We start from the raw sequence: 57,671 nt of genomic DNA, 5'->3' as shown, positions 1-57,671 counted from the left end.
CGCTGCGGTCTCGGATACGGTCGGCATCTCCGCCTCGGGGTCCAGCGGATCGCCATTTTCATCCAGCCCCAGACGCGCATTCTTGTGCCGCTCAATATCCTTGATCCGGTGACTGTGGAAATAGGAGGGCCATTTGCCCTGCCGTTCCAGCATACCTTCGATGATCTTGGCCATGACGGTCAGATTGCGCAGATGTTCGGGGCTGAAGAACTGACTCGGATCCAGCGAGGGCGCACGCGGGGCGGATTGTTTTTCCATGTCGCGCAGCGCATTCCGCAGGAGCGGCCGGCCGCCAAAGAATTCGCGATCCATGATCTCGGCATCGCTGCGGTAGGCGGCGGTGGCGGCCTCGGCCAGATCCCGCGCCATCACCAGTTTGCGCACCTTGGCCTCGCTCTCGCTGCGCGAACGGTCCAGCTGGCGCGACAATTCCCAGCCCAGCGTATGGCGCAGCCAGGGGTCCTGCTCCTGGAACTGGCCCTGCAGGAAATACATCAGCGCCAGCTCGCGCACGGTCATGGCCTGGTTTTCAGGCTCGAATTCCTCCACCGTGCAGGGCCGCCCGTCAAAGGCCACCTCGGCGAAATCATCCAGTACCGAACCGTTTTTCAGCTCCTTGCGGATCATCGGGCGCAGGGTGAACTCATCGCCGAACAGCGCCCGCCACTGGGCAAAGCGCGGCGCGTAATGGAACCGGCCATTTTGCAGATTGTGGTCAAAGAAGTCCTGCATGCTGTCGCGATACCAGCCGATCTTGATCTGCTCGGCATAGCTCGACAGGATCCGCTGCGCATGGGGGCGCACATAGGCCACGATATGGATACGATCGGCGCAGCCGCGAAAGAAGGTCTCGACCAGATCGTGGAATTCCGGTGCCGGGATGTTTTCAAAGGCCTCGGCGGACAGCACCGCATAATCCGCATCCGAGGCCGCAATCTGGGCCGCCACCTCTTCCAGACCATCGCGATCCTCAAGATGCTTGGGCAGGGGGGTGCCCTTGCGATAGCTGGTGATGAACCCGGTCAGGTAATTATGGTTGAGCTTGGCCGGGTACAGCAGCTTGGCGTCATGCAGCTGAATGCTGCCAACAGCCAGCGCGTTCTGAATGGTGGTGGTCCCGGTCTTGTGGTCGCCGATGTGAATCACAAGCGTCTTGGGTCTGGCTCCGGTCTTGTCGCTCATCGGCTCCATCTCGTTTCTGCATCAGCCTTGTTTTCCAGCGCCCAAGCCCTACTCTAACATCCGGCACGGGTCCAGACCAAGCCGCCGCCCCGGCAGCGGCCCGCCCTGTCCCATCCGCCTGTCACATCCGCTCCGATCCGCTCAGAGCGGCGCCACGAAGAACGCAGGCACCCGGGCGTTCTGCGCCTCAGCCGCCAGGAACCCGCGGGCGGTGTCCAGCGCCTCGCGGATGGTCACATCCATATCGAGATAGCGATAGGTGCCCAGACGGCCGACAAAGGTCACCCCTTGGGCCTGTTCCGCCAGCGCCACATAATCGCCCAGCAGCGCCTTCTCCTCGACCTGGCGGATCGGGTAATAGGGGATGTCCTCGGGCTCTGCGGCGCGGGAATATTCGCGGTAGCAGACCGAGCCGTCGTGGCTTTCCCAGGGGGCGAAATGCTTGTGCTCGGTGATGCGGGTATAGGGCACCTCTTCCTCGCCGTAGTTCATCACCGCGCAGCCCTGATAATCGCCCTGATGGGTGAAGCGTTCGAAATCCAGCGTCCGGTAGCCAAGCCGCCCCAGCTGGTAGTCGAAATACCCATCCAGCGGCCCGGAGTAGAACACATGGTCAAAATCTGCCGCCTGGGACTGATCAAAAACAGTCTCTAACTTGACCGTTATGCCCGGATGATCGAGGATTTTGGCGATCATCGCGGTATAGCCGTCCTCCGGCATGCCCTGATATCTGTGGAAGAAGTAATTGTCGTCGTAGTTGAACCGCACCGGCAGCCGCTTCAGGATCGAGGCCGGCAGCGCGCTTGGCGCCACGCCCCATTGCTTGATCGTATAGCCCTTGAAAAACGCCTCATAAAGATCGCGCCCGACAAAGCGCAGCGCCTGTTCCTCAAAGGTCTGCGGATCGATGATGGAGGTATCGGCCTGTTCTTCGGTGATGAAATCATGCGCCTCTTCGGGGCGCAGGGTCTTGCCGAAGAACTGGTTGATCGTATGCAGGTTCACCGGCAGCGAGAACACGCCGCGCCGCCCCTCGGGGTCCAGGCTGGTGGTCTTCACCCGGTTCTTATAGGGCAGGAAACGCGCGAAACGGTTCACATAGTCCCAGACCTCGCCGTCATCGGTGTGAAAGATATGCGGCCCGTAGACATGTACCATGACGCCGGTCTCGGCGTCGCGCTCGGTATGGCAATTGCCGCCGATATGGCTGCGGCTGTCCATGACCGTGATCCTGTGGCCTGCCTCGGCCAGATGCCGTCCGATCACAGCGCCCGAAAGCCCTGCGCCCACCATCAGTATATTCACCCCGGCACCCCGTCCTGTTTGCGTCCCCTGCCCTTTTTGTCAAACAATCCAGAGGCACACAAGGTTCGGTTTCCGCACAGGCGAAGAGCCGCATTTCCCTTTTGTTTCAGAATATTGCGACGACATAACCGCAGATCGGGCAGCGCCGCCAGACCGCCATCAGACCGCCATCAGGCGGTGATGCTCGGCAATGGCCTCATCCAGATCGCTGAAATAGCGCAGCCGGCCATTGTCCAGAACCAGCCCCGCATTGCAGAACTGGCGCAGCTGGCGCATCGAATGATTGACCAGAATGGCGCTGGAGTGGCGCATCCGGTCGGTAAAGATATCGCGGCTCTTGCGCTTGAAGGCGGCATCGCCCACCGCCGTCACCTCATCCACCAGATAGGTGTCGAATTTGATCCCCATAGACGCACCAAAGGTCAGCCGCGCCCGCATCCCCGAGGAATAGCTGCGCATCGGCATATGGTAGAATTTGCCCAATTCGGCAAAATCCTCGACAAATGCCACCAGATCATCGGTATCGACCCCATAGATCCGGGCGATGAAACGGACGTTCTCCGCCCCGCTCAGATCGCCATGAAACGACGCCGCCAGCCCCACCGGCCAGGAGATCGACCCATCGGAGATGATCTCGCCATGATCCGGGCGCATGGTGCCCGCCACCAGCTGCAGCAGGGTGGATTTGCCCGCCCCGTTGCGCCCCAGAAGCGCCAGCGACCGGCCCGTCGGCAGCGTCAGGTTCAGATTGTCGATGACAACCCGCCGCTCCCCCTTGAGCCAGAAGCTCTTGGTCAGATTTTCAAACCGGATCACTGCCCTGCCCTCTCGCCTCAGCTGCGGTCGCGGATCGAATAATAGATCAGCGCCAGAATCGACCAGGTCAGCAGCAGGAACAGCCCGGCCAGGGCCGCCAGCACGGCGCGGCGCGGGTATTCCGGCTCCGTGGCACGGGTGGGGTTGATATAGGTCGCCAGATAGCGGCTCTGGCGGGCGGCATCATCGCGCGCCACCTCCAGCGCCGTCAGCGCGGCACGGTAGCTTTCCTCGGCATATTCGCGATCCACCGTCAGCCGTTCGAATTCGGCAATCAGCGACGGGTAATCCTCACCGACACCACCGGTGTCGGTATTGTCAGAGGTAAAGGTCTGCCGTTCGATATTGATGCGGTCGCGAATGACGTCGATATGCTGCTGCGCCTTGGTCAGCCGCGGATCCGCCTCGCTGACCGTGCCCCGCAGAAGATCATATTGGATCAGCGCCTCGGCCAGCTGCTGCTGAAGGTTGTTCATCACCCCCATACGGCCCTGGATATCGGCCTCGGGATCGACGATCCGGGTGCGGGTGCGGAATTGGGTCAGCAACTGGCGCGCGGCCTTCAGCCGCTCCAGCGCCTCGTCCAGATCGGCGCGGGCATAGCGCATCGCATCGGCGCGCGCCTGTTCATTGAGCGCATTGATCCGGGTCTGGCTCTCGGCGACGATGGCTTTTGTGATCGCCTGCGCAATTTCTGCGTCAAAGGCCAGCGCCTGCACCTCAATGAGCCCCGAGCCGCTGTCAAAGGAGATCCCGACAATGCGCTGCCAGTACCAGGTCAGATCCTCGATCGTCGCCTCCGGCCAGAGCGCAAAGGCCCAGTCGCGCGGCCAGAGCGCACTGTAATGCCCCTGCAGGTCCACCGCCGCATCGACCGCGGCCACCATTTCCTGGCTCTGGATGAATTCATAGAGGATGTCGCTGTCCGAGGCGCTGCTGTTGCCGGTAAATTGCGCCAGCCCGCCCAGAAGATCATTGGCGCCGCTGCTTTCCTGGCTGCGCACGGTAAAGCCTGCGGTGGAGGCATATTGATCCTCGGCAAAGGTCCAGAGATAGATCATCACCGCCAGGAGCGGCGCCAGCACCAAGGCCACAAAGCTGATCACCAGCCCCCAGTGGCGTTTTTTCATGCTGGCAGGCCGTGCCAGCGGATAGGCCGGGCGCTGCTCGGCCTCGGCGATACGCGCCTCCAGCTCGGCCACGGCGGCCTCGGCCTTGCGCGCCTTGCGCCGTACCCGTTTCAGCTGTTTGACCGGATCCGGCACCCGCTGGACAGGGGCTGCGGCCTCTGCCGCATCCGGGGCCGATGCTGTGGCAGCAGGAGAGGCAGCGGGTGTACCGGTTGCTGTGCTTGCTGCGGTATCTGCCGCAGCCGCCTCCTCTGATGTCGCCTCTTCTGAGGCGGGGCGTCCGGCCAGGGCCGACGGGGGCGTCTGTGTCATGATCAACCTGTCCCGGCCCAAAAGCACCCTGCCCCAAGCCGTTTGTCATTGTCTTTTGTTTCTCTCATAATACCGTTCGCGATCCGCGTTTCACAATGGGTATTCATGGGGTGTTCATGGCCAGCCTGTCTTCTTCTGCGCCCCCGGCTCAGCCCCGTCCGTTAAGCCCGCCAAAGACACAGGTTACGGCACAGGCTCCCGCCCAGACGCCGGCCCAGATCCCCACCAGCCCCGCCGCCAATCCGCATCGCCGCCACCGCCGCAGCATGGCGACGCTGCGCACCGTGGCCGCGCTGGTGCTGCGCGAGATGTCGACCCGCTACGGGCGCACCCCCGGTGGCTATCTCTGGGGGATCCTGGAGCCCCTGGCCGCGATCCTGTTCCTGTCGCTGGGCTTCTCGCTGGTGATCCGCACGCCGTCGCTCGGCACCAGTTTCCTGCTGTTTTACGCAACCGGATTCCTGCCATTTAACCTGTATCAGACTCTCTCCGGCACCGTTGCGCGGGCGCTTGCCTATTCCCGCCCCCTGCTGCGATACCCCACTGTCACCTGGCTGGATGCGATCCTGGCACGGTTTGTGCTGAACAGCCTGACCAGTATTGTCATCACCACCCTGCTGATGACCGGTATCCTCGCGGTGATCGACAGCCGCACCGCCATCGACCTGCCCCCCCTGGTCGAAGCCATCGCCCTCGCCATGATCCTCGGGCTGGGGGTCGGCTGCATGAATGCGGTGCTGATGGGGCTGTTTCCCCTGTGGGATGTGGCCTGGTCGATCATCACCCGGCCGCTGTTCCTGGCCTCCGGCGTGATCTATATCTACGAGGACCTGCCGCCGGTGGCACAGGACATTCTGTGGTATAATCCGCTTCTGCATATCATCGGGCTGATGCGCACCGGATTTTATCCCACCTATAATGCCGATTACGTCAGCCATGCCTATGTGCTGCTGATCGGTATGACACTGACCGCCCTGGGCCTGATCCTGATGCGCCGCTATCACCGGGTGATCCTGAACCGCTGATCTGCGCCTTATTTATTCGCGAGCCTCTGCCAGCACCGCGGCATGGCGGCGCCCCAGGCGCCGCAGCAGCCCGTCGCGCACCGCCAGCCAGGTGAGCCGCAGATAGGCGCGGCGCACGCCGGGGTGATGACGCACTTTCAGGATCCATTTCGGCAGGATAAGCAGCAGCACCGGCCAGAACAGCCAGCCCGCCGCCTGCCGATAAAGCAGCAGCAGATTGCGGTGGTGGTAATAGACCTTCCACAGCGGGCGAAAGCGCTGGCCGCTGTCGCCATTGCTGAAGGTGGAGAAATCATGCTCGAACCGCACATCGGCGGCAAAGCAGATGCGCCCGCCCGCCGCACTGAGCCCCAGCGTATAAAGCGCATCATCACCATAGATGAACAGGTCCGGATCCGGGTAGCCCACCCGCCGCACCGCCGCCGCCGAGATGAAAAACCCCACAAAAGACGTCACATCAATCGCGCTCAGCCCGCCGTCATAGGCGCTGCGCGGAATATGGAACCCATCGCGCCCTTTGCGCGCGGTGGACAGGAAATGCCCCAGGCTCCAGAACGGATTGCGCGAGGGGCGGTTCATCTCGCAGATCTCGCCGCTTGGGAAATAGACCGCCGCCGCCACCGCGTCCCAATGGGCCAGCTCACCGCTCTGCCCCATGGCGTGAAACGCCGCCAGCCCGCCGGGTTCCGGGCGGCCGTCATCATCCATCACCACCAGCCAGTCGGGGGCATGCGCCTGCATCGCGCGCTGCATCCCCAGGGCAAAACCGCCGGCCCCGCCGCGGTTGATCTCGCTGCGCACCACATCGGCGCGGGGATGATCCGCGCCCCAGGTCGCCAGCCAGTCGCCGGTGCCATCATCAGAGGCATTGTCCACCACCACCAGAGCGGCCAGCTCCGCGCCCGGGCTGTCCAGCAGCCGCGCCAATGTCACCTTGAGTTTCGCAAGCCGATTATAGGTGACCACCACCGCCACCAGACGTCCGGCACCAGCGGTAGCACCAGCGGCGGCCGCAGCCTGATGCGCGGGCTCGGGGATCAGGGTTTCAGTCACGGTGGCAAAGGCTCCTGTGGGCGGCGGCGGATCTGGTTCAGAGCGCAAAGCTCATAAATAGACCGTGCTGTCAATTCACCTGCCGGTCACAGGTCGCTTTCCCGCGCCACAGGAAGCATTTGACACCCCGCGCCCAAGCCGCCACCTAAGGGGCATGAAAACCGCTCTTATCACCGGATCGGCCGGCTTTATCGGCTATCACCTTGCAGACCGGCTGCTCGCCGCAGGCTGGCATGTCATTGGGCTGGATTGCCTCTCGCCCTATTACGACGTCACCCTGAAGAAACGCCGCCATGCGCGGCTGGCGGACTACGCGGGCTTCACGCCAATCATTGGCAAGCTGGAAGATCCCGACCGCCTGATGGGGCTGTTTGCCACCCATAAACCGGATGTGGTGATCCATCTCGCCGCCCAGGCCGGGGTGCGCCATTCCATCGATGCGCCGCGCGATTATCTTGAGGCCAATCTGATCGGCACCTTTGAACTGCTGGAGGCCGCCCGCGCCCATCCGCCCGCCCATATGCTGATCGCCTCCACCTCCTCGGCTTATGGTGCCAACACGCAGATGCCCTTTGATGAGCGCCAGCAGGCGGATCACCAGATGTCCTTTTATGCCGCCACCAAGAAGGCAGGCGAGACAATGGCGCATTCCTATGCCCATCTCTACGGGCTGCCGACCACGATGTTCAGGTTTTTCACCGTCTATGGGCCCTGGGGCCGGCCCGATATGGCGCTGTTCAAATTCACCAGGGCGATAGAGGCCGGTGAGGCGATCGATGTCTATAACCACGGCAGGATGAGCCGGGATTTCACCTATATCGACGATCTGGTTGCGGGCATCGCCGGGCTGATCGACGCGGTGCCGGGGGATCAGCCGGTCTCGGAACAGGACAATCTCAGCCCTGTCGCCCCCTTCCGGGTGGTCAATATCGGCGCCTCCAGACCCACGCCGCTGATGGAGTATATCGCGGCTCTGGAAACCGCGCTGGGGATCACCGCCCGCAAAAACCTGATGGAGATGCAGCCCGGCGATGTGCCTGCCACCTGGGCCGATACCACATTGCTGAGCCAGCTCACCGGATATGAACCGCAGGTCAGCGTCGAAGAGGGCGTCGCGCGGTTTGTCGCCTGGTACCGGGAGTATTACAGCGGCACCCAAGGCTGATCCGGGCAGGGCTGATCTGGCGCGACATGCGCTTCTGACCTGTCACCTTTCCCCAAATACTCGCGCCGCAGGCCTCCCGATTTCTGTGAAATCGGGATCAGGACTTCTCCCTAAATTAGGTCAGTATGATTGACCAAATGTTTCGCGTGCGAAACATTTGGTCCGAACCGGACCTATTTCACTCCCCGCCCCATTGGGCCACTTCCGCACCCTGATCAGCCTGAGTCCTGACCAAAATTCCGGTTCCCGCTTCCCGCGCGCCCGTATATGTCTGATCCCCAACACTCCGCCCCTGCAAGCGGAGGATATGAGGCAACAGCAAAGGACCGCCCCCATGCGCATTGCAATGATTGGCACCGGATATGTCGGATTGGTCTCCGGCGTCTGTTTTTCCGACTTTGGCCATGATGTGATCTGTGTCGACAAGGATGCGGCCAAGATTGCGCGGCTGCAGGCCGGCGAGGTGCCGATCTACGAGCCGGGGCTGGAGGATCTGATGGCGCGCAATGTGGCTGCGGGCCGGCTGTCCTTTACCGATGATCTGGCCGCCGCCGTGGCCGAGGCCGAAGCGGTGTTCATCGCCGTCGGCACGCCCACGCGGCGCGGCGATGGCCATGCCGATCTCACCTATGTGATGGCCGCCAGCGAGGAGATCGCCGCCGCCCTTCAGGGCTATACCGTGGTGGTCACCAAATCGACCGTGCCCCTGGGCACCAACCGGCAGGTGAAACAGGTGATTGCCAAAGCCAATCCGGCGGCGGAATTTGACGTCGCCTCCAATCCGGAATTCCTGCGCGAAGGGGCGGCGATTGATGATTTCATGCGCCCCGACCGGGTGGTTGTCGGCGTGCAGAACGACCGCGCCGCCGAGGTCATGGCCGAGATCTACCGGCCATTATATTTGCGCGATTTCCCGATCCTCACCACCGATCTCGAAAGCGCCGAGATGATCAAATATGCCGCCAATGCGTTTCTGGCGACCAAGATCACCTTCATGAATGAAATCGCAGGCCTCTGTGAACGGGTGGGCGCCGATGTAAAGGAGGTCGCCCGTGGCATCGGGCTGGACGGGCGCATCGGCAATAAGTTTCTGCATGCCGGTCCCGGCTATGGCGGGTCGTGTTTCCCAAAGGACACCGCCGCGCTGGCGCGCATCGGGCAGGACCACGCCTATCCGATGCAGATCACCGAAACGGTGATGCGGGTCAATCAGGAGGTCAAGGCGCGGATGCTGGAGAAGCTGCGCGACGCCTGTGACGGCAGTTTCAACGGCAAGACCATCGCGGTGCTTGGCGTCACCTTCAAACCCAATACCGATGACATGCGCGAGGCCCCCAGCCTCACCATCGTGCCGGCCCTGATCGGCGGCGGCGCCAAGGTGCGGGTGGTGGACCCGCAGGGCGAGGCCGAAGGCCGCGATCTGCTGCCCGGTGTCAAATGGGAAGACGACCCCTATAAGGCCGTGCGCAATGCGGATCTGGTGGTGCTGCTGACGGAATGGAATGAATTCCGCGCCCTCGACCTGAAGGCGCTGGGGCGCAAGATGGCGCAGCCCCGGATGGTGGATCTGCGCAATATCTACACCGCCAAAGCCGCCAAACGCGCCGGATTCGAGACCTATATCGGGGTGGGCCGCTAAACCCACCCGGTCATCACCCCAAACACAAAAAGACCCTGATACAGCTGTATCAGGGTCTTTTCACATCATCCTCAGACTCTGTTCAGCGGTGGCGCAGCCAGGCCTTCAGATCCTCCATCAGGGTGCTGTCCACCGCTGTCCCGGTGAGTTCGATCCGCTGCTGGCCGGGGGTGAATCCCAGCCGCACGCCAGCGGCGGCCTGCACGCTCACCCGCTCATGTGCGCCGATGCTGTCCGCCGGATCCAGGCTGCGCACCCGTGGCACCGGAGAAGGACCCGGAGAAGGACCCGGAGAGGAACCCGGGGCAGAGGACGGAACCGGGGCAGGGGTCGCCTCCGGCGGATCTGCCGGCGCGATCTCACTCCCCTCATGGGCCTCAAGCAGCTGGCTCAGCAGCGCCTGTTCCGCCTCTGCCGTGGGGCGGGCGGTGGCGCGCAGGGCCGCGACCACCGCATCGGCAAAGCCCGGATCCTGCACAAAGGCCCGCGCCAGCCCCAATCCCAGTTTCTCGCGGATGGCGGTGGGAAACAGCAGCTCCTCATCCAGCGCCTCGACCAGGGTGACAAAGCTGCCGATCTTGGAGCGTTTGGCGCGGGTGGCATTGGCAAAGAGCGATTGCAGCGCGTATTTCTGGCTGCTGTAGACCCCTTCGCGCAGCGCCCGCACCGCAATGCGGGCGCGTTCGTAATGGGAGAGGTTCACCCGGATTTCGTTTTCCTCGACCATCGCCACATAGGCGCCCTCGGCCCCGTCGGGCTGGATCACCAGCGCCTTGATGGTGGCAAAGGCAGGATCATTGCTCTCGGCATATAGCCTGCGCATCGCGGTCAGACGGCGCCAGCCGGAGATCAGACCATGGGTCTTGCCCGCCGGGGCCTGCGCGCCCAGGGCGACCACCTCGATCGGGGTCTGCTGGCCACGGGCGCGCAGGGATCCGACCAGCGCCCCCATCTCTTCCTCGTCCTGCTCCAGCCGGTCGCGCACCAGATGGGTCTCGTCGATGGCGCCAAGCGCGATCTCCTCGATCATCAGCCCCTTGGCGCGGGCGGTCTCCAGCACCGCTGTCAGCTCCTGCAGCGCGCCCTCTGTGGCGGCTTCGGAGGCGACCTGCGCAATCGGCGGCGCTGACAGCGAACCGGGGCCGCCGAGGGCGGATTTGTTCTCAGGTGCCGTGCTGAGATAGGTCGGCTGTGCCGGTGAAAGCCGTTTGCGTTTTGCCATCTGCCTGTCCTCTTCCTGCGCCTGTTCTGATCCCTGCACGCCCTGTTTGCCCTTTGGGGGTGCAGGGTCGCAGTATGAGGCGCTTTGCGTTTTTAGCCCGTTACTGCGCCGCGCGCTGCATCTGCAACTCATCCCGGCGCCAGACCGCCAGCAGGAGCCGCTTGAAGGCCGCATAGGTGGCGTCAAAGGTCTCGCGCCCCCTTGCGTAGGTCTCGCGGTTGAAATCGCGGTAATCGGCCTCGTAGATGCCATTGACCTGCTCGCCGGCCTGACCGATCAGCGCGGTGTAATCCTGCCGGTGCGGCGACAGGGTGGGCCCCAGATAGGCCTGCATCAAGGCCGCCAGCTCGCCCTGCTGGGCGCCGTCATAGCGGGTGATCACCGTGCGCACCGCATCCCATTCAAAGGCGATCTCCGGCCGCCCCAGCGCGCGCGCCGCCAGATTCTCGCCCTCCTCGATGGAGGCGAAGGTGGAATGCAGCATATCGAAAAACCGCCCCGTACTGTCGAATTCCAGAAACGACGCGCCCATCGGCACCAGAAGGATATCCGCCGCCGACAGCCCGTTGATGGTGAGATAGCCAAGCGCCGGCGGCGTGTCGATGAAGATCACGTCGTATTGCTCCAGCACCCCGTCGGCCTCCAGCCGCTCGGTGAGCGCATCCCAGAGCTTCCAGCTGCGCGCGGCCATCCGCCAGACCGGGATCTGGAACTCCGCCCAGTAGAGGTTCAGCTGCGCGCCGATCAGATCGATATTGGGCCAATGGGTGGGCTGGATCACATCCGCTGCCGTCATGCCCATCGCCGCCGACAGGCTGTCGTCCAGCGGCTGGGGCGCATCGCCGCGATCCAGACGGCGCTGGTTTTCCAGGCGCAGGTGATCGCCGTAATGGCGCGCCAGGAGCGGAAAGGCGGTCTGCCATTCATCCTCCACGCGGCCACCAAAGATCGAGGTCATCGAACCCTGGCTATCAAGATCAATCACCAGCACCTTGTAGCCATCCAGCGCTGCTGACATCGCCAGATGGGCCGCTGTGGAGGTCTTGCCGACGCCGCCCTTGAAGTTGGCCACGGCGACCATTTTGGCGGGCAGCCCTTCGGGGCGGTAGGGCTGGTAATCCTTCGCCTTGGATCCCTGGGCGGCAAAATGCGCGCGCAGGCGCAGCACCTCGTCGAGGGTGAACCATTTGGCGCCACCTTCGGTCTCGGAGCGGCCCTGCGGCAGATCTGGGTTGGCCTTCAGCACCCGGCGGAAATGGGCCTGGGCGACCGGGATCAGATAGCGGGTGATCTCCCAGGTGGAGAACAGGCGCAGCTCCTTGCGGCCCTCTTCGTTCATGCCCCGGCTGGAGAGATCGGCCCGGCCGCGCGCGCAGGCCTCGGCGATATCGGCAAAGCCGCCGGTGCTGGTGGGGGCCTCCAGATCGCCCAGGGCGGCGTCGGGGTCGATGTTGAAATAGGGGGGCAGCCCGGCCGCATTGCGGCCTGGATCTTTCTTCTGGATGTCTCGTGCCATTGCTCTCACGCCTCTGCCTGGGTCCGCCGGTGCAGGGAACCTGTAGGGTTCCCTGTTTGATGTGCGGCCTTTTGGAGATGATAGCATAAAACAGCGCACATGAAAGATATATGCGCATCTGTTTTGAATTTTCTAAGCAAATCCGGGAGTTGCGGCAAAAGAAACCGGCGGGATCCGGGGCGGGACCGGGGCAATTTCTGCCCTGTCGATTTTTTCTACCTGTTATAATTGAGTTATATATAAGTTAAGGCGCAACACCAGTGGCGGCAAAGCCCTTTTTTTATTGGCGTTTGGAGCCGATTTTCGGGCTGCTGCGATTCCGAAACCCCGAAAGACTGACTCTGAACCCCCGAAGCAGTGACTCCGAACCCCCGTTGAGAAGTGGTGTGGATAACTTTAGGGTGGGCGTAATCAAAACCACGAAGACGCGAGTCACCCCGAAAGAGGCCATAAGGCCCGGATAAGCGGGGGGCGGGCAGAGCAGACGGGACAGCAATATGGCAGGCCAGATTTCGGGCCAGATGACCGCAGGGGGCAGCGCGGCGCAGGGGGGGGATTTCTTTCTCTGCGATATTTTCGATGCGATTCCGAAAAACGATCTCGCCTCGATGGAGCATCCGCTGTTCTCGCTCGGCACAAGACCGGACCGGCGCATCCTGAACTATGAACATAATGGTGCGGAGATCACCGTGGTGCCCTCGGTCAAAGGGCTGGCGACGATCCATGACAAGGACATCCTGATCTTCTGCATCAGCCAGCTGATGGCGGCGGTGAATGCCGGCCGGCAGGTCAGCCGCACGCTGCATCTCACCGCCCATGATCTGCTGGTGGCGACCAATCGCGAGACCTCGGGCGATGCCTACCGCCGCCTGCGCGAGGCGTTCGAGCGGCTGGCGGGCACCCGCATCACCACCAATATCGTCACCGGCGGTCAGGAGGTCACCAGCGGCTTTGGCCTGATCGAGAGCTGGGAGATCGTGCGCAAGGCGCGCGGCGGGCGGATGGTCAATGTGGTGGTGACGCTCAGCGAATGGATCTATCGCGCGGTGCTGTCGAAATCGGTGCTGACCCTCAGCCGCGATTACTTCCGTCTCCGCAAACCGCTGGAGCGGCGCATCTATGAGCTGGCGCGCAAACATTGCGGCCGTCAGGACAGCTGGCAGATCTCGGTGGAGACGCTCTTGAAGAAATCCGGCTCCGCCAGCCCGCGCCGGGTGTTCCGCAAGATGCTGCGCGACATGATCACCGCCCAGCCGCTGCCGGATTACGCGATGGAAGAGCTGCCGGGGGATCTGATCCGCTTTTCCCAGAAACATGCGGTGCTGGACAACAGCCAGCGCCCGCCGGTGCTGAGTGCGCGCGCGCTGGAACAGGCCCGCAGCCTGATCCCCGGCATTGACGTCTATGCGCTGGAGGCCGACTGGCGCGAAATGTGGGTGCGCTCCGGCGCGCCGCGGCTGCGCCGCCCCGATGCGGCCTTTCTGGGCTGGGTGAAGAAACGCGCCACGGAATAGGGCAGGGGAAAAGCCCCGTGTCAGAGACGGGTTTGCTTTTTAAAATAGGTCAGCATTATTGTCTAAATGTTTCGCACGCGAAACATTTGGGCCGAACCGGACCTAATTTGCACGGCGGTGCCTGCCGGCGGTCTGCCCAGATAAAGACCCGCCCGGCCAGAGGCCGGACGGGCGAAAGGAAGTCTGATCAGGTCCCCCCCAGGTATGAAACGCCAGACGTCTTACCGGCCGCGCATCCCTGATCAGCCATTCCCCTCTCTCAACGCGTTCGACATGCTGCGCAGCACCGGGCTGAGCAGGTAATCCGCCAAGGTCTGCCGCCCGGTTTCGATCATCGCCTGGGCCGGCATGCCGGGCAGGGTCTTGACGTTGGGCAGCGCCGCCAGCTCTTCGGGCGGAATGCGGATGTGAACGCGGTAATAGGGAATGCCGCTGTTGAGATCGGCAATGCTGTCGGCCGCCACCATCACCACCTCGCCCCGGACCGGCGGGGTGGAGCGGAAACTATAGGCGGTGAGCTGCACGCGGGCCCGGCCACCGGTCACCACCTCGTCGATATCGGTGGGCGAGACGCGGGTCACGACAATCAGATCGCTGCCCGAGGGCACCAGCTCCAGCACATTCTGGCCCGGGTTCAGCACCTGGCCCAGCGTATTGATGGAGAGCTCCACCACCCGGCCGGCCTGCGGCGCGCGGATGGTCTGGCGTTCGATCACATCCTCCGCCGCATCCAGCCGCTGGCGCAGGTCCAGAATACGCTCCTGCACCAGCTGGGTTTCGCTGGAGATCCGGTTCACCGTGTCGCGGTGCACCTGCAGAATGCGCTCCTCGGTTTCGGCGACACGCTCCTGAAGGTTTTCGCTGTCGCTTTCCAGCGCGCCAAACGTGCCCATCAGCCCGGTTTCCTGCAACAGCCGGTCGCTGAGCCGGGTCTTGGGAACCAGGCCTTTTTCATAGAGCTTGTGCAGATCGGCGACCTCGCCCCTGATCAGGGTCAGCTGATCCTCGACCGCGGTCAGCCGCGCCTGCCGCCCGATGAGCTGTTTGCCCAGCTGGGCAATCCGGTCGCGCAGGATCTGCACCTGACCTTCATACAAGGCGCGGTTGCTGGCGAAGACATCGCGCTGCACCTCAAACAGCGAGACCAGCTCTGGATCCTCGGCAATCAGCTGGTCCAGCTCGGCCGGGATCTCGATCTGATCAGCCTGGGCCAGCTCCGCCTGAAGCCGCGCCTGCTGGGCCAGAAGACTGGCCATCTGGCTGGTCAGGATGGCGCGGTTGGCGCGCATCCGGCGCCCGTCCAGCACCGCGATCACATCGCCCTCGGCAACCATATCGCCTTCGGCCACATTGATCTCGCGGACGATGCCGCCCTCCAGATGCTGCACGCTGAGCCGGTCGCCATCCACGGTGAATTCCCCGGGGGCGACCACGGCGCTGGTCAGCTCGGCCCTGGTCGCCCAGAACACCAAACCGCCAAACAGGCCAAAGCCGCAGACCAGCATCCACAGCACCAATTGGCGCACGCGGGTCGGCGGGGTGCGGGGCAGGGTGAAGCCATCGGGCATCAGGTCCTGAAAGCCCCGGTTTATTTCAATCTCGCTGGCGGCGCGCGGGGCCAGCTCCCGGCTGTTGCTGCGGCTCATGACTGGGCTCCTTCTGCGGTGCTGGCCTCTGCATCGGTGTCCGTCCGGGCCGCCGCCCGGCGCGGTGCGAGATTGGTCACCTTGGGATCGCTCTGGGCCCGGCTCATCGGCTGGGCGGCGGCTTCGATGATCTGACGGGCCTCGCCAAAGCGGGCAATCCGCCCTTCCTGTATCAGGGCGGCATGGCTGACCCGCCGCAACAGGTTGAGCCGATGCGTCACCACCACCACGATGGCACCACGGGTGCAGACCTCCTCGATGGCGGCGGCCAGGGCCTCTTCGCCTTCGGGGTCGAGATTGGCATTGGGCTCATCCAGCACGATCAGCTTGCGATCGCCAAAGAAGGCGCGGGCCAGGCCAATCCGCTGACGCTGCCCTGCGGAGAGGAACCCGCCGCGCGGGCCGACTTCGGCGTTATAGCCGCCGGGCAGGGCCAGGATCAGCTCATGCACGCGGGCCAGTTTGGCGGCGGCCACTACATCGGAGGGTTTCGATGTCGGATCCATCATGGCGATATTCTCGGCCACGGTGCCGCGGAACAGCTCCACCTGCTGCGGCAGAAAGCCGATATGGCGGCCGATCTGTTCGGGGTCCCAATCGGTGAGGGCGGCATCATCGATGCGCACATGGCCCCGCACCAGCGGTTGCAGCCCCACCAGCGCCCGCGCCAATGTGGTCTTGCCCGCGCCCGACGGGCCGATCAGCCCCAGCGCATGGCCCGGTTGCAGCGACAGGGTGATGTCGAGAAGCAGCGGATCCTGCCGCCCCGGCAGCACCACGGTGGCATTTTCCACCGACAGCCGCCCGGTGGGGTCGGGCAGTTCCATCCGGTCGCTGGTGTCTTCGGCATGGGCCAGCAGGAGGTTCAGCCGTTCCATGGCGCTGCGGGCCTTGAGCAGGGCACGCCAGCCGGCGATGGATTGCTCCACCGGGGCGGCGGCCCGGCCCAGCAGGATCGAGGAGGCAATCATCAGCCCCGGTGTCAGCTGGTTGTTGATCACCAGCACCACGCCCACGCCAAGCACGGCGATCTGCAGACCCATGCGGGTGGCCTTGGCCAGCGAGGTCATCAGCGCCACCCGGTCGGTGACCAATGTGCCAAAGAGAATGGCGGTAAAGGCGCGCCCCCGCCAGCGGCCGATCTGGGCAGAGGTCTTGCCCATGGCGTGGATGATCTCGGCATTGACCATCATCTCCTCAACCGCGGCATTGGTTTCGCGGGCGGCCTCCTCGGAGGTCTTGCCGGGCGCGCGGGCAAAGACCTCGCTCAGCACGCCAAGCCCCAGCAGGATCAGCAGACCCACCACCGAGACCAGCCCCAGGATCGGGCTGAACAGAAAGATCAGCCCGATGAACAGCAGCGACCAGGGCGCATCCAGGAGCGCAATGAACACCGGGCTGGTGACAAAGCCGCGCAGATCCTGAATGTCGCGGATCGGTTCCGCCGTGCGCAGAGGCGCGGGCAGGTTGCCGCTGATCATCCCTTGCAGGACAACCGGGCTCAGCCGGGCCTCCAGCCGCGAGCCGAGGCGGGCGACGAGGCGCTGGCGAATGACATCAAAGAGAAAGAAGAACACCAGCGCGATTGCCGCGCCGGTGGTCAAAGCAATCAAGGTTGGCATGCTGCCCGAAGCCATGACCCGGGCAAACAGTTGCAACATGTACAGCGGCGCTGTCAGGACAAGCAGGTTAACAAAGATACTCGCTACAAAAATTGAGGTGATAACACCCCGCTGTCCGTCAAAGACCCGTTTCGTCTTCATACCCGTGACCCCCCGGTTGCACGATGTGAAGTTTCTGAAGCTGGCAGATCAGCGCCCTGGTCCAAGGTGGCAATCCTTGGCCGGGGACCAAATCGCTGTCCTGAACCAGGGCTAGACCCCCCCGGGTGGCGGCCGCCACCCGGGAGGATCATTCCTTATGGCTCAGAGCGTATGACCCCAGATGTTGTCATAGCTGTCGTCAAAGCCGTCATCGCTGGCCACGACCCGGATCGGCTCGTAGCTGCCGGCGTCGCCGGTGCCGACCGCATTGATGCCAACACCGCCAGAGGGCAGGGCGTCCTGTCCCAGGGAGGTGTAGCCATTGGCATTGGTCAGACCCTTGATGACCACGGTGGCGCCACCAACAGAAATGGTGGTGTCGGTGCCATCATCCGAAACACTGGCCACGCCATTCAGGGCGCCAAAGGCCGCCTCTGACGAGGTGCCTGCACCAGCGTCGATATTGGTGACGCGGAAGGCCAGCACATCGTGGTCCTCATCAATGTCAAAGTCATTGATGCAGTCGATGCCATCGCCGGAGCTGAAGGAAGCCCCGTCCCAGGTCAGGTCGATGATGAAGACATCCTTGCCGTTGCCACCGGTCAGATCGTCATCTCCCGCGCCACCTTTCAGGTAGTCGTTGAAGTTGCCGTCGCCGCCGTAGAGGGTGTCATTGCCTTCACCGCCATCCAGGAAGTCATGGCCACGGCCACCGTCCAGATCGTCATTGCCAACTTCGCCATAGAGGCAGTCGTTGCCATTGTCGCCGTTCAGGTCATCGCCACCGTTGCCGCCCAGAAGGACGTCATCGCCGTCGCCGCCGTTCAGCTCATCCGCGCGATTGTCACCCATCAGCAGGTCGTCGCCATCATCGCCGTTGACGGTGTCTTCGCCGTCGCCGCCGCTCATGACGTCATTGCCAGTGCCACCATGCATCAGGTCATTGCCATGACCGCCATACATAGTGTCATTGCCGGCATCGCCATAGAGCGTATCGGCCTGGTTGTTGCCGTAGATCAGGTCATCGCCATCGCCGCCTTTGACGGTGTCGTTGCCGGAGTTGCCGAACAGCACGTCGTCGCCGACATTGCCGTGGACGCAGTCGTCGCCTTCGTTGCCATAGAGGGTGTCATTGCCCTGGTTGCCATAAAGACGATCCCGGCCGATACCCCCATATCCGAGGTCGAAACCACGGCCGCCGATGATGACGTCATTGCCCTCTTCGCCGAACATGGTGTCATGGCCGGAGCCACCGCGGATGCGGTCATTGCCGGCTTCGCCACCGTCCTGCGGTGTGTAGCAGTCCGGGCAGTCGACGGGACGCAGATCGGTTTCATCGCTGGTATGCGCTGAGGCCTCGACCGATGTTTTGGGGTCGTCGTCGCAGCAATCCCAATCGATGTCGCCATAGCCCTTGACCCGGGCATGGTCACCAAAGATCAAATCGCCCTGGGCACCACCTTCGAGCACGTCATTGTTGCTGCCGCCGCGGAGAGTGTCCTTGCCGGCATCGCCATTGACGTCGTCACGGCCTTCGCCACCATCCATCAGGTCACGGCCGCGGCCGCCCTGCATCAGATCGTCGCCGGTTTCGCCGAACATGGTGTCCATGCCACCCTGACCATCCATGGTGTCATGGCCATCGCCACCCAGCATGCAGTCATTGCCGTCTTCATTGGGGCCTTTGCCAACCGGACCGCTGTCAGAGCCAAAGTCGAGATCGTCGCCCTGGGACTGACGTTCGTCGCCGAACATCTCGTCATCGCCGGAGCCGCCGATCACCAGGTCGTCGCCCAGACCACCGGCCATACGGTCGTCGCCGCCCTGACCGTTCATCCGGTCATTGCCGCCGCGGCCATACATGGTGTCGTCGCCGTCATAGATGGATTCGCCAGCGCGGCCGCCGCGGTCACCCCACATGCAGTCGTCGCCGCCTTCGCCGTCCATGCAGTCGTCGCCCAGATCCCCATAGAGGTAATCGCCGGCGTCGCCGGAGCCATCGCCCTTGCCGCCTTCATCCCCAAAGATCTGGTCGTCGCCATTGCCGCCAAAGACCGTATCCTGATCCTTGCCGCCCAGCAGCGAGTCATTGCCGTTTTCGCCATCGATGTAATCGCAGCCATCGCCGCCATCGATCCAGTCGTTGCCGTCGCGGGTCGCGTTGGTGCCATTGCCCCCGTAAAGGGTATCATTGCCACCATCACCATTGATGGCGTCATTGCCGCCGCGGCCTTCGATATAGTCCTGGCCGGACTGACCATCGAGCCGGTTGTTGCGCTCGTTGCCATAGACCGCATCATTGCCGCCGCCAGCTGCGGCGTTGTCGCCGGCATCATGGTCGTTCAGATTGATGACATTGCCATCGCGACCGCCACGTTCCGTGGTGCCATCATTGTAATTGGGACTGAATTTATTGTCCTCGTCAAAGATGATCTCGCAGTCTGGATTACACTCTTCCCATGGTGAGCCTTCGTCTGGTCTACCCATCTTAAACATCCTCCTAATTAATATACCGGGAGTGTGATGCGCCCCCCGACGCGACCCCCTTTAGAAATCTGGCCAGGGGAAATTGGGTGTGGGACCTGACCAGTACCAAAAGACCGCTTGGGTCTCTGATGGTGATTGCATCGCAAATCGGGTGGGGTGGATGCCCCCAAATGGGGACAAATTTTCCTCAAATTGTCGATTTCCGGGGGTGCGGCATCAGATGCCCGGCGGGCTCTTCTGCGAGATATGTGGGACAGGCACCAAAGCCGTCCGACGCATCTTTTCCGGGCCGGGGATTTGGGACAGCAGTCCGGCCCGGAGGGATGTCGCACCCCCGAAAGAGAAAGACTCTTTATCCTTTGTTAGAGTCTATTATTTGCAGATATCGCCAGGCCGTCTCCCTGCTTATTGGCCCGGATCTTCTCTGGTTGTTTCAACAAAACGGACAAGGCTGGCCCAATGGATCTGCGCCTCGCTCCAGGCCGTGCCGGCAGCGGCGGAAATCCGGCTGTGATAGAGCGTGCCCGCCGCCAGCCCGAGCGCCAGGATCAGCGCAAGATATCCGCCCTGGCCAAGCCCGCGTGCCAGCCGCTGCCGCAGGCTGCGGCGGTGGGCGGAGCTGTCGGCCAGCACCCTGGCAAAACTGTTGCGCAGCACCGGCTCCAGCTCGATCCGCAGCGCCCCTTCCATCCGGTTCACCGCCTCCTCCAGCGTGTCGATGCGCGCGCTCAGCGCCTTGCGATCCGCCTCGGCCTTCCGGGTGTAGATCTCACCCAGCCCGTCGTTGAGGGTGGCGAACATCGCCGTGATCCGCTTGTGCAGCTCGATGAGATCGCCGCGCCCGGCCAGAGGCTGGGGGCCGCCGCGCAGATGGGCGGCCAGCTGGTCCAGATCCGCCGGGGCGAGCCTGTGGGCGGCGGCCTCCGATGTGGCTTCTGCATGGGCCGGCTCCCCGTCGGGGCGCGGCTTGTCGGTGTTCTGCGTGGTCTGATCCGTGGTGCTCTCCATCTCGATATCTGATGCCGGCTCGGCTGCGGTTTCTGATCCGGCTGCCGACTTGGCCTTGCCGGTGTTTCTGGTCGCATCCGTGGTCGATCCTGTGGTGGGGTCTGCCGCGCGGCGGTCCTGGGCGGCCAGGGCTGCGGCGCCGATCGAGGCCGCGGTTGGCGCGACCGGTGCGGGTGGCCCCTGGGTGAGGCTTTCATGGGTTACCTTGTTCATGACGCTCTCCCCAGAGAGGCCTGCCAGGTCAGCCGCTGCGCCATTTCCGTGCGCCCGGCCACCTCAAGCTTGGACATCACCCGCTTGGCATAGGTGTTGAAGGTCTGTTCCTTGATGCCCGCAATATGCGCAGCCTCGCGGTTGGACAGCCCCAGCTGGATCAGCGCCGCAACCCGGGCCTCGCAGGGCGACAACCCCATTTTCTGCGCCAGCATCTCGATCCGCTGCTGATCGGGCTGGCGCGGCAGGATCGCCACCACCAGCGCCCGCCGGGTGTCGGCACAGAGATAGCAGGTCAGCGAGACCGGCAGCCGCATTCCCGAGCTGGCATCCTGCAGAAACAGGATCAGCTCCTGGCTGGCCCCGCCGCCGGGCACATGGGATCCGGCGGCTGCTTGGGTCGGGGTGCGCGCGCATTCCTGCACGGCTGCGTAAAACGCCCGGGTTTCCCGGCTGTTGGCACAGCGCAGCACGCCGTCGCTGTTGCACAGCAGATTGCCTGCCGCCAGCATGTCGCAGCCGGCCCCATTGCAATCCAGCAGCCGGCCCGAGCTGTCCAGCACCAGAACCGCGCTGTCGCTTTTGGTGGAAATTGTCCAGAGCATCGCTTCGGAGGTCTCGGAGGCCTCCAGGGCCAGCTCCGGCGCCGGTGTGCCGGCGAGCATCTCGCGCAGCGCATCCTCGCGGGTGAGCGGCCAGATGGCAGGCAGGATATCGGCGCAATGGCTGTCATGCTGGCTGCCTTCCAGATGCAGCGCGACCCGGTCTTCGCTGCCATCGGCAAAACGGCAGGCAAACACCACCCAGCGGCCAGACCTGTGGCCAGAGCCATCCGCACGCAGGGCAGCGGGATCCAGCCAGTCGGGCCAGGCGTTGGGATGGCTCTGCGGATCATGCAGCTGGGTGCAATGGATCAGCGGCCCGCTGCGCAGCAGGGAGCGAAGATCCTCCCTGGGCGGTTTCGGCCGCGACCCGGCTGCGGATCGTGATGCGGATCCGGCACCGCTGACCCCGTCGCTGCTGGCCCCGTCGCCGCTGGTCACAAGACATGTGGTCACCAGCAGACGGGCAGGCCCGGTGCAGTCGATCTCGGCAATGGCGGTGGTGGTGATGGATGAAACTTGTCTTTGAAACGATCGCGCAAAAGCGATCTCGCCCGTGTGGATCACGGCGCCCCCGAACACATTCATATTGCCCCCCGGCATATCAAAACGAATATGTCCCAGCCTAGCATATCGCCGGTGCCGTCAAATTGTGCAGAGGGCGTACCCCTTCGGATGTGACGATTCGCTGTTGGTTTGGGCTGTCCTTGCGATCAACCAACGGGCGAACCCACAGAGGGTTGAGTTTTAATCAATATCTGGTGTGGTGACGCAGGGTAAGCCACAAGTCACCGCGAAGGGCCAATTCGGTATTTTCCATAATATTATTATTTTTCAAATGATTAGATATTGGCAAAGATCCGCCGCCTGAGTGAAGGGCTCAAGGAGAACTACCTCGGAGGGGGTAAGGATCCGGGCGGGGGCGCAACAAAGGAAGGGTGATTCCATCTCCTGCGGTAGGATTCGCGAAGATTGAACACCATTAGGTTGTGGAAACCGGCCCGGGGCGGGTCAGAATTAAGGAATTCGCACATCTTTGGATTTGCCCGCCCTGAGGATATTCTTGTTGATAAAACAAAAGCCTATATCGAAAACAATACTTTAGGCTTTGGTTCTGGTGGCGCCAACATTTCGCCAATGGGTAAGTTTTTTGACAAAAACGGATGGATTCGGGCTATTTTGGAGTGCCGCATAGCGGTGCAGCGCTGATACGGGCTGCAATTTGGAGGCAGGGGGGCGTGATATTTGGCCCCGGCATTTTAGGGGGCTGGCCTGGAGGAGGCCCGCCTGAACAGCAGGCCCTGTGAAACTTCCCCGTGATAGGGGGGGCTGCAGCGGGGAGCTGAGAGATGGCCTGCGGGCAGGCGGCTGAGGCGTTCCCTTGGTCGGCCGGGTCGCAATGCGGCGCTCATCTGATCGAAAGGACAAAAACACAAGACATAAGACAACACCGGGGTGCCATCTGTGACGGGGGTCGCAACAGCACCGCGAGGGCCAGGGCGGGGTGTTCCAAACCCGCAGAAAAGCCCGGTGACCTCCCTGTTCCGGAGATCATTCATTGAGACCATCTGATCGTGTGTGGATCAGTTTTTTTAAGAGTATGGGGGTATATCATGCCTGTTCATATTGTGGGCGAAAGTCGCTTGTTACGCGACATGTTCCTCGCCATTTGCCAGAGCAACGACTACCAGATCGGCACCTGCTGCGATGAGCTTTCGACGCTCTCCGGGCTGGGGGTGGATGATCTGGTTTTATATTACAGCCATGAAACCGGACCGGAGCTGGTGGAGGAATTGCGCCAGTTCAAAGAGGGCAATGACGCCTCTCTGCTGATCCTGATCATGGGGCGCGAATGTTCCACCAGCATGCAGAATGCGCTCAGCGCCTATGCCGAGGCGGTGATCCCGCAACGCAAATCGGCCGAGGCGCTGATTGCGGCGCTGCGGGTGGTGCAAAGCGGCTATCGGATTGTGCCATCGGATATTTCCGCGGCGCTGCGGGCGGCGGATGTGACCACATCCAGCGGCGACCAGGCGGCGGAAACCCTCGGCGCCTCTGCGGATTTTGCGGCGGTGACCCTGGACGGTCGGGTCAATGGGAGCCTGTCTGAGGCAGGCTCTAACAAGGGGAAACCCAACGGTGTTCCGGCCGATCCCCTGCCAGTGGACCTGCGCCGGATGCCGGCCTCGGCTGCGGCGCGCGGGCTGTCGGGACGCGAATGGCTGATCCTGACCAAGCTGATCGACGGCGCCACCAATAAATCCATCGCCAATGAGCTGGGCATCTGCGAGGCCACGGTGAAGGTGCATCTGCGCACCTGTTTTCGCAAGGTCGGTGCCAAGAACCGCACCCAGGCCGCGATCTGGGCGTCGGAGCAATTCCTGTCCTGATCCCACCATCTGGTGGGCCGGGCAGGTCGGGGCTGCGTCGGCCATGGATCCATGCTGGGGGGCTGGATCCCGGGTCGACGCAGATCATCCCCGGATACTCTGCTGCGGACCGAACTGTTACAGACCGAACTGTTACAGACTGGGCGGTTGCCGGCCCGGGTGTCAGATCTTCAGCTGTTTGCCCGCAGGCAGCAGCGCGTTGATCTGGCGGGCGTGCTCGGGCATGCAGCGGGTCAGGAAATCGTAGGTTTCCACCACATGGGCGCGGGCATTGGGGCCGAGATGGGCATAGGCGCCGGGATTGGCCAGCACATCCACCACCTGATCGGCCAGCGCGCCGGGATCAAAGAAATCCACCAGCATGCCGGTCTCATTATGGGTCACCGCCTCGCGCACCGGCTCCACATCGGCGGCGACGACAGTGGCCTGCATCGACATCGATTCCAGCAACGACCAGCTGAGCACAAAGGGCATGGTCAGATAGATGTGGCAGCGGCTGATGCGGATGATCTTGCACAGATCGCTGTAAGGCACCCGGCCGAGGAAATGCACCCGACTCCAGTCGACGCTGTCGCCCAGCTCATCCTCCATCTCGCCGCGCAGCCCTGCGGGATGGGTGCTTTCGCGCCCATAGGAGGTCTCATTGCCGCCGATCATCAGGATCCGGGCATTGGGGCGTTCCGACAGGATCTTGGGCAGGGCGCGCATCATCACGTGAAAACCACGGGCGCGTTCCATATTGCGGGCGATATAGGTGATCACCTCATCGTCGCGGCTGAGCGGCCGGGGCAGGCGGCCGAGGCCGATGCTGGCCTGTGGGTCCGGCTGCAGCCGGTCGGTGCGGATGCCGTCATGGCTGACGTAGATCTTGTCGTGAAAGCTCTTGGGGAAGCGGTTGCGCTGCCAGTAGGTCGGGCTGTGGCCCAGATCGACCACCTCGATATTGGCAAAGGGCACGGTGTTGCGGGCATGGGCAAAGAACCCTGCGTGTTCGCCGGGGGGATTTTCCGGGTCAAAGCCAACCAGCCCGCCAGTGGTGCGGTAGAAATATTCAAAGAAGCCAATAATTGGCACATCCGGCCAGACCTCTTTCATGAAGGTCAGCTCCCCCCAGCCGGTGTGGCCAATGATGATATCGGGCTTGAAGCCTTCCCTGGCCTCCAGCTGGCGCGCGGCGAGGGCGGCGCCAATGCCATTGCCGGCTGCCGCCTCCCAGTCCTTGGACAGCCCATAGGCATCGGCGGCAGGCTGGTGATGGCTGCTGTAGGTTGCGGTGGTGACCCCGGGCAGCTTCACATCATTCCGCTGGGTCAAAAACACGATCTCATGCTCGCCCTGATCGGCCAGCCACTGGATCATCTCCCGGTACTGGCCGGGCATGTTCTGGTGCACAAAGAGAAATTTCATCCCCTATCCATGCCGCGAGAGGGCGGCAGGCGCAACCCTTTCGGCGGGGCGCGGGCGGGGAGATCTGGCCGGGCGTCCAGTACGTCCAGGCGCGCGGGTGCGCGGGGCGCCCCCATGGGCAGGGTTTCACCACCAGGGGCCTCTGCCGGGTTTTCCGGGCTTGTCCCCAGAGGTCATGGCGCTAACATGCGCGCAACGCAGCAATCCCGGGGGCTGCGGCCGCCGGAGACGCCAAAGCGCGGTTGCCGATCCCCTATTTTCAATAGGCCATACCATCCGTTTGTGGAGGCTATGGCGAGTAACATCTGGTGATATATGAGAATCCTTTTCCACGCTCCCGTGCTTTCGGTCCACCGTCCGGATCCGGCACTCTCCAGTATCCTGGGGGTGCCGCCGACGGTGACGGACACATTGTTCGGTCTGAAACCGGCGCATCGGCTGACCGGAAATCGCGGCAATATCATCCATGCCGAAGCCCCGGCGCGCAGCCTGCGCAAGGACCCGGATGGGTCGGCGGTGGGCAATATCGCCAATCTGCAGAAAAACCTCGGTGAGGGCTATGCCGAGACCATCGCCGAGCATTTCGACATGATCGTGGTGTCACTGGCCAATTTCATCCGCCCCAATCACGATGGTATCCGGCTGTTTACCGCGCTGGAGGCGCTGGATGGGCGGGTGCCTTTTGTGGTGCTGGGGGCCGGGATGCAGGGCAGCCATGCGTTTGAGGACCTGCTGCCGGGCAACCGCGATCTTCTGGCGCTGCTCAATGAACGGGCCAATCTGTTTGGGGTGCGCGGCACCCAGACGGCAGAGTGGCTGGCCAACAACGGGCTGGAGAACACCACCGTGCTGGGCTGCCCCAGTCTCTATGTCTATCCGCAGTCGATCATGGCCATCGACGGGGCCGCGGCCCAGGCCAAGGGGCGTCAGGCCAATGTGATGACCGCAGGCCATTTCTCCATGCGCGACGGCGCCATCGTTGAACGCGGCACCGAACTGGCCAAGGCGTTCGACAAGATCGACGCCTCTTATGTGTTCCAGGATGAGATCTTTGCCTATGGTAAATTCATCACGGACCGGTTTGGCTATAATGAGGGCAATAATATTGCCCAGCCCGAGATGCTCAATCGCTGGCTGAGCCGCAAATGCGGCCATAAGGTCGATTTCAACCGCTATTATTACTTCTCCGAGGCTGGCGCCTGGCGGCAGGCGGCGATGCTGCATGATGTCTATATCGGCGACCGGTTCCACGGTGGCGTGGCGGCCCTGCAGGCGGGTCAGCCGGCGATTTTCCTCAAGCATGACAACCGGGTGGCCGAGCTGACCGAACATTTCGGCCTGCCGGCGCTGAACACGCAGAAATTCATGCGCAAGGGGCTGAAGGCGACGCTGGATGAATATCTGTCGCCCGATATGCTGGACACGATGAAGGCGACCTATCGCCAGCGGCATGCCGAATATGTGGCGGCGCTGGCCGAACACGGGCTGGAGGTTGACACCATCGTGCCCGACGAGCCGCAGCCGGTGCCTGCGGTGGACCGGCAAGGCCATCTGGGCGCCATCCGCAGCCAGAAGGCCCCCGAAGAAGCGCTGCCAGAGGGGCTGTGGCCCACCACCACGCTGACCCCGTCTTATGCCATGCGGCGGCTGCATCCGGAGGGCGCGCGGGAGCTGGTTGTCACCTTTGAAGGGGCAGGCCAGGCGCTGGACCGCAAGGATCCCTTGCGTCCGGGCTTTGGCGAGCGTTTCCTGATCAAATCCGGCTATGCGGTGCTGTCGGTCTTGCCGCATCAGCAGAACTGGTACCGTCCGCTGGATCTGGAACAGTATTTCCGGGCACCGGACACCCGCGCCTGGATGGCTGGGTTTGACAAGGTGCATGTGCTGGGCTCCGGTATGGGGGCCTTTGGCGCCATGGCCTTTGCCGACCTGATCGGCGCGGAAAACGTGGTGGCGCTGCAGCCGATCACCACCCTGGCCGAGGATCTGATCCCCGGAGAGACCCGTTTCCCGGCGGCGCGCAAGCTGGACTGGAGCAGTGGCTACCGCGATGGCTGCAGCGGCTGTGACCGGGCGGCCCGGATCTATGCCATCCACGGCGATCATCCGCTGGATCTGGCTCATGTGGAGCGGCTGCGCGCGGCGGCCGGATCGCGGCTGATCAACGCCGAGCTGTCCCATGACAGCAAGCGCCCGGTGACCCCTTTGCTGCGCGCCAAGCGCCGTCTGCCCCGGACCGTGCTGACCTGCCTGCGCGGCGGCGACGCGGCGGCGCTGGAGCAGGTGCTGGGGGAGCTGGTTGCCCAGAAAACCCCGGCGGAATGATCCGCTGCTGCTGGTGTCATGTCGAACCCAGATACAAAGGCCGCCTGACAGGCGGCCTTTGTCACATCTGCCCGCTGAATATATCGCCGCGACGCGGTGAATGTGCAATAATTTAACATAAGATTGATTAAGGAACTTTTTACACCCGGAGCACATTCCGAACCGGGGTGCGACAAATTCCCTATCTTGCCGGATCAGACGGAGATGTGATCGTGGCCGGGTGGTGTTTTATTGCTCGTCTGCCGTTTGATCTGATAGCCTTTGGCCCTGCGGTCGGCATCATCGGAGGCCGGGCCGGAAGGGCCGCAGACAGGTGGATGTTAAGAGTGACGTGATACCCAGACCACCTGGGCGCGGCACAGGATCGAAAGTATGGCGCGGGTTGGTCCAGGCCCGATGCCAGGTAGGGGGCATCATGACCGGTACTTCACAGGCAGCTAAGCCTGGCTCGACATCTGCGATGGGCGAGACGGATCTTCAGGCAGCGTCTGTGGTGGACGGGGCGCGGGATATCCCCCTGACGCCGATGCAGCAGGGGCTGCTTTATGAAAGCGCGGCTGCCGGCCGACCTTGGGTCAATCTGGAACAGATCGTGGTGCATCTGGACGCCGAGGCGCCCGCGCCCGAGGCGCTGCAGGCGGCCTGGCAGCAGGTCTGCGCCCGCCATCCGGTGCTGCGCAGCGCGGTGCTGTGGCAGGGCCGCCCGCAGCCGGTGCTGCAGGTGGCGCCGGTGGCCGTGGCCGCGGCGCAGGTCACGGTGGAGACCGAGGACTGGCAGGGGCTGGGGGCGGAGGATCAGACCGCCCGGCTGGAACGGTTCCTGGCCGAGGATCGCAACCGGGGCTGCGCGCTGGAGCAGGCGGTGTCCTGGCGGGTGCTGCTGGCGCGGCTGGGGCCGGAGCGGTCGGTGATGGTCTGGACCATCCACCACGTGCTGGTCGATGGCCGCAGCATGGCGGTGGTGCTGGAGGATGTCTTTGCGGCGCTGAGCGCGGGCGATCTGCCTGCCGAGACCGCGCCGGTGACCGGTTTTGACGCCTTCAGCCCGGCCGTGGCGGAGGTCTCGGGGCGGGCGGAAAGTCGGGCGTTTTTCCAGGATCACCTCAAGGGGTTCGAAACCCCCAATCAGATTGCCCGGCTGGCGGATCTGCCGGCCGACACACCGCAGGACAGCCCCGGGCGCAAGCGGATCCTGCAGCGACATCTGCCGGCCGAGCTGCGCCGCGCCCTCATGCAGCGCGCAGGCGCGGTCACGGCGACAGAGGGCGGCGGCGCGGCCACCCTGGCCAATATGGTCCATGCCGCCTGGGGGCTTCTGGTGGCGCGCTGGAGCGGGCGGGAAACGGCGCTCTTCGGGGTCACCCGATCGGGGCGCTATCTTCTGGAGGGCTGCGGGCGCACGGTGGGCTGCCTGATCAATACGGTGCCGCTGTATCTGCATCTGTCGGGGGGCGAGACGGTTGACGGGCTGCTGGCGCGCCTGCGCCGCGATGCGGTGGCGCTGCGCGATCATGAACATGCCGCGCTGGCGGATATGCGCGGCTGGTGCGGGCTGCCGGGCAGCGTGCCGCTGTTTGACAGCATGGTGATGTTCGAACGCGACAGTCTGAACGAGCGGATGCGCAGCCTCGGCGGCGCCGATCCGCAGACCCCCTGGCGGCACCGTCGGGTGGAACTGCGCGAAGAGGGCGCGATGCCGCTGACCCTGGCGGTCTATGGCGATGAACAGCCGCTGCTGATGCTGGAATATGATCCCGAGGTGCTGCCGGGCACACAGGTGGAGCGGATGCTGGATCACCTGTGCCAGCTGTTGCAGAGCCTCGCCACAGCGCCCGCGGGCATGGCCCTGCGCGATCTGGGGATGCTGCCGGAGGCGGAGGTCACGCAGCTGGTGCGACAGGGTCGCCCGGATCCGGCGCTGGCGCAGAGGCTGGCGCAGGATATGGCAGCGGCCCCGCCCTGTATGGCAACCCGGCTGGAGGCCACGGCGGCGCGGGCGCCTGAGGCCCCGGCCCTGCAGATGGCCCCGGACGGGGCGCTGCTGAGCCATGGAGATCTGCAGGCCCGCGCCGATCAGCTGGCGGGGGTTCTGCAGGCGCAGGGGGCGGAGGCCGGCGATATCATTGCCATCTGCCTGCCGCGCAGCCCGGAGTTCATCATTGCGATGCTGGCGGTGCTGAAGGTTGGCGCCGCCTTCCTGCCGGTGGACCCCACCTACCCGGCGGCGGTGATGGCCCATATGCTGGAGGACAGCGGCACCCGGCTGGGCATCGGCGGGCCGGATCATGGCACCGTTTCAGGCTCTGACATGGGTGAATCCGCCGATCAGGCTCCTCAACATGAGACGGCGCTGACCTCAAACGGGCTGGTCTGGATCCCGCCCGGGGCCGGGCAGGCGCAGCCCCGATCCGCAGCGCCGATCCGCCCCGCGCCGGATCCGGCGCGGCTGGCCTATGTGATCTATACCTCCGGGTCCACCGGCAAACCCAAGGGGGTGCGGGTGCCGATGCGGGCGCTTCTGGCCCATGCCAGCGCCATCACCGCCGCCTTTGACCTCCAGGCCAGCGACCGGATGCTGCAATTTGCCAGCCTGTCCTTTGATGTCGCCATCGAGGAGGTGCTGCCCAGCCTCCTGGCCGGCGCCTGCGTGGTGCTGCGCGCGCCCGATATGATCGGCGCGCCGGGGCTGTTTCTGGACCGGGTGGCGGCGCTGGAGCTGACGGTGCTGAACCTGCCGACCGCCTTCTGGCATGTGCTGTGCGATGTGATGGCCGACAGTGGCCGCAGCCTGCCGCCCTCGGTGCGGCTGGTGATCGTCGGCGGGGAGCAGGTCAGCCCGCAGGCGCTGGCGCGCTGGCAGCAGCTGGCGCCGGGGGTGCGCTGGCTCAATGGCTACGGGCCGACGGAAACCACCATCACCTGCACGCTGCATGATCCGGGCGGCCCGGTTGATGCGGAGGAGGATGTGCCCATCGGCCGCCCCACCGCCCATGCCCGCGCCTATGTGCTGGCCGCTGATGGCAGCCTGGCCCCCGCAGGGGTGGCCGGGGATCTGTGGATTGGCGGCCTGGCGGTGAGCGATGGTTATATCGGCCGCCCCGAGGACACCGCGCGGGCGTTCCGGCCCGACCCCTTTGCAGCGGAGCGCGCGGCGGCGCGGATCTATCGCACCGGGGATCGCGCTGCCTGGCGGGGGGATGGCACGCTGGCCTTTCTCGGGCGGCAGGACCGGCAGGTCAAGCTGCGCGGCTTTCGCATTGATCTGCGCCATGTCGAACAGGTGCTGGAGCGCGCCTGTCCCGGGGTGCAGGCGCTGGCGGCGGTCCGGGGCAAGGATGGGCCTGCGGCGCAGCTCTGCTGCTGGGTCCGGGGCGTGGCGCAGACGGGCGATGGCCAATGGGATCTCGGCCCGTTGCAGCAGGTGGTGCAGCGCGATCTGCCCGCCCATATGCGCCCGGCGCTGGTGGCGCTGGCAGAGTTTCCACGCACCGCAGGGGGCAAGATCGACATGGCCGCCCTGCCCGCCCCGGAGCAGGCCGCAGGGGCGCTCGGTCTGCGTCTGCGGCGGGACGCCGGAGCGGCGGTTGACACCTCTGCCCCGCCCTCGCCGCTGGCCCGGCAGCTGACGGAGATGATGGCCGATATCCTGGGCCAGCCCGATCTGGCGGCGGATGACAGTTTTTATGACCGCGGCGGCCATTCGCTGCTGGCGATGCGGCTGATTGGCCGGATCGAGGCGGATCTGGGTCAGCGGCTGAGCCTGGCGGCGCTGCATCTGACCCCCAGCCCCCGCGCCCTGGCGGCGGCGCTGGAGGCGGAGCAGAACGGGGAACAGACCGGCGCGCCGGAAACACCGGAAGGCCACAGCCTGCCCGATCATCTGGTGATCATCCAGGATGGCGCGGCGCGGCCGCCGCTGTTTGGCGTGCATGTGCTGGGCCGCAACGAGGAATTCTATCGCCCGCTGGCCCGTGCCCTTGGCCCCGACCAGCCGGTCTACGGGCTGAGTATCGGCCTGCTGGATGATGACACCCCCACCGGGGTGCGGACCACCGCCAAGATGTATCTGGACGAGATCCAGACCCATTACCCCAGCGGGGTTGTGCATCTGGCGGCGGTGTCTCTGGGCAGTTATTTCGCCTTTGAACTGGCGCGTCAGCTGCTGGCGGCGGGGCGCGAGCTGGGGCTGGTGGCGCTGTTTGATGCCGAAGGGCCGGCCGGGCGCAGCCGGGTACAGGGCCGGGCCAGGCTGGGCGCCCATCTGCAGCTGCTCCGGCGTATGGGGCCTGCCTATCTGCGCCATATCGTGGCCAATCGGATTGAGACCCTGCGCAATTCCTTTGAGCGGCGGCGGCTGGAGTGGACCGGCGGCGGCAAGCTGACGATCGACGCGCTGATCGCGGCAAACCAGCAGTCGGTGGAACATTACGCGCCGGAGCCGCTGGCCACGCCGCTGACCGTGTTCCGGGCCGGCGACGATCTTTTTGACAGCTCCGAAGGGCTGGCCCATGGGCTGGGCTGGGCGCCGGTGGCCGAGGCCGGGTTTGAGCTGATCGAGGTGCCGGGATCACATCTGTCGATCCTGCAGCCACCCAATGTGCAGCAGCTGGCCCGCCACATGGCGCGCCTGATGGCGCATTCGGCAGGTGGGAATACCGGCTGATCCCGCTCAGATCCGGGTGCATTCCGGCCCGGATCGGAACAAACCCGGGAAAATCGACCCAACAAGGGAACAAGTTCCCGCTTTGCGGCGTCTGTCCCGTAGGCTGGTTCTCTGCCTGCCGTCTGGCTGCGAACAGGCGGGCTTATTTGTCATTTCCGGGCCTGCGACATCTTGGTCCCCGGCGGCAGGGGGATTAGGTCGGGGCCGAACTCAAAAGGATTCCCTTGTCATGATGAAACCATTTGTCCGGCTTGCCCGCACTGCGGCCATCGCCGTGAGCCTGATGTCCGCCTCCTCAGCCCTTGCCTCCGACACGCTGCGGGTCGGCATGTCGGGCGGCTATTTCCCTTTTACCTTCGTGCGGCAGGATGTGCTGCAGGGGTTTGAAGTGGATGTGATGAATGCGGTGGCCGAGGAAACCGGCCTTGAGGTGGAATTTGTCACCATGTCCTTCTCCGGGCTGATCGGCGCGCTGGATGCCGGGCGTATCGACACCATCGCCAACCAGATCACCATCACGCCCGAGCGCAGCGCCAAATTCGCCTTTACCCAGCCCTATGTCATTGATGGCGCCCAGGTGGTGGTGAAACGCGGCAATGAGGACAGTATCGCAGGCCCTGCTGATCTGGCGGGCAAGACCGTGGCGGTGAACCTCGGCTCCAACTTCGAGGCGCTGCTGCGCAACCTGCCGGAGGCCGACAAGATCGAGATCAAGACCTATGAGGCCAATATCGCCCAGGATACAGCACTGGGGCGGGTCGATGCCTTTGTGATGGACCGGGTGTCCTCGGCCCAGCTGATCCAGGAAAGCCCGCTGCCGCTGGCGCTGGCCGGCGCGCCCTTCTCCGAGATCCGCAATGCCCTGCCGTTCCGTCAGGACGAGGCGGGGCTGGCGCTGCGCGACCGTGTGGATGCGGCGCTGACCCGGCTGCGCGACAGCGGCAGGCTGGCCGAGATCTCGCAGACATGGTTCGGCACCGATATCACGGTTGCCACCGCAGCGGTCGAGAAGTGAGCCGGTAAATGCAGGGGTTGGACCTCGCCTATATGCTGGGGCTGGTGCCGGTGCTGCTGAGCTATGTGCCGCTGACGCTGTTCATGGCGGTGGTGGCCATGGCGCTGGCACTGGTGCTGGCGTCCCTCTTGGCGGTGGAACGGGTGCTGCGGATCCCGGTGCTGGACCAGCTGGTGGTGCTGTTCATCAGCTTCTTTCGCGGCACGCCGCTTCTGGTGCAGCTGTTCCTGTTCTACTACGGGCTGCCGCAGGTGTTGTCGGTGCTGACCCAGATTGACGGGGTCACCGCGGCAATCATGGGGCTGACCCTGCATTTTGCTGCCTATATGGCCGAAAGCATCCGCGCCGCCATCCTTGGCGTCGATCGCAGCCAATGGGAGGCGGCGCAGTCGATCGGCATGACCCGCGGCCAGATGATGCGCCGTATCGTGCTGCCGCAGGCGGCCCGGATCGCGGCGCCGACGCTGGTCAATTACTTCATCGACATGATCAAGGGCACTTCGCTTGCCTTTACGCTGGGGGTCACTGAAATGATGGGGGCGACCCAGAAAGAGGCCGCAGGCAGTTTCCTCTATTTCGAGGCCTTCCTGGTGGTGGCGGTGATCTACTGGATTCTGGTGGAGGCGCTGTCGCTGGCGCAGCGGCTCCTGGAGACCCATCTGAACAAGGCCTATGCACGATGAGCGATGCAAGATCCGACACCGCGATTTCCATCACCGGGCTGCGCAAGACATTTGGTGACAGCGTGGTGCTGGATGGCATCGATCTGACCATCCAGCCCGGCGAGCGTATCGTCATCATCGGCCCGTCGGGCACCGGCAAATCGACGCTGCTGCGCTGCCTGAATTTCCTCGATGCCCCCGATGCGGGATTGATCCGCATTGGGGATCTGGAAGTGGACGCCGCCCGCGCCAGCAAGGGCGATATCCTGGCCCTGCGCCGGCGCACGGGGTTCGTGTTTCAGAACTATGCGCTGTTTGCCAATAAGACGGCGGCGGAAAACATCATGGAGGCGCTGGTCACCGTTCAGAAGCAGCCCCGCGACACAGCCCGCGCCCGCGCGCTGGAGATCCTGGCGGAGACCGGTCTGGCGGAGAAGGCCGATGCCTATCCCGCCAGCCTGTCGGGCGGCCAGCAGCAGCGCGTCGGCATTGGCCGCGCGATGGCGCTGGGGGCCGAGCTGATGCTGTTTGACGAGCCGACCTCGGCGCTGGATCCCGAATGGGTGGGCGAGGTGCTGGCGCTGATGCGCAAGGTCGCCGAAGAGCGCCAGACCATGCTGATCGTCACCCATGAGATGCAGTTTGCCCGTGAGATCGCCGATCGCGTGATCTTCATGGAAGGAGGGCGGATTGTCGAACAGGGCCCGCCGGCGCAGATCTTTGACGCGCCACAGGATCCGCGCACAAGGGCCTTCCTGCGCCGGGTGGGGTGACGCCCGCCGTCGGAGACATCAATCGCAGAGACGATCCAGACGCAAAAAGCGGGCCAGTGGCCCGCTTTTTTCCATCGCGAAGATGGGTATTCCTGAGACGCTGTCAGCCTGAGATCCACACCCTGCCCTGCTCAGGCGCGCCGGGCGGAGGTCAGATCCTGCCGCACCCCATCAGATCGCAGGCGATCAGTTGGTGGTGGTGGTGGTGCTGGTTTCGTCGTCGTCGTTCAGGATCACACCCAGAATGACCGCAGCGGCAACGCCGCCTGCAATCAGAGTGCCCTGCTCAAGGCCGGTACCGCCGAGCAGGGTCGGGGTGCCTTCTTCCTGAGCGGAGGCGGTGGTGGCCAGGGTGGCCAGAGCGATTGCTGCGAAGAACTTGTTCATAATCCAAAACTCCTTTGGAGACCGTTGTGCTGAGAGTAGGTGAGTTACCCTTTGAATTCAACGCAGCTTTTAGCAGCAATATCCCGGGGACTGGAATTTTTTTTCCGACGTTGCCGAGATATCGCTCATTTGGGCGGATCTGGCTCCAAACCGCCTGTTTTTCATAGCCTCCGGGGCCGGATCAGCCGCCGGTGGTCAGCTGACGGATGCGCAGATAGCCCACATTGGGGCCTGCCCATTGGCGCGACTGCCAGACCCGGCCGCTGCGCGAATCTACCCAGTAGTCATTGACGATCTCGCCGCCGCGCCCCGGCTGGCTGGGCTGGCAGCGTTCCTCGATGTGGCGGGTCGGGTAGCGCAGCTCCACAATGACAACCGGATCAGCCCCGAGATCGCGGCGGCTGCAGAGCATGTCGAGCTGCCAGGCGTCATTGTCCAGCCCGCGGATATGATAGCGCCGGGCGCCGCTGCGCAGAGGTCCACCGGTCTCCCCCGCCACCAGGGCGGAGCTGGACAGGATGTCATTGCCAAGGTTGCGGGTGGCCACCAGAACGCCGTTGCGCAGGGTCAGGCTGATATTATCCTCGGTGCGCCAGACCGCCACCGTGCCGGGGCTGTCATCGCGGCGCAGCTGCTGGCGCGACAGATAGGCAAAGACGCCGTTTTTCTCGATGGTGACCTCGATATAGGGGTCCTTGATCTCATCCAGACCGGCGCGGGTCAGCGGCGGGCGCGCGGCCGGATCCGCCCGGCGCCCGGCCAGCCGGGCGCCAACCCGGTCCGACAGGTTGCGCAGCAGTTCGACCTGCAGGGGCGGCGCGTCCGGTCCGCGGCTGCAGGCGGTCAGCGCCAGCAGCCCCAGCAGGGCGACAAACGGGGCCAGACGCCCCCGGGGGTGACCCGTTGCAGACATCATCATTCCCAGATCCTCGCCCGTTGCCGGGTCAGCTGCGCGCGGTGGGCCTCGCGGATTTGTCCATAAAGCCGGTCGGGGACATGCACCCGCTGGCCACCATCCCGCTGGGTCGGGCGCACCACCATGCCAAATGTATTGCGGCTGGGTTTGCCCAGAAGCCAGTCCAGCGGGATGCTGAAGCGGAAGCCCTTGTCAAAGGAGCCTTCGCCAAAATCCTCGGAGGAGACATCGGTGAGGGTAAAGAAGCCGCCGACCCGCCAGCCATTGGCAAATTCGCGGTCCAGGCTGAAGGTGGCGCCATAATCGCCGGCCAGATAGCGCCCGGCATCCACCTGCATATGGTAGCCTTTGTCGAGCTGGTAATAGGCCGAGGCATGGCCGGTGAAGGTCTTGTAATCGCGAAACGACAGCCGCTGATCGTAATCGCGCTGCACCACGTAGTTGGTCTCAATCCCAAGCGCCAGACGGCTGGAGACCGGTTTCCACAGCAGCTCTCCCGAGACGCCGCCAAACATGCTTTCAAACAGGCCGACGGTGCTGCGGGCATAGAGATCCCGCCCCATCTGCCATTGCTTCGTGACATAGAGGTTTTTCAGCGTGGTGCCGAATTGGGCATATTCCCTCGCATCTGTCCGCACCCGTGGCAGCACCGAATTGGAGGCGCGCCCGTCTGCCACATTGCCCCAGACCCGCTGGCGGAGGGTGCCCGCGATGCGCCAGCCCGGGGCGGGCGCATAAGAGGCCTTCAGATCCACCCCCACATCCAGCCGGAACGGCAGATCCGGGTCAAAATAGGACGGCGCGGTATAGGGGCTGATGGAGGTGGAAAACGCCGGGTAGAGATCCTGCGCGACCAGCGCCTCCCCGGCCAGCGGGCCTGCCTCCTGCAGGCCGGTCACCGCCCAGAGCGCCTCGGTGGCGTCGGGGTGATGTTCCAGCGCCTCCAGATCGCTGCGCCGGATCACCACCTGCGACAGCGCCAGCCCACCGCGCATCGGCACGATTTTCAGCGTCTCCACCGAGGGCGGCAGCAGCCGTGCCATGGCGCGGGCGGCGCGGCCGATGGCCAGGGTCTGGGCGCGGTAGCGGGGATTGCGATAGCGCAGCTCGGCCTCGGTGCCATCTGCGGGCAGGGTCAGCGCTTCAAGAATGAGCCCATCCTGTTGCAGCGCCGCGCTCATCAGATCCCGCAGGGTGGTCTTGGCGCGGGTGCTCCGGGCCCAGTCGCGGCTCCAATGGGCCTCCTCGGTGGCCCAGCTGCTGCGCGGCGCCACCGGCACCGGCGCGCTCACCCGCATCGGCTGGGGGGGGTGTTTCGGATTGAGCTGGATCTGCGCGGTCACCCCCAGTTCCGAGCCATAGAGGTAATAGGCCCCCAGCCGCAGCCCCGGTCTGGCCTGGTATTCGGCGCCGAAGCTGAAGGAGGATTTGCGCTCAAACACATTCGGAGCGCCGGTCTCCAGCACATAGGCATCGGAGGAATATTCCGCCTTCAGCCCCCAGCGGTCATTGGGCAGCCATTCGATGCCTGCAAAAGGCGCCATCTCGCCGCGAAACCACTGGTCATAGGACAGTTCACCGCCGGTACTGCCGGCCGTGAACCCCGGTCTGCTGCCGGCCAGGCTGCCGATGGATCCGCTGGTGCCCAGGCGTCCCCAGCCCAGACCGGCGGTCAGCTTCAGCCGCCCGGCCCCGCTGCGATGGCTGAGGGCGGGGGTGTCAAAATTCTTGGTGGCGACGATATATTCGCCGGCATAAATCCCGGTGCCGGCAAAATCCTGCAGGCCCAGGGTCACGGCCGGACGATAGCGCCCCTCGCGCAGCAGCCGCAGCCGCACGTCAAAGCCGCGGTCATAATAGGTGGAGAAGCCGGCAATCTGCGCGCCATTGGTCTGGATGCCATTGTAGCGGAACGCGGCGCTGAGCCAGGGCGTGGCCTGAAAGGTCAGATTGTAGCGGGCCTGACCGCCAAACCAGGAATAGGTGGCGGCAAACTGCCCGTCCGGCAGCATTTCGGCGCTTGGCATGTCCACCAGACCGGGGGAGCCGTAGAAATTGAGGCTGGGGGCGGGCAGCGGTTTGAAGCGCGGGGCCTCCGGCTTGGGCGCGGTGAGCGCATCCTGCGCCTGTGCGGCCCCTGCACCCAGACCCGGACTGAGACCCAGCACAGCCACACAGGCAGAGGGCAGAAGCACCGAAGCGCGGAGAGATCGAAGAGCAAAGATCACGGGCGGGCTGCCTTGTTGTCTGGTCGGGGCTTCGGAGGGTCCGAGAATCGGCGGGCCGATCCGCAGCTCTGCGCCCCGGGGGCGCGGTTGGCCCGGTTAGACCACAAAAGCCGCAGGCGGATCAACGATCTGGCCAGCGCCGACGCCTGCCGGAGATCGACCTGTGACCGGCAAACTATAGTGTCTGCGCATTCCTCCCGATGACCGCTCCCCAGTTCCCGCCCCCAGTTGCCATCCCCGGTTGTCGGCGCTGTCCGTCAGCGCGACGGGCGCTGTGACAGGACACCGGGTCGTCAGGAGGTCTTGCGCGCCTCTTCGGGGGTGCGGTAGCCCTCGACCCAGCGTTTGATCAGCGCCCGGGCCGCGCCTTCGTCTCCTGCTGCCACTGCCTGGCGCAATCCGCGGATCAGCGCGGCGACCTCGATTTCCGACAGCACCGCCTCACGGGCGCAGAAGATCTTCTGATGGCGGGTGGTGATCAGGTCCGAACTCAGCGTCAGCTCTTCCTGCATCTTTTCGCCGGGGCGCAGCCCGATGATCTCGATGGCGATATCGCCGTCGGGATCCTCATCGTCGCGCACCGAATAGCCGGCACTTTCGATGACCTGACGGGCCAGCTGCAGGATCGAGATCGGCTCGCCCATGTCGAGCACAAAGACCTCGCCGCCAAGCGCCTCGGCGCCGGCCTGAAGCACCAGCTGCACCGCCTCGCGGATGGTCATGAAATAGCGTTTGACGCGCGGATCGGTGACGGTGACCGGCCCGCCGCGGCTGATCTGCTCCTGAAACAGCGGCACCACCGACCCCGAGGAGCCGAGCACATTGCCAAAGCGCACCATGGTGAAGATGGTGCCGGGATTGCGGGTGGCCAGATCCTGCACCACCAGTTCCGCCATCCGCTTGGAGGCGCCCATCACATTGGTCGGGCGCACCGCCTTGTCCGAGGAAATCAGGATAAAGCGTTCCACCCCGCTGCGCGCCGCCGCGCGGGCCAGGGTTTGCGTGCCAAAGACATTATTGGCCAGACCGGGCAGCGGGTTGGCCTCCACCAGCGGCACATGTTTATAGGCCGCCGCATGCAGCACCACCTGCACGCCGTGATCGGCCAGCACCATGCGCACCTGGCGCGGATCGGTGACCGAGCCCAGCACCGGCACCAGGTCGATACCGGTGCCTTCCAGCTGCTGCTCCAGCTCCTGATGGATGGTGTAAAGCGCCAGTTCCGACAGCTCGTAGAGCACCAGTTTGCGCGGCCGGCAGGCCAGCACCTGACGGCAGAGTTCGGAGCCGATGGACCCGCCGGCGCCGGAGACCAGCACCACCCGGTTCTGATAGGACCCGCTGGCCTCCTGCAGGGGCACATCGCGGGTGGCCCGACCGAGGAAATTCTGCGGCGCGACGGGTGTCAGCTTGTCCACCAGCGCCTCTTCGCCGATGAGCTGGGCAAAGGAGGGCAGCGCCTGTACCTCCAGCCCGATCCGCTGCAGGCGCTGAATGATCTGGGCCTGTTTCGGCTGGCTCTGCGAGGGCATCGCCAGCAGCACCCGTTTGACCTGGCGGGCCTCGGCCAGCTCGGCGATGCGGGCGGGCGGGAACACCGGCAGCCCCACCAGCGTCACCCCCTGCAGCGAGGTATTGTCATCGACAAAGGCGACAGGATCAATGCCGTCATGGGCCTTCAGCGCCTGGGCCAGCTGGGCGCCGGTGGTGCCGGCCCCGTAGATCAGCACCCGGCAGCGCGGCTGGGCGCGCCGGTAGATCGCCACCACCACCTGATAGAGCAGCGCCCGCGCGGCCAGAAGGCAGAGAAAATAGGTGGTGGCAAAAACCACATGGGTGCCGGGCGGCAGATCCGGGCCAAACAGCAGCGTCAGCCCCGCCGTGGCTGCGGCGGTGATCGAGGCCAGCAGCGCGGTCAGCCCGACGGCATGGCGCTCATAGGCGTTGAGCTGCACCTTGGGCAGCCCCAGCCACAGCGCCACCGCCGCCGCCAGCGCCAGCACATAGGGCAGCACCGGCAGCATGGCCGCCAAGGTGGCCAGCGCCGATCCCGGCAGCGGCAGCACCAGAAAGGTCAGGAACAGCGCCAGCGGGATCAGGGTGAGATCAATGGTGAGAAAGATATAGGATTTCTGTTTGCGTGACAGCGCACTGATCAGATTGAACATCCCTGGCCGTCCCCGCTTCCAGTCCCCGGTGGCCGCCTGCAGTCCGGGGCGGCCCGTCGATATGTCCCGATGTCGCGCCGAAGTCACCCCGATGCACATCGTTTCAAATGTGTTTTTATCAATCCCCGCAGCAGGTCCCCGGACCCTCATGCGCTGGGTCTCTCTGGCTGCGGGCCTATGTTTCTTTGGTCCAACCTTCGGGCCCTGTCCAGGAAATCCAGCCTGAAACATCCAAAGGTCATCCGAAGATCACTTTAGACCCATTTAGGGGCTAATACAAAACCGCAACCAGCAAAAAAGCGCCGCCTGCCGGTGATTTGCCCGGTGATTTGCCCGTTTTGCCGCGCCGGTGACCTGCCCCGAGCCTTGATGCCGGTTCTGAAGGCCCCGGTGCCGCCGGAGTGGCGGAGGTGGCGGGTCCCCTGCCGCTCGGGGGGGGGGGGCGATATGGGCCCGTCCGGCGGGAAACGGCCGCTCCGGGGGGCGAATCATCGGATCCCCGCAGACCTGTTCTCAGCCGCGCCGGAACAGGTTGCCGATGGTCTGAAACACCAGGTCAAAATCGTAACACATGCTCTGGTGGCGCTGGTAGATCAGGTCCAGCCGCGCCTTCATCGGCACGCAGAGGCGGGAATAGACCTGATCGGTTTCCTCGGCGGTGGTGCAGCGCGCCAGCAGGGCGGCCTCATGCCGGTGATAGGTGATCGAGGCCAGGCCGGTGACGCCGGGGCGCGATTTCAGCACCCGGGCATAGAGGTCGGGGTTGGCCTCGACATATTGGCGCAGCGGCGGGCGCGGCCCGACAAAGGAGAGATCCCCCTTGAGGATGTTCCACAGCTGCGGAAACTCATCCAGCCGCCGGGCGCGCAGCCAGGCGCCTGTTTTGGTGATGCGGGCCGATTTGTCGCCGCCGGAGACGCCGGTATCCTGGTCCACCACCTGCATGGTGCGCAGTTTCCACAAGGCAAAGGGCTGATCGACGCCCTTCATCCGCTCGGCCACATAAAACAGCGGGCGGCCTTCCTTCAGCAGCAGCCAGGCCATCAGCGCCAGCAGCACCGGGCCCAGCACCACCACCAGAAGGCTGGCAAAGAAGAGATCAAAGAGGCGTTTGCGCCAGGTCATATGCGGGGATCCTTATCGGAAACGGAAGGGGACAACAGGCCCAGTCCGCGCGCCTCGGCCACCAGATCAGCCGCTGTGGCAACAGGCAGGCAAGCTGGCAGATCTGCGGCGGGTGCAGGCTCTGGCGTCAAAAGCCCGATCAGCCGGCTGACGTCAAGCTGCACCTCGGCAATGGCGTCACCCGGCGCGGGCCTGCGGGCAAACTCCAGCCCCGCCGCCTGCAACAGATCGCCCATTGCCACCAGCCCGGGCTGGGCGATGTTCAGCACCTGTGGCAGCGCCGGGCTGGCGATCAGGGCGGCCAGCACCTCGGCCAGGGTCCGCGGGCCGATATAGCTGCGCCGCGGCGTCTGCCCATCGGCAAATTGATCCAGGCAGAACCCGGCCCGCCAGCCACCAAGAATGGCATCAAAGCCGGCAATATTGCCAATCCTGAGCAGGGTGACATCCAGTCCCAGCTCTGTGGCGCGGGCGCAGGCGGCCTGTTCCATCTCGGCCTTGGCGGCGCCATAGGGGGCCAGCGGCGCCAGCGGGGTGTCTTCCCGCAGCGGGCCGGGGGTCGCGCCATAGACCGCCGCCGAAGAGGCCAGCAGCACCCGTGGCGCCCCTGCCCCTGCTCCTGTCCCTGCTCCTGCGTCGCGCGCCCGCGCGGAGGCCTCCAGCGCAGCCAGCGCCAGGTCGCGATGCTGCACCAGCTGGCCCGCCCTCAGATCGCCGCCCGCCGTGCCGCCGGGCACCGGCCCCGCCAGGCAGAGGATCGCCGCACAGCCCACCGCCGCCTGCAGCAGCGCTTCGGGCTCTGCCAGCGGCTCGAAAACATGCCAGCCCCGGCCGTCGGGACCGGTCCCGACAGGCGGGCGGCGGCGCTGCCAGCGCAGCCCCTGCTCCGGCCCGCTCCACTGGCTGTGCAGGAGCCCGCCGATCCGCCCCGAGGCGCCCATGATCAATACCGGAGCCAATACGGGGATCAATATGGGTGGAAAACGCATCAGCCCCCCTGTTACCGTTGCCCTTGCGGTTGACGCAGTCTGCATGCCCAGTATCTTGCGGAGAACAAAAATCAAGCCGTTTTCGGACAAGGACTCTCATGCGCCGCCTCACCCTCCTGCTTGCCGCTCTTGGCCTTGCCCTGTTGCCGGCCGCCTGTGGCCGCCTGCCCGGTGGCGCTCCCGCCAGCGAAGAGATCCTGAAAACCGCCGATGATGCGGATGCCGATTTTGCCCTTTATCCGGTGACCCGCGCCTTTCTGCCCACCGTGGCGCATTGGCCCGAAACCGGACCGCAGAGCGGCGGCGGCCAGAGCGGCAAGCGCCCGCTGAAATGGATCGGCGCCACCCGAGGCGCCAAGACCCAGATCATCCAGCCCGGCGACCTGCTGACCCTGCGGATCTGGGACAGCAGCGACAATTCCCTGCTGACCTCGCCTGAAGAGAAAATGGTGCAGCTGCAGGATGTGACGGTGGCGGCCAATGGCAGCATCTTCATGCCCTATGTGGGCAATGTGAACGTCAACGGGCTGACCCCGGATCTGGCCCGTGAAAAACTGCAGCGCGAGCTGGAAACCATTGTTCCCTCAGCCCAGCTGCAGCTCGATATGACCGAAGGCCGCAGCAATTCGGTGGATCTGGTCAGCGGCGTCACCACCCCCGGCACCTACCCGATGCCCGATCGCAATTACACGGTGATGGGGCTGATCGCGGCCGGCGGTGGCATCAGTGCCAGCCTCAACAACCCGCAGATCCGCCTGGTGCGCGGCAGCAGCATCTATGGCACCTCGGTGGAGGCTTTGCTCAATGATCCGCGCCGCGACACGCTGCTGCGCGGCGGTGACCGGGTGTTTGTGGAAGAGGATGCGCGCTATTTCCTGTCCTTTGGCGCCACCGGCCGTGAGGATCTGCACACGTTCACCAAGGATCAGATGTCGGCGATGGATGCGATGTCGGTTGCCGGCGGGTTTCAGGACAGCCGCGCCGATCCGCAGGGCCTGCTGGTGCTGCGCGAATACCCCGACAGTGCGCTTGCCCCCGGTCAGCGCGGCCCGCGCCAGGCGCGGGTGGTCTTTACCCTTGATCTCACATCGGCCGACGGGTTGTTCTCGGCCCGCCGCTTCCAGATCAATTCCGGCGACCTGCTGATCGCCACCGAGGCACCAGTGAACGACGCGCTGACCATCTCCAATATCATCGGCAATTTCTTCGGCGTCTTCAGCCGCGCCGGGGTGCTCTGATCGGCGCCTGCTGCTGCGCCCCGCCTGAGGCGGAGCCGTGTCGCGCTCTGATCAGTCCAGCAGCCGTTCCAGATAGGCACCATAGGCGTTTTTGGCGAACATCTCGGCGCGGGTGCGCAGCTGGTCGGCGCTGATCCAGCCCGCCTCATAGGCGATTTCCTCGGGGCAGCCGGTCTGCAACCCCTGGCGTTCCTGCAGGGTGCGCACGAAATTGCCGGCATCCAGCAGCGAGCCATGGGTGCCGGTGTCCAGCCAGGCATAGCCGCGGCCCATGGTCTCCACCCGGAGGGCGCCTTCGTCCAGATACATCTGCAACAGATCGGTGATCTCCAGCTCACCACGTGGGCTGGGGGTGACCTGCCGCGCCCGCTGCGGCGCGCTGCCGTCCAGGAAATACAGCCCCGTCACCGCATAGTTCGACGGCGGCACGGCGGGTTTTTCGATGATCTCGCGGGCGCGGCCCTCGGCGTCGAAATCCACCACGCCATAGCGTTCGGGATCGGCCACGTGATAGCCAAAGACGGTGCCGCCGCTGGTCTGCGCATCCGCCGCCGCCAGCAGTTTCGGCAGGCCATGGCCAAAGAACACATTGTCCCCCAGCACCAGCGCCGAGGGGGCGCCGGCCAGGAACTCTTCGGCCAGCACAAAGGCCTGTGCCAGACCGTCCGGGCTGGGTTGCTCCACATAGGTGAGATGAACGCCCCACTGGCTGCCATCGCCCAGAAGCCGGGTGAACTGATCCTGATCCTGCGGCGTGGTGATCACGCAGATCTCGCGGATGCCCGCCAGCATCAAGACCGACAGGGGATAATAAATCATCGGCTTGTCATAGAGCGGCAAGAGCTGTTTGCTGACCGCCATGGTGATCGGATAAAGCCGCGTGCCCGAGCCACCGGCCAGAATGATACCCTTACGTGCTGTCATGCCTGCGCTCCCAGATCCTTCAGAATATCCCTCAGCCCGGCCCGCCAATCCGGGCGTGTGATGCCAAAGACCTTCTCCAGCGTGCTGCAATCCAGCCGTGAGTTCAACGGTCGCCGCGCCGGAGTCGGATAGGCCGTACTGGGAATTTCCGCCACCGCACAGGGGAGTTTCGCCTCGGCGAAAATCTCGGTGGCGACCCCGGCCCAGCTGGTCTCGGGCTGGCCTGCAAAATGATAGGTGCCGGATTTTTCCGGCGCCGTCATCAGCTGGCGGGCGATCTCCACGCAGGCCGCCGCAATGGCCCGGGCCGGGGTCGGCGCGCCGATCTGATCGGCCACCACACGCATCCGGTCGCGGTCCTGGCCGAGCCGCAGCATGGTCTTGACGAAATTGCTGCCATGGGCCGAGACCACCCAGGAGGTGCGCAGGATCACATAAGCCCCCCCGGCCAGGCGCACGGCGGCCTCCCCGGCCTGTTTGGACCGCCCATAGGCATTGACCGGCGCCACCGGCTCATCCGGGTGCCAGGGGCTGCTGCCCTTGCCGTCGAAAACATAATCGGTGGAGAGGGTGACAAAGGGAATGCCCAGCATGGCGCAGGTCTCGGCCATGACGCCCGGGGTGCTGCCATTGATCACCGTGGCCAGGTCCTCTTCCGCCTCGGCCCGGTCCACAACCGTATAGGCCGCCGCATTGATCACCGCGGCAGGGGCATGGGCGCGGATCATCTCGGCGCAGGCCGCAGGATCCGTGAGATCCGCCTGATCGCGGCCGAGGCAGAGAATATCATCATGCGCCGCCAGTTCCCGCGCCACCTGGCCGGTCTTGCCAAAAACGAGGATCATATACGGCTTCCTTTATGCCATAGATACAAGGCTGTAGCCCAGATAGCCAGTTCCAGAACAAAGGTCCAATGCAGCAGAAAGGACAAAACCCAATGAGGCTGGCTGGCTGGTATCTCCACCAGCGTATAGAGATGATCATTAAGCGGCGCGCCCCACAGGATGCCGCCACCGATGGTGTCCAACACCATATGCAGGAAGAGGGCGGCAAAGAACACCAACGCCGGGAGCAGCAGGGGGCGGGCAAACAAGGCCAAAACCGGCATAATCAGAGCCGCAATAGCCCCCCAGAAAGCGGGCACATGGACCCAATAGCGGTGATGATGAATGCTGCCCTGATCCACGAAATGGAACCACAGCATGTCAAAATCCGGCAGCACCGCGCCAATGAGCGCGGCGGGCATCAGCAGCCGGTGCTTCTCAGGCGCCAGCCGTGCCAGAACATAGCCGGAGGGCAGATGCGCGGTCAGCATGAGGGAGCGCTATCCGGAAGAAATACCGCCCGACCGTTAGGCCGGGCAGCGCCCGACCCTCCCCACGGGAGGGCGCTTCGCACCCGCCCAGGCTCGGGCGCTGCCCTTTGTGGTCTATCTGCCGTCACTTTCCCGTCCCCAACCGCTGGCCAACCCCGTCGCGGCTTTGCAGCGCGCGCCACCAGGCCTCATTGTCGAGATACCATTGCACCGTGCGCGCCAGCCCTTCCTCCACGGTGACGCTGGGCCGCCAGCCCAGTTCATCGCGGATACGGGAAGGGTCGATAGCATAGCGGGCATCATGGCCCGGCCGGTCGGTCACAAATGTGATCTGGTCCTTGTAAGATCCCCCGTCATCCCGGGGCCGTTTCTCGTCGAGGATCGCACAGAGCGTCTCGACCAGCTCCAGATTGCTGCGCTCATTCTCGCCGCCGATATTGTAGCTGCGCCCCACGCGCCCCTCGGACACCACCAAGAGCAGCGCATCGGCGTGATCCTCCACATAAAGCCAGTCGCGCACATTGGAGCCATCGCCATAGATCGGCAGCGGCCTGCCTGCCAGCGCATTGAGGATCACCACCGGGATCAGCTTTTCGGGGAAATGAAAGGGACCGTAGTTGTTCGAACAATTGGTCAGCACCACCGGCAGCCCATAGGTCTCATGCCAGGCGCGCACCAGATGGTCGCTGGCGGCTTTGCTCGCGGAATAGGGCGAGCGCGGATCATAGCGGGTCTCTTCGGTGAACAGCACATCAGGGTCGGCAGGCAGGCTGCCATAGACCTCATCGGTGGAGATGTGATGGAACCGGAAGGCCTCCGGGCGGCCCGCCTCGCTCCAGTATTTCCGCGCCGCTTCCAGCATCTGATAGGTGCCGGTGATATTGGTCTCGATGAAATCCCCGGGGCCGTCGATGGAGCGGTCGACATGGGATTCCGCGGCCAGATGCATCACCACATCCGGGTGATGTCGGGCAAAAACAGTGTCTAATGCGGCGCGATCACGGATATCGACCTGCTCAAAGGCATAAAGCGGGCTGTCCGCCACAGCCGCCACATTGTCCAGACAGGCGGCATAGGTCAGCGCATCGAGGTTCACCACCTGATGGCCGCGCGCCACCGCCAGTCGGACGACGGCCGAGCCGATGAACCCAGCCCCACCTGTCACCAAAATCTTCATCTCTTATCCTTCCCACACGAAGGGGCTGTCGAAATCTTCAAACCGGGGCGCCTTGGCGTCCTTGTCGGACAGGACCGGGCTGCCGTCAAACCCCCAGGTGATGCCGCAGCTGTCCCAGGCCACCCCGCCGTCACACTCCGGCGCGTAGTAATCATTGCATTTATACAGCACCTCGGTGTGCGGCAGGCGGGTGATGAACCCATGCAGGAACCCGGCCGGGATCAGCAGCTGGCGCCCGTTTTCCGCCGACAGCTCCACCCCGGTCCAGCGCCCATAGGTGGGCGAGCCCTTGCGGATATCCACCGCCACATCAAACAGCGCCCCCTGGCCGCAGCGCACCAGCTTGGCCTGAGCATGGGGCGGCGCCTGGAAATGCAGCCCGCGCAGGGTGCCCGGCTCCATCGACAGCGAATGATTGTCCTGCACAAAATCGAAATTGAGCCCCGCCTCGGCCATCCGCGCCCGGTTCCAGCATTCGGAGAAAAACCCCCGTGCATCGCCAAACCGCGCCGGTGTCAGGATCTTCACCCCCGGCAGGTCCGTGTCCTCAATCTGCATGTCCTCTCCCCCCGATCTGCTGCCGTGGTCCTGTCCTCTGTCCTAACGCCCAGACGCCGGTGATGCCACGGGAAAGGCACATATTGTGGTCCCAACCCACTCTGCGGCTGCCTGACAGCGGGGCCATATGGGATTTCATGAACAATTAAAGGTTTGGACACAGCGCCCTGCTAGGCTCCCCGGAAACGGGCTCATAGCAGGCAGGGATGATATGCCGATATATCAGGATTACCGCGCAGTTTTGATAGATGACGCCACCGGCTGGCATGATGGCTCCGGCGTCATTCGCTATCAGTTCATCACCTCGGTGCCGGATTATTACGACTATGACCCGATCTGGGGAGATTATGACGTCGGCGGAGAATACCTGCCCGAGGGGGCGACGGTGAACATGGACCCCGCCGAACGGCAGATGATGTTGCAGGCGGTCGCAGCCTGGAACGAGGTGGCCAATCTCAACCTGATGCCCGCCGAGGGCGGGATGGCGGATCTGACCTTTGCCAGTGCCCATTTCGCCGATGACGGGCTGTTCGGCTTCATTTCCGATTTTCCCGAACCGGCTGATCTGGGCCGTACCCCGTCGCTGGCCGGGGATCTCTGGATCAACAACAGCAACCCCGATCAATATGTGCCAAACATCGGACCCATACTGGGGCATACCAGCTGGAACACCTATCTGCATGAGCTGGGCCATGCGCTGGGGCTGCGTCATCCCAATGAGCAGCCCGACAACCCCGACACCAGCGGCCAGTTCACGGTGATGTCCTATGTCGCCCATCCGGGCGAGGCGGATCTGAGCTATGACGCGCAGGGCTGGGCGCTGACCCCGATGCTCTGGGACATGCAGGCGCTGCAGGCGCTTTACGGCGCCAATACAAGCACCCGCACCGATGCCACCAGCTATTTCGGGGCCGGCGACGGGCGTGGCGGCCAGGCCTATCAATACGGGGCGGATGAGATGACGCTGCGCGGTGCGGATGGGGTGGCGCGCAATGTCAGCCTGACCATCTGGGATGCCGGCGGCACGGATCTGATCGACGCCTCCGATCTTGGCAGCAACAGCCGGATCGACCTGCGCCCGGGGCAGTATTCCACCATCGGCAGCCTTGAGAACAATGTCGCCATGGCCGCCGCGGTCCGGGTAGACGGGCGTACCGTCAACCTGATCGAGGACGCCTGGGGCGGGGTCGGCAATGACCATCTGATCGGCAATGGCGCCGCCAATACGCTGGTCGGCAACGCCGGGCGCGACACGCTGGCCGGCGCACGCAACAGCGATGTGCTGATCGGCGGGCAGGGCAGCGACCGGCTGCAGGGCGGCAAAGGCCATGACCTGCTGGAGGGCGGGCGCGGACGCGACACGCTGAAAGGCGGCGCCGGGCAAGATACGCTGGAAGGCGGCGGCGGCAATGACCGCATGGCCGGGGGACGGGGCGCGGATGTCTTTGTGTTCTCACAAGGGGCCGATGTGGTGATTGATTTTCAGGGCAACGACCGGATCGACATGGCTGCTGCCACCGGGGTGCTGGATTTTGCCGATCTGCGCGACAACCACCTTGAGGAAGACGGCGCGAATCTGGTGATCCGGGATCAGGACGGCCAGTCCCTGACCCTGCTCAACACGGCATTCGGTGATCTTGCGGCGGATGATTTCCTGTTCTGAGGGCGCCTCGGACCGCCGCCTTCAGCACCGATCCCTCTATCGCCAGACCTTCTGTCAGAAGATGAAAGCATCAGCCGGCAGGCCCCTGTCCTCAATCTGCAGGGATGCGCTCTGCTGGGCTCCCCTGCGCGCACGCTGCCAGAGCGGGCTTCTCTTATAATCTGCCCTCCCCTCAGTGTCCCGGATATCCCACGGTGGAGGGACAAAGAGGCGGATTTCTGGCGCCTCTGTTCCAGGTGCGGATCTCTGCCCGCCATGGGTACCGCCGCGCGGCCGTCCTTGCGGGGTGCGGCACCGTGCCCCTTTCCCCTGAGTGACCCAAGGGAATGCCGCCTCTGGCAAAAAATCTACTATTGCGAGATCTTTATCTACAATATGCACGTTTAACGTGAGTCTTGTTTCATTACAGATGGAAAGCAGATCCCATGCCGTTATATCAGGATTACCGCGCCCTTTTGGTCAGCAACACCGATGGCTGGCACGACGGGGATGACACGATCTCTTATGGCTTTGTGAGCCAGGTGCCAGGCTATTACCCCTATGACCCGGCCTTTGACGACTATGCTGTCAGGGCAGGCTATATCCCGGCCAGCGCCTCTGTTGCGATGGATGCGCGGCAACAGGCGCTGATGCTACAGTCAGTGGCAGCCTGGAACGAGGTCGCCAATGTCAATCTCACCCCTGCCGGACCCGGGGATGTGCTGGATATCGCCTTTGCCAGCTACGGGTTTGACAACACCGGTCTCTTTGGCTTTGTCGCCAATTTTCCCGATGCAGATGATCTGGGCACGGAGGCCTCTATGGCCGGGGATCTCTGGATCAACAGCAGCAACCCCAATCAATATGTGCCGGGCATCGGCCCGATACTGGGGCATACCAGCTGGAACACCTATCTGCATGAGCTGGGCCATGCGCTGGGGCTGCGTCATCCCAATGAGCAGCCCAGCGACGCGGCCACCAACGGCCAGTTCACGGTGATGTCCTATGTCGCCCATCCGGGCGAGGCGGATCTGAGCTATGACGCGCAGGGCTGGGCGCTGACCCCGATGCTCTGGGACATGCAGGCGCTGCAGGCGCTCTACGGCGCCAATACAAGCACCCGCACCGATGCCACCAGCTATTTCGGGGCCGGCGACGGGCGTGGCGGCCAGGCCTATCAATACGGGGCGGATGAGATGACGCTGCGCGGTGCGGATGGGGTGGCGCGCAATGTCAGCCTGACCATCTGGGATGCCGGCGGCGCGGATCTGATCGACGCCTCCGATCTTGGCAGCAACAGCCGGATCGACCTGCGCCCGGGGCAGTATTCCACCATCGGCAGTCTTGAGAACAATGTCGCCATGGCCGCCGCGGTCCAGGTAGACGGGCGCACCGTCAACCTGATCGAGGACGCCTGGGGCGGGGCTGGTGATGACCTGCTGATCGGCAATGAGGCCGCCAATACGCTGGTCGGCAACGCCGGGCGTGACACGCTGAAAGGCGGCGCCGGGCAGGACAGGCTGGAGGGCGGCGAGGGCAATGACCGCATGGCAGGAGGCCAGGGCGCCGATGTCTTTGTGTTTTCGCAAGGGGCCGATGTGGTGATTGATTTTCAGGCCGAAGATCGCATCGACATGTCCGCCGCCACCGGGGTGCTGAATTTTGCCGATCTGCGCGAGGATCACCTCGAGATCCGCAACGCCGATCTGGTGATCCGGGATGACAACGGCTGGTCCCTGACCCTGCAGAACACCGCGTTCGAGGATCTCAGGGCGGATGATATCCTGTTCTGAGGGCCCGGCCCGTCAAGCTCTGAGCAGGTTCCGGGCACGTCCAGGAACCTGCTCTTGGAGCGGCCCTCTGCCTATTTCCGACAGCCGATAGCGGATCAGAAGATAAAGTCATCGGCCGTCAGGTCTGCGGCGATCTGATCGAGCAGCAGGATCTCCCCCGCCCCGGTCTGGATCAGCGTATCCTCGCCCTGCTGCTGCAGGCGCAGATCCCCCAGATCCTCGGCGATGCCCGCCCGCGCCAGACGTCCAAGGTGGATCACATCCACTCCTTGCGTGAAATCGCGGATCCGGTCGCTGCCGTGGCCCGCCCCAAAGACAAAGACATCGGCACCCTGGCCGCCCACCAGAAGATCATTGCCGCCGCCGCCATCCAGCGTGTCATTGCCCTTCTGGCCAAACAGCTTGTCCCGGCCGCTCTGGCCCAGCAGCCGGTCGCCCTGGGCACCGCCGCGCAACAGGTCGTTCTGGCCGCCGCCGCGCAGCAGATCCGCATCGGATCCGCCCAGCAGCCGGTCGCCGCCGCGTCCGCCATCCAGCGTGTCACGGCCAGCCCCGCCCACCAGAAGATCGCGCGCGCCCTGCCCCAGCAGCACGTCATTGCCCGCCTCGCCGCGCAAACGGTCGCCGCCCTGACCGCCCAGCAGCCGGTCATGGCCCGCATCGCCCCAGAGACTGTCGCGCCCGTCGCCACCCAGCAGCGTGTCATTGCCCCCCAGCCCGTTGATCTGGTCGCCGACGCTGCGCGCAGCAATCCGGTCGGCGCCGCCGCTGCCATAGCGCATCGGATCCGGCGCCTCTGCGGGGGGCAGCATCCGGTCGGCAAAGACAAACCCCCCGGCAAAAAGATCCGCCGCATCCAGACTGCCGCCATCGACGCTTTGCACCACAACCTCGGTGCGGCTGCCATCCGCTGCCTGATGGGTGATCACGGCGCCATCGCTGCGGCTGCGGATCTGCAGCCCATCCAGGCTGCGCAGCCCGTCAAACCCCGACAGATCCAGACTGTCCTGCCCGGTCTCGAAATCACTGATGCGCAGGCTGCCACTGCGCCCCTCCTCGGCCGGGCGCAGCACGAAGACATCCGCCCCCGCGCCGCCGCTCAGCACTGCACCGATGCCGCCCGCCAGCACATCCGCCGCGCCGGTGCCGCTGATCCGGCCGCCGGCGGTGGTGATCACATCGCCCAGCTCTGCCAGCGGCAGGGTGAACTGCGACAGCCCCTCGGCCGTGCCGGAGCTGGCAAAGATCTGCAGATCCCCCCCCACCACCGCCGCCGCCAGCGCGGTGACATTCTCCAGCCCCAGCCCGGCCTCGCCGGCATTGCTGGCATGGGCGAGGCTCGTGACATGCACCAGCTGGCCCTCCGGCAGGATCCGAAACAGCGCCAGTCCGTCGTCGCTGCCCGCCGCCAGCACCAGCATCTCGCCGGCGACCTCGACCACCTCCAGCGCGGTGACCCCGCCAAAACGGGTGGCGGCGGTGTCCAGCACATGATCGCTCAGGCTCATCTGACCATCGCGCCCCAGCGCAATCAGGCTGAGCGAGCCGCTGCCCGCCGCCGCCAGCACCGCCCAGCTGCTGCCAAAGGCGGAGAAGCTCTCCACCGCGGTCGGTTCGGCCAGCCCCAGCCCATCCGCCGCGCCAAGGCTGTCGGCCACCTGCAAAGCGCCGCTCTGCGGATCGATCCGGTAGCTCAGCAGCCCCTGTTCAATCCGGTCGGCCAGCAACAGCAGCTGCGCGCCGCCGCCCAGGTCCGCCAGCTCCAGCGCCACCGCGCCGGGGCGGTCATAGGCCGCCGCGCCGCCCGCCTTGGCCACCTCCGCGCCGCCCGCCCCCAGCTGCCAGCCGCTCAGCCGGCCATTGGCCAGCCCGTAGACCACCGATCCCCCGCTGCCCAGGCTGCCAACCACCGTGGCGTCCAGCCCCGCAGCCCCCGCCCCCGGCAGGCTGTCCTGCTGCTGCGCCGACAGCTGGCCATTGCCGCTGATCTGATGAAACGCCAGGGCGCTGCGGGTGCTGCCCTCGACCAGCAAACGCGTCTCGCCGCCGATCTCGGCCAGGGTCGCCTCGCCCCCCGCCAGCCCCAGCGCGCGATGATAGACCGTATCGCGCAGAACCGGCGTGCCGCCTCCCAGGCTGTAGCTGGCAATGCCGCCATTCAGCCCGCTGACCGCAAACAGCTGCACCGCGCCATTGGTGCCCTGATGGATTTCCAGATCGCGCAGATCGCTGTCCAGCAGCAGATCATTGGCTCCGAACCGTCCTGCAAATCGTAGATCCATCTGTGTTGCTCCCGCGCTACCTGATCACCAGACCCGCCGGAGTTGCATTTCCGGGGGCAGGATCAGCCTCACGGGGAGAGGCGGCGGCAGAGCGGACGGGAATGGGGCAGAAACGCGGCTATTGTTTACATATTGAAGACAATCCCCACGGTCAGGCGCGGAGGAAACAGTCGCCCCCCCGCAAAAGGGGTGTTGCAGAGCGGGCGCGCGCCCCCTTAGGGGCCGGGTGATCCGACTGGGGCATTCTGGCGCCATCCCCGCGATCAGGAGCCGCCAGAATGCCAGACATCACCCCAGACACCCTGCCCCAGACCACCCCTCTTCTTGCCCTGCCCTATCTGATGCCCGCCCAGGCGCAGAAACATGTGACCCATAACGAGGCGCTGCGCATGCTGGATGCGCTGGTGCAGCTGCGGCTGGAGGCCATTGACGCCACCACCCCGCCCGCAAACCCGGCCGAAGGTGCGGCCTATGGGCTGGCCGACAGCCCGGCCGATGCCTGGGCCGGTCAGGGCGGGCGGCTGGCGATCTGGCAGGATGCCGCCTGGCAGTTCCTGACGCCGCAGCCCGGCTGGCGCGCCTGGGTGCCGGCGGATCAGGCGCTGCGGGTCTGGGATGGCACCCAATGGCAGCTGCCGCCACTGAGCGGCGACCGGCTCGACCGGCTGGGCATTGCCACCGATGCCGATGCCACCAACCGCCTGTCCCTGCGCAGCCCCGCCAGCCTGCTCAGCCATGATGGCGGCGGCCACCAGCTGAAGATCAACAAGGCCTCGGGCGGCGATACCGCCAGCCTGCTGTTTCAGTCGAACTGGACAGGCCATGCCGAGATGGGGCTGGCGGGCAATACCGATTTCACCGTGAAACTCTCTCCCGATGGCAGCAATTGGGAGGCCGCCATGGTGCTGAAATCCGCCAATGGACGTGCCGGCTTTGGCACCTATGATCCCGGTGCCCGTCTGGAGATCAGCGGCGATGACAGCACGCTTCTGGCGCTCACCGCGACGGGCAGTTCGCAGGATTATCTGACCGCCGGCGATGGCAGCGGCGCGATGTTCCGCCTGGCCCAGAATGGCAATGGCTATTGCGATGGCGCCTGGACCGGCGGTGGCGCGGATTATGCGGAATTCTTCGAATGGGAGGATGGCAACCCGGACGGAGAAGACCGGCGCGGCCTCGCGGTGGTGATGGCGGGTGACCGGATCCGCGCCGCAAGCCCCGGCGAGACGCCGATCGGGGTGATTTCCACAACCCCGTCGATCCTCGGCAATGACGACGGCGGGCGCTGGCAGGGTCGCAGCCTGCGCGATGGCTTTGGCGCCATGCTGCGCGATGCCGGCGGCGCGCCCTGCCTCAACCCGGCCTATGACCCCACCCGCCCCTATCGCAGCCGCGCCGAACGTGCGGAATGGGCCATGGTCGGGCTTCTGGGCCGGCTGCGCCTGCGCACAGGCCAGCCCACCGATCCCCGCTGGATCCGCCTGCGCGCCCTGCCCGCCAGCCAGGACACCCCCGCCGAAGGGCTGGAGGAATGGCTGATCCGTTAGCCAGGGCAGGCGGTTGTCACTTGCGGGCGTAGATATCCTCGTAGCGGATGATGTCATCCTCGCCGAGATAGCTGCCGGTCTGCACCTCGATGAGGACCATCGGCACCTTGCCGGGGTTCTCCATCCGGTGCACCGCGCCCAAGGGAATATAGACCGACTGGTTTTCGCTCACCAGCTGTACCCTGTCATCCACCGTCACCTTGGCGGTGCCTTCGACCACGATCCAATGTTCCGAACGGTGGTGATGGCTCTGCAGGCTGAGCGCCGCGCCGGGGTGGACATGGATGCGTTTCACCTGGAACCGTTCGCCCACCACCAGGCTCTCAAACCAGCCCCAGGGCCGGTGATCCTTGGGGAAGGCCTCGGCCTGGCGGGCGGATTTCGCCTTCAGCGCGCTGACCGCCTGTTTGACGTCCTGCGCGCGGGAGGCATGCGCAACAAGCACCGCATCGGGCATTGCCACGGCAATCACGTCTTTCAGCCCGATGCCGACAACCTCCAGCCCGTCATCCTCCGAGCGCAGCAGGCTGTTGCTGCACTCAATGGCGGTGGCGCGGCCCTGGGTGACAATGCCATCGCCATCCGGCCCGCTTTCGCGCCAGACCGCATCCCAGCCCCCCAGATCGGACCAGCCGCCCGCATAGGGCACCACGGCGAGATTCTCTGCCCGCTCCATCACCGCATAGTCGATGGAGATATCCGCAGCCCCGTCCCAGGCGTCCGGGTCCAGCCGCAGAAAGCCCAGATCCGGCTCTCCCTGATCCACGGCGCCCTGCACCGGCGCCATCAGATCCGGCGCATGGGTCTCAAAGGCGGCGATGATCGCCTTCACCGAAAACAGGAAGATGCCTGCGTTCCACAGGAACTGACCGGAGGCCAGCATATCCTCGGCGGTGGCCAGATCCGGTTTCTCGACAAAGCGTTTCAGACCGATCACCTTGGGGCTGAAATCACCGGGATCGCCATCCAGTTCGAGATAGCCATAGCCGGTCTCGGCCCGGTCCGGTTTGATCCCGAAGGTGACCAGCTGGCCTGCCCGCGCCGCCGGTTCCGCCGCCGCCACCGCCGCACGAAAGGCCGCCGCATCGGGCACCACATGATCCGAGGGCGCCACCAGCATCAGCCCGTCAGGATCGCGCGCCCGCAGCCAGAGGGCCGCCGCCAGCACCGCAGGCGCGGTGTTGCGTCCCGCCGGTTCGATCAGAATGGCGCCCGGATCAATGCCCGCCTCGGCCAGCTGTTCGGTGACAATGAAGCGGAAATCCGAATTGGTCAGCACCATCGGGGCGGCAAACCCCTCGCCCGACAGGCGCAGGGCGGAGGCCTGAAACAGCGTGGTCTCCCCCACCAGGGGCACAAATTGCTTTGGGTAGCTTTTGCGCGACAGCGGCCACAGCCGTGTGCCCGAGCCGCCGCACAGAAGAATGGGGGTGATCATGAGCTGTCCCTTTCCGACCGGTCTGCGGGTCTTAATCTGACCTGTTTGAGGCAAATCTCTGCCCATTTTTCAGGCCATCTCCCTGTCTTTTCTGGACCTTTTTTGCGGCGATGGCCAGCGGGCAGGTTATTTGCTGCGCAGGCTGGCCTGATCCTGCTGCAGATACCACGCATAGGTCTGGGCAATCCCGTCGCGCAGCGCGATCTTGGCCTGCCAGCCCAGCCGGGCCAGCCGCGAGACATCCATCAGCTTGCGCGGGGTGCCGTCGGGCTGCTCCGGGTTGGTCCGGATCTCGCCGTCAAACCCCACCACCCCGGCCACTATTTCGGCCAGCTCCAGGATCGAGATATCCTGCCCGCAGCCGACGTTGATATGGCTCAGCATCGGGCTGGTTTCGCGCTGGTAGGTCGCCGGGTCCAGATCCAGCACAAACAGCGAGGCCGCCGCCATGTCATCCACATGCAGGAATTCGCGCCGCGGCGTGCCGGTGCCCCAGATCGTCACATGATCCTCGCCCGCCCGCACCGCCGCATCAAAACGGCGAATGAGCGCCGGCAGAACATGGCTGTTTTCGGGGTGGAAATTGTCGCCCGGCCCATAAAGATTGGTCGGCATCACCGAGCGGTAGTCGCGACCATATTGGCGGTTGTAACTTTCGCAGAGCTTGATGCCCGCGATCTTGGCAATGGCATAGGGCTCATTGGTGGCCTCCAGCCGATCCGTCAGCAGCGCCGCTTCGGCCATCGGCTGGGGGGCATGTTTGGGATAGATGCAGCTGGATCCCAGCTGCAACAGCCGCTCAACCCCATGCTGATGGGCGGCATGGATCACATTGCATTCGATCATCAGGTTTTCATAAATGAAATCCGCCGGATAGGTGTTATTGGCATGGATGCCGCCCACTTTGGCCGCCGCCAGCACCACCTGATCGGGGCGTTCTGCGGCAAAAAATGCCTGCACCATGGCCTGATCGGTCAGATCCAGCTCGGCGCTGGTCCGGGTGATCAGCTGGATGTCGTCTCCGGCCGCGCGGCGCGCCTGCAAACGGCGCAGGATGGCGCCCCCCACCATGCCACGGTGGCCGGCCACATAGATTTTCACAGCGCTGGTG

42 protein-coding genes (1 of these 42 running past the window's edge) are annotated in these 57,671 nt (G+C 64.6%); 15 read left to right on the top strand and 27 right to left on the bottom strand.

Annotated features, from left to right (window positions below):
* The 4 genes from VWY34_RS03615 to VWY34_RS03600 form a co-directional block, all read right to left on the bottom strand.
* A protein-coding gene (locus VWY34_RS03615) for a hypothetical protein (protein ID WP_340547847.1) crosses the window boundary here: on the bottom strand, positions 1-1,182 show its 5' portion. The gene continues 117 nt to the left of window position 1, outside the view; the window shows 1,182 of its 1,299 coding nt (coding positions 1-1,182); it begins with the start codon at positions 1,180-1,182; its stop codon lies beyond the left edge, outside the window.
* Between the two features lie 141 nt (positions 1,183-1,323).
* Positions 1,324-2,487 (bottom strand): UDP-galactopyranose mutase, encoded by a 1,164-nt coding sequence (gene glf, locus VWY34_RS03610; protein ID WP_340547846.1) that lies wholly within the window; start codon positions 2,485-2,487, stop codon positions 1,324-1,326.
* A gap of 159 nt (positions 2,488-2,646) precedes the next feature.
* Positions 2,647-3,303: an ABC transporter ATP-binding protein gene (locus VWY34_RS03605; protein ID WP_340547845.1), complete on the bottom strand. Its 657-nt coding sequence runs from the start codon at positions 3,301-3,303 to the stop codon at positions 2,647-2,649.
* A 17-nt stretch (positions 3,304-3,320) separates the two neighbouring features.
* Positions 3,321-4,745 (bottom strand): sugar transporter, encoded by a 1,425-nt coding sequence (locus VWY34_RS03600; RefSeq protein ID WP_340547844.1) that lies wholly within the window; start codon positions 4,743-4,745, stop codon positions 3,321-3,323.
* A gap of 116 nt (positions 4,746-4,861) precedes the next feature.
* Between VWY34_RS03600 and VWY34_RS03595 the strand changes: the two genes are divergently transcribed.
* On the top strand, positions 4,862-5,770 hold the full coding sequence (locus VWY34_RS03595; RefSeq protein WP_416548774.1) for an ABC transporter permease: 909 nt from the start codon (positions 4,862-4,864) through the stop codon (positions 5,768-5,770).
* A 12-nt stretch (positions 5,771-5,782) separates the two neighbouring features.
* Here the strand turns inward: VWY34_RS03595 and VWY34_RS03590 are convergent, their stop codons facing one another.
* Positions 5,783-6,823, bottom strand: coding sequence for a glycosyltransferase (locus VWY34_RS03590; protein WP_416544861.1), 1,041 nt, complete (start codon positions 6,821-6,823; stop codon positions 5,783-5,785).
* A 154-nt stretch (positions 6,824-6,977) separates the two neighbouring features.
* Between VWY34_RS03590 and VWY34_RS03585 the strand changes: the two genes are divergently transcribed.
* A complete protein-coding gene (locus VWY34_RS03585) occupies positions 6,978-7,988 on the top strand; it encodes an NAD-dependent epimerase/dehydratase family protein (protein ID WP_416544860.1) in 1,011 nt (336 codons plus the stop codon).
* 334 nt (positions 7,989-8,322) lie between these two features.
* The gene (locus tag VWY34_RS03580; protein WP_260107657.1) at positions 8,323-9,627 is read left to right on the top strand and encodes a UDP-glucose dehydrogenase family protein; all 1,305 of its coding nucleotides are present in this window, start codon (positions 8,323-8,325) and stop codon (positions 9,625-9,627) included.
* Positions 9,628-9,709: 82 nt separating this feature from the next.
* Here VWY34_RS03580 and VWY34_RS03575 read toward each other — a convergent pair whose 3' ends face one another.
* Together VWY34_RS03575 and VWY34_RS03570 are read right to left on the bottom strand one after the other, a co-directional pair.
* The gene (locus VWY34_RS03575; RefSeq protein ID WP_416544859.1) at positions 9,710-10,849 is read right to left on the bottom strand and encodes a ParB/RepB/Spo0J family partition protein; all 1,140 of its coding nucleotides are present in this window, start codon (positions 10,847-10,849) and stop codon (positions 9,710-9,712) included.
* Between the two features lie 100 nt (positions 10,850-10,949).
* Complete coding sequence (locus tag VWY34_RS03570; RefSeq protein WP_340547839.1) at positions 10,950-12,365, bottom strand: AAA family ATPase; 1,416 nt, start codon at positions 12,363-12,365, stop codon at positions 10,950-10,952.
* Between the two features lie 497 nt (positions 12,366-12,862).
* Between VWY34_RS03570 and VWY34_RS03565 the strand changes: the two genes are divergently transcribed.
* Positions 12,863-13,879 (top strand): replication initiator protein A, encoded by a 1,017-nt coding sequence (locus VWY34_RS03565; protein ID WP_340547838.1) that lies wholly within the window; start codon positions 12,863-12,865, stop codon positions 13,877-13,879.
* Between the two features lie 242 nt (positions 13,880-14,121).
* Here VWY34_RS03565 and VWY34_RS03560 read toward each other — a convergent pair whose 3' ends face one another.
* From VWY34_RS03560 to VWY34_RS03540, 5 genes are all read right to left on the bottom strand, one after another.
* The gene (locus VWY34_RS03560; protein ID WP_416535226.1) at positions 14,122-15,525 is read right to left on the bottom strand and encodes an HlyD family type I secretion periplasmic adaptor subunit; all 1,404 of its coding nucleotides are present in this window, start codon (positions 15,523-15,525) and stop codon (positions 14,122-14,124) included.
* On the bottom strand, positions 15,522-17,288 hold the full coding sequence (locus VWY34_RS03555; RefSeq protein WP_416535225.1) for a type I secretion system permease/ATPase: 1,767 nt from the start codon (positions 17,286-17,288) through the stop codon (positions 15,522-15,524). The genes VWY34_RS03560 and VWY34_RS03555 overlap by 4 nt, the downstream gene beginning before the upstream one ends.
* A 162-nt stretch (positions 17,289-17,450) precedes the next feature.
* Positions 17,451-19,775 (bottom strand): calcium-binding protein, encoded by a 2,325-nt coding sequence (locus VWY34_RS03550; protein ID WP_416535224.1) that lies wholly within the window; start codon positions 19,773-19,775, stop codon positions 17,451-17,453.
* A 405-nt stretch (positions 19,776-20,180) separates the two neighbouring features.
* Positions 20,181-20,996, bottom strand: a complete 816-nt coding sequence (locus VWY34_RS03545) for a hypothetical protein (RefSeq protein WP_340547834.1) — start codon at positions 20,994-20,996, stop codon at positions 20,181-20,183.
* Positions 20,993-22,186 carry a helix-turn-helix transcriptional regulator gene (locus VWY34_RS03540; protein WP_416537082.1) on the bottom strand — a complete coding sequence of 398 codons (1,194 nt, stop codon included), beginning with the start codon at positions 22,184-22,186 and terminating at the stop codon, positions 20,993-20,995. Before VWY34_RS03540 ends, VWY34_RS03545 begins: the two co-directional genes overlap by 4 nt.
* A 384-nt stretch (positions 22,187-22,570) precedes the next feature.
* Here VWY34_RS03540 and VWY34_RS03535 point away from each other — a divergent pair, with 384 nt between their 5' ends.
* A complete protein-coding gene (locus tag VWY34_RS03535) occupies positions 22,571-22,807 on the top strand; it encodes a hypothetical protein (RefSeq protein ID WP_340547832.1) in 237 nt (78 codons plus the stop codon).
* A gap of 404 nt (positions 22,808-23,211) precedes the next feature.
* Positions 23,212-23,988, top strand: coding sequence for a helix-turn-helix transcriptional regulator (locus VWY34_RS03530; RefSeq protein ID WP_340547831.1), 777 nt, complete (start codon positions 23,212-23,214; stop codon positions 23,986-23,988).
* A gap of 162 nt (positions 23,989-24,150) precedes the next feature.
* Here the strand turns inward: VWY34_RS03530 and VWY34_RS03525 are convergent, their stop codons facing one another.
* Complete coding sequence (locus VWY34_RS03525; RefSeq protein WP_416544858.1) at positions 24,151-25,395, bottom strand: glycosyltransferase family 4 protein; 1,245 nt, start codon at positions 25,393-25,395, stop codon at positions 24,151-24,153.
* A 315-nt stretch (positions 25,396-25,710) separates the two neighbouring features.
* Between VWY34_RS03525 and VWY34_RS03520 the strand changes: the two genes are divergently transcribed.
* The 5 genes from VWY34_RS03520 (at position 25,711) to VWY34_RS03500 (ending at position 34,833) form a co-directional block, all read left to right on the top strand.
* The gene (locus tag VWY34_RS03520) at positions 25,711-27,720 is read left to right on the top strand and encodes a polysaccharide pyruvyl transferase family protein (protein WP_416544857.1); all 2,010 of its coding nucleotides are present in this window, start codon (positions 25,711-25,713) and stop codon (positions 27,718-27,720) included.
* Between the two features lie 415 nt (positions 27,721-28,135).
* Positions 28,136-32,383, top strand: a complete 4,248-nt coding sequence (locus VWY34_RS03515) for a non-ribosomal peptide synthetase (RefSeq protein WP_416544856.1) — start codon at positions 28,136-28,138, stop codon at positions 32,381-32,383.
* A gap of 283 nt (positions 32,384-32,666) precedes the next feature.
* Positions 32,667-33,398: an amino acid ABC transporter substrate-binding protein gene (locus VWY34_RS03510; protein ID WP_416544867.1), complete on the top strand. Its 732-nt coding sequence runs from the start codon at positions 32,667-32,669 to the stop codon at positions 33,396-33,398.
* Between the two features lie 8 nt (positions 33,399-33,406).
* The gene (locus VWY34_RS03505; RefSeq protein WP_340547826.1) at positions 33,407-34,081 is read left to right on the top strand and encodes an amino acid ABC transporter permease; all 675 of its coding nucleotides are present in this window, start codon (positions 33,407-33,409) and stop codon (positions 34,079-34,081) included.
* The gene (locus VWY34_RS03500) at positions 34,078-34,833 is read left to right on the top strand and encodes an amino acid ABC transporter ATP-binding protein (RefSeq protein WP_416558527.1); all 756 of its coding nucleotides are present in this window, start codon (positions 34,078-34,080) and stop codon (positions 34,831-34,833) included. Before VWY34_RS03505 ends, VWY34_RS03500 begins: the two co-directional genes overlap by 4 nt.
* 186 nt (positions 34,834-35,019) lie before the next feature.
* Here the strand turns inward: VWY34_RS03500 and VWY34_RS03495 are convergent, their stop codons facing one another.
* The 6 genes from VWY34_RS03495 to VWY34_RS03470 all read right to left on the bottom strand — a co-directional run bounded on the left by VWY34_RS03495 (position 35,020) and on the right by VWY34_RS03470 (position 42,646).
* The gene (locus VWY34_RS03495) at positions 35,020-35,220 is read right to left on the bottom strand and encodes a hypothetical protein (RefSeq protein ID WP_416544855.1); all 201 of its coding nucleotides are present in this window, start codon (positions 35,218-35,220) and stop codon (positions 35,020-35,022) included.
* A 181-nt stretch (positions 35,221-35,401) separates the two neighbouring features.
* Positions 35,402-36,139, bottom strand: coding sequence for a YjbF family lipoprotein (locus tag VWY34_RS03490; RefSeq protein ID WP_416544854.1), 738 nt, complete (start codon positions 36,137-36,139; stop codon positions 35,402-35,404).
* Positions 36,136-38,310, bottom strand: a complete 2,175-nt coding sequence (locus VWY34_RS03485; protein WP_416544866.1) for a YjbH domain-containing protein — start codon at positions 38,308-38,310, stop codon at positions 36,136-36,138. Before VWY34_RS03485 ends, VWY34_RS03490 begins: the two co-directional genes overlap by 4 nt.
* Positions 38,311-38,657: 347 nt before the next feature.
* On the bottom strand, positions 38,658-40,532 hold the full coding sequence (locus VWY34_RS03480; RefSeq protein ID WP_340547822.1) for a polysaccharide biosynthesis protein: 1,875 nt from the start codon (positions 40,530-40,532) through the stop codon (positions 38,658-38,660).
* A gap of 513 nt (positions 40,533-41,045) precedes the next feature.
* Positions 41,046-41,657 (bottom strand): sugar transferase, encoded by a 612-nt coding sequence (locus tag VWY34_RS03475; RefSeq protein WP_340547821.1) that lies wholly within the window; start codon positions 41,655-41,657, stop codon positions 41,046-41,048.
* Positions 41,654-42,646, bottom strand: a complete 993-nt coding sequence (locus VWY34_RS03470; RefSeq protein ID WP_416544408.1) for an NAD-dependent epimerase/dehydratase family protein — start codon at positions 42,644-42,646, stop codon at positions 41,654-41,656. The genes VWY34_RS03475 and VWY34_RS03470 overlap by 4 nt, the downstream gene beginning before the upstream one ends.
* Positions 42,647-42,744: 98 nt before the next feature.
* Between VWY34_RS03470 and VWY34_RS03465 the strand changes: the two genes are divergently transcribed.
* Positions 42,745-43,884, top strand: coding sequence for a polysaccharide biosynthesis/export family protein (locus VWY34_RS03465; protein ID WP_416541048.1), 1,140 nt, complete (start codon positions 42,745-42,747; stop codon positions 43,882-43,884).
* 51 nt (positions 43,885-43,935) lie between these two features.
* Here VWY34_RS03465 and rfbA read toward each other — a convergent pair whose 3' ends face one another.
* The 5 genes from rfbA to rfbC all read right to left on the bottom strand — a co-directional run bounded on the left by rfbA (position 43,936) and on the right by rfbC (position 47,858).
* Positions 43,936-44,808, bottom strand: coding sequence for a glucose-1-phosphate thymidylyltransferase RfbA (gene rfbA, locus VWY34_RS03460; protein ID WP_340547817.1), 873 nt, complete (start codon positions 44,806-44,808; stop codon positions 43,936-43,938).
* Entirely contained in the window at positions 44,805-45,653 is an 849-nt protein-coding gene (gene rfbD, locus VWY34_RS03455; RefSeq protein WP_340547816.1) for a dTDP-4-dehydrorhamnose reductase, read from the bottom strand. The genes rfbA and rfbD overlap by 4 nt, the downstream gene beginning before the upstream one ends.
* A complete protein-coding gene (locus tag VWY34_RS03450; RefSeq protein WP_340547815.1) occupies positions 45,650-46,123 on the bottom strand; it encodes a metal-dependent hydrolase in 474 nt (157 codons plus the stop codon). The genes rfbD and VWY34_RS03450 overlap by 4 nt, the downstream gene beginning before the upstream one ends.
* Positions 46,124-46,247: 124 nt before the next feature.
* Positions 46,248-47,300: a dTDP-glucose 4,6-dehydratase gene (rfbB, locus tag VWY34_RS03445; protein ID WP_416544409.1), complete on the bottom strand. Its 1,053-nt coding sequence runs from the start codon at positions 47,298-47,300 to the stop codon at positions 46,248-46,250.
* A gap of 3 nt (positions 47,301-47,303) precedes the next feature.
* Positions 47,304-47,858 (bottom strand): dTDP-4-dehydrorhamnose 3,5-epimerase, encoded by a 555-nt coding sequence (gene rfbC, locus VWY34_RS03440; RefSeq protein WP_416544410.1) that lies wholly within the window; start codon positions 47,856-47,858, stop codon positions 47,304-47,306.
* Positions 47,859-48,069: 211 nt separating this feature from the next.
* Between rfbC and VWY34_RS03435 the strand changes: the two genes are divergently transcribed.
* Together VWY34_RS03435 and VWY34_RS03430 are read left to right on the top strand one after the other, a co-directional pair.
* A complete protein-coding gene (locus VWY34_RS03435; protein WP_416544411.1) occupies positions 48,070-49,521 on the top strand; it encodes a M10 family metallopeptidase C-terminal domain-containing protein in 1,452 nt (483 codons plus the stop codon).
* Positions 49,522-49,946: 425 nt separating this feature from the next.
* Positions 49,947-51,293 carry a M10 family metallopeptidase gene (locus VWY34_RS03430; protein WP_416544412.1) on the top strand — a complete coding sequence of 449 codons (1,347 nt, stop codon included), beginning with the start codon at positions 49,947-49,949 and terminating at the stop codon, positions 51,291-51,293.
* A 95-nt stretch (positions 51,294-51,388) separates the two neighbouring features.
* Here VWY34_RS03430 and VWY34_RS03425 read toward each other — a convergent pair whose 3' ends face one another.
* Entirely contained in the window at positions 51,389-53,575 is a 2,187-nt protein-coding gene (locus VWY34_RS03425) for a calcium-binding protein (protein WP_416544413.1), read from the bottom strand.
* A 278-nt stretch (positions 53,576-53,853) separates the two neighbouring features.
* Between VWY34_RS03425 and VWY34_RS03420 the strand changes: the two genes are divergently transcribed.
* The gene (locus VWY34_RS03420; RefSeq protein ID WP_416544414.1) at positions 53,854-55,122 is read left to right on the top strand and encodes a DUF2793 domain-containing protein; all 1,269 of its coding nucleotides are present in this window, start codon (positions 53,854-53,856) and stop codon (positions 55,120-55,122) included.
* Positions 55,123-55,138: 16 nt separating this feature from the next.
* On the opposite strand, the gene VWY34_RS03415 is transcribed toward VWY34_RS03420, so the two are convergent.
* The gene (locus VWY34_RS03415) at positions 55,139-56,560 is read right to left on the bottom strand and encodes a mannose-1-phosphate guanylyltransferase/mannose-6-phosphate isomerase (protein ID WP_416544415.1); all 1,422 of its coding nucleotides are present in this window, start codon (positions 56,558-56,560) and stop codon (positions 55,139-55,141) included.
* A 126-nt stretch (positions 56,561-56,686) separates the two neighbouring features.
* The coding region (fcl, locus tag VWY34_RS03410; RefSeq protein WP_416544416.1) for a GDP-L-fucose synthase at positions 56,687-57,671 on the bottom strand (985 nt) is incomplete at its 5' end.

The sequence above is a fragment of the Phaeobacter sp. JH20_02 genome, assembly GCF_048056915.1.
Taxonomy (GTDB): Bacteria; Pseudomonadota; Alphaproteobacteria; order Rhodobacterales; family Rhodobacteraceae; genus Phaeobacter; species Phaeobacter bryozoorum.
The sequence above is the reverse complement of the archived record's forward strand: the minus strand, read 5'-3'. Positions and strand labels throughout refer to the sequence as shown.

Excerpts from the sequence above, each read along its gene's own strand:
- VWY34_RS03600 (WP_340547844.1), bottom strand. The coding sequence starts at position 4,745 with ATGACACAGACGCCCCCGTCGGCCCTGGCCGGACGCCCCGCCTCAGAA.
- VWY34_RS03595 (WP_416548774.1), top strand. The coding sequence starts at position 4,862 with ATGGCCAGCCTGTCTTCTTCTGCGCCCCCGGCTCAGCCCCGTCCGTTA.
- VWY34_RS03585 (WP_416544860.1), top strand. The coding sequence starts at position 6,978 with ATGAAAACCGCTCTTATCACCGGATCGGCCGGCTTTATCGGCTATCAC.
- VWY34_RS03580 (WP_260107657.1), top strand. The coding sequence starts at position 8,323 with ATGCGCATTGCAATGATTGGCACCGGATATGTCGGATTGGTCTCCGGC.
- VWY34_RS03575 (WP_416544859.1), bottom strand. The coding sequence starts at position 10,849 with ATGGCAAAACGCAAACGGCTTTCACCGGCACAGCCGACCTATCTCAGC.
- VWY34_RS03570 (WP_340547839.1), bottom strand. The coding sequence starts at position 12,365 with ATGGCACGAGACATCCAGAAGAAAGATCCAGGCCGCAATGCGGCCGGG.
- VWY34_RS03565 (WP_340547838.1), top strand. The coding sequence starts at position 12,863 with ATGGCAGGCCAGATTTCGGGCCAGATGACCGCAGGGGGCAGCGCGGCG.
- VWY34_RS03560 (WP_416535226.1), bottom strand. The coding sequence starts at position 15,525 with ATGAGCCGCAGCAACAGCCGGGAGCTGGCCCCGCGCGCCGCCAGCGAG.
- VWY34_RS03555 (WP_416535225.1), bottom strand. The coding sequence starts at position 17,288 with ATGAAGACGAAACGGGTCTTTGACGGACAGCGGGGTGTTATCACCTCA.
- VWY34_RS03550 (WP_416535224.1), bottom strand. The coding sequence starts at position 19,775 with ATGGGTAGACCAGACGAAGGCTCACCATGGGAAGAGTGTAATCCAGAC.
- VWY34_RS03545 (WP_340547834.1), bottom strand. The coding sequence starts at position 20,996 with ATGAACAAGGTAACCCATGAAAGCCTCACCCAGGGGCCACCCGCACCG.
- VWY34_RS03540 (WP_416537082.1), bottom strand. The coding sequence starts at position 22,186 with ATGAATGTGTTCGGGGGCGCCGTGATCCACACGGGCGAGATCGCTTTT.
- VWY34_RS03530 (WP_340547831.1), top strand. The coding sequence starts at position 23,212 with ATGCCTGTTCATATTGTGGGCGAAAGTCGCTTGTTACGCGACATGTTC.
- VWY34_RS03525 (WP_416544858.1), bottom strand. The coding sequence starts at position 25,395 with ATGAAATTTCTCTTTGTGCACCAGAACATGCCCGGCCAGTACCGGGAG.
- VWY34_RS03520 (WP_416544857.1), top strand. The coding sequence starts at position 25,711 with ATGAGAATCCTTTTCCACGCTCCCGTGCTTTCGGTCCACCGTCCGGAT.
- VWY34_RS03515 (WP_416544856.1), top strand. The coding sequence starts at position 28,136 with ATGACCGGTACTTCACAGGCAGCTAAGCCTGGCTCGACATCTGCGATG.
- VWY34_RS03510 (WP_416544867.1), top strand. The coding sequence starts at position 32,667 with ATGTCCGCCTCCTCAGCCCTTGCCTCCGACACGCTGCGGGTCGGCATG.
- VWY34_RS03505 (WP_340547826.1), top strand. The coding sequence starts at position 33,407 with ATGCAGGGGTTGGACCTCGCCTATATGCTGGGGCTGGTGCCGGTGCTG.
- VWY34_RS03500 (WP_416558527.1), top strand. The coding sequence starts at position 34,078 with ATGAGCGATGCAAGATCCGACACCGCGATTTCCATCACCGGGCTGCGC.
- VWY34_RS03495 (WP_416544855.1), bottom strand. The coding sequence starts at position 35,220 with ATGAACAAGTTCTTCGCAGCAATCGCTCTGGCCACCCTGGCCACCACC.
- VWY34_RS03490 (WP_416544854.1), bottom strand. The coding sequence starts at position 36,139 with ATGATGATGTCTGCAACGGGTCACCCCCGGGGGCGTCTGGCCCCGTTT.
- VWY34_RS03480 (WP_340547822.1), bottom strand. The coding sequence starts at position 40,532 with ATGTTCAATCTGATCAGTGCGCTGTCACGCAAACAGAAATCCTATATC.
- VWY34_RS03475 (WP_340547821.1), bottom strand. The coding sequence starts at position 41,657 with ATGACCTGGCGCAAACGCCTCTTTGATCTCTTCTTTGCCAGCCTTCTG.
- VWY34_RS03470 (WP_416544408.1), bottom strand. The coding sequence starts at position 42,646 with ATGCGTTTTCCACCCATATTGATCCCCGTATTGGCTCCGGTATTGATC.
- VWY34_RS03465 (WP_416541048.1), top strand. The coding sequence starts at position 42,745 with ATGCGCCGCCTCACCCTCCTGCTTGCCGCTCTTGGCCTTGCCCTGTTG.
- rfbA (WP_340547817.1), bottom strand. The coding sequence starts at position 44,808 with ATGACAGCACGTAAGGGTATCATTCTGGCCGGTGGCTCGGGCACGCGG.
- rfbD (WP_340547816.1), bottom strand. The coding sequence starts at position 45,653 with ATGATCCTCGTTTTTGGCAAGACCGGCCAGGTGGCGCGGGAACTGGCG.
- VWY34_RS03450 (WP_340547815.1), bottom strand. The coding sequence starts at position 46,123 with ATGCTGACCGCGCATCTGCCCTCCGGCTATGTTCTGGCACGGCTGGCG.
- rfbB (WP_416544409.1), bottom strand. The coding sequence starts at position 47,300 with ATGAAGATTTTGGTGACAGGTGGGGCTGGGTTCATCGGCTCGGCCGTC.
- rfbC (WP_416544410.1), bottom strand. The coding sequence starts at position 47,858 with ATGCAGATTGAGGACACGGACCTGCCGGGGGTGAAGATCCTGACACCG.
- VWY34_RS03435 (WP_416544411.1), top strand. The coding sequence starts at position 48,070 with ATGCCGATATATCAGGATTACCGCGCAGTTTTGATAGATGACGCCACC.
- VWY34_RS03430 (WP_416544412.1), top strand. The coding sequence starts at position 49,947 with ATGCCGTTATATCAGGATTACCGCGCCCTTTTGGTCAGCAACACCGAT.
- VWY34_RS03425 (WP_416544413.1), bottom strand. The coding sequence starts at position 53,575 with ATGGATCTACGATTTGCAGGACGGTTCGGAGCCAATGATCTGCTGCTG.
- VWY34_RS03420 (WP_416544414.1), top strand. The coding sequence starts at position 53,854 with ATGCCAGACATCACCCCAGACACCCTGCCCCAGACCACCCCTCTTCTT.
- VWY34_RS03415 (WP_416544415.1), bottom strand. The coding sequence starts at position 56,560 with ATGATCACCCCCATTCTTCTGTGCGGCGGCTCGGGCACACGGCTGTGG.